Annotated in this window: 48 protein-coding genes and 2 tRNA genes (2 of these 50 running past the window's edge); 25 read left to right on the top strand and 25 right to left on the bottom strand. The window is 32.3% G+C overall.

Annotation, left to right across the window (positions count from 1 at the left end):
* Nucleotides 1–23 (bottom strand) — tRNA-Gly (locus ABWP60_RS00595) (it extends 150 nt beyond the left edge of the window).
* A gap of 115 nt (nucleotides 24–138) precedes the next feature.
* Here ABWP60_RS00595 and ABWP60_RS00590 point away from each other — a divergent pair.
* Complete coding sequence (locus ABWP60_RS00590) at nucleotides 139–588, top strand: GNAT family N-acetyltransferase (RefSeq protein ID WP_353147036.1); 450 nt, start codon at nucleotides 139–141, stop codon at nucleotides 586–588.
* A 151-nt stretch (nucleotides 589–739) separates the two neighbouring features.
* The gene (locus ABWP60_RS00585; protein WP_353147034.1) at nucleotides 740–2254 is read left to right on the top strand and encodes a L,D-transpeptidase family protein; all 1515 of its coding nucleotides are present in this window, start codon (nucleotides 740–742) and stop codon (nucleotides 2252–2254) included.
* On the opposite strand, the gene ABWP60_RS00580 is transcribed toward ABWP60_RS00585, so the two are convergent.
* Complete coding sequence (locus ABWP60_RS00580) at nucleotides 2243–2992, bottom strand: murein L,D-transpeptidase catalytic domain family protein (RefSeq protein ID WP_353147032.1); 750 nt, start codon at nucleotides 2990–2992, stop codon at nucleotides 2243–2245. The two genes, ABWP60_RS00585 and ABWP60_RS00580, sit on opposite strands and share 12 nt — an antisense overlap.
* 240 nt (nucleotides 2993–3232) lie before the next feature.
* On the opposite strand from ABWP60_RS00580, the gene ABWP60_RS00575 reads away from it, so the two are divergent.
* Nucleotides 3233–5671: a DUF5916 domain-containing protein gene (locus tag ABWP60_RS00575; RefSeq protein ID WP_353147030.1), complete on the top strand. Its 2439-nt coding sequence runs from the start codon at nucleotides 3233–3235 to the stop codon at nucleotides 5669–5671.
* A gap of 104 nt (nucleotides 5672–5775) precedes the next feature.
* Nucleotides 5776–7284, top strand: coding sequence for a 2,3-bisphosphoglycerate-independent phosphoglycerate mutase (gene gpmI / locus ABWP60_RS00570; protein ID WP_353147027.1), 1509 nt, complete (start codon nucleotides 5776–5778; stop codon nucleotides 7282–7284).
* A gap of 58 nt (nucleotides 7285–7342) precedes the next feature.
* Here gpmI and ABWP60_RS00565 read toward each other — a convergent pair whose 3' ends face one another.
* Entirely contained in the window at nucleotides 7343–7696 is a 354-nt protein-coding gene (locus ABWP60_RS00565; protein WP_353147024.1) for a helix-turn-helix domain-containing protein, read from the bottom strand.
* Between the two features lie 221 nt (nucleotides 7697–7917).
* On the opposite strand from ABWP60_RS00565, the gene ABWP60_RS00560 reads away from it, so the two are divergent.
* The gene (locus ABWP60_RS00560) at nucleotides 7918–8484 is read left to right on the top strand and encodes a hypothetical protein (RefSeq protein WP_353147021.1); all 567 of its coding nucleotides are present in this window, start codon (nucleotides 7918–7920) and stop codon (nucleotides 8482–8484) included.
* A 262-nt stretch (nucleotides 8485–8746) separates the two neighbouring features.
* Nucleotides 8747–9151, top strand: coding sequence for a hypothetical protein (locus tag ABWP60_RS00555; protein WP_353147018.1), 405 nt, complete (start codon nucleotides 8747–8749; stop codon nucleotides 9149–9151).
* Between the two features lie 92 nt (nucleotides 9152–9243).
* Here ABWP60_RS00555 and yihA read toward each other — a convergent pair whose 3' ends face one another.
* Both yihA and ABWP60_RS00545 read right to left on the bottom strand, forming a co-directional pair.
* Nucleotides 9244–9861, bottom strand: a complete 618-nt coding sequence (yihA, locus tag ABWP60_RS00550; RefSeq protein ID WP_353147015.1) for a ribosome biogenesis GTP-binding protein YihA/YsxC — start codon at nucleotides 9859–9861, stop codon at nucleotides 9244–9246.
* Between the two features lie 69 nt (nucleotides 9862–9930).
* Entirely contained in the window at nucleotides 9931–10686 is a 756-nt protein-coding gene (locus tag ABWP60_RS00545; protein WP_353147012.1) for an alpha/beta fold hydrolase, read from the bottom strand.
* Nucleotides 10687–11015: 329 nt separating this feature from the next.
* On the opposite strand from ABWP60_RS00545, the gene mraZ reads away from it, so the two are divergent.
* The 15 genes from mraZ (at nucleotide 11016) to ABWP60_RS00470 (ending at nucleotide 27570) form a co-directional block, all read left to right on the top strand.
* Nucleotides 11016–11486: a division/cell wall cluster transcriptional repressor MraZ gene (gene mraZ / locus ABWP60_RS00540; RefSeq protein ID WP_353147009.1), complete on the top strand. Its 471-nt coding sequence runs from the start codon at nucleotides 11016–11018 to the stop codon at nucleotides 11484–11486.
* The gene (gene rsmH / locus ABWP60_RS00535; protein ID WP_353147006.1) at nucleotides 11461–12369 is read left to right on the top strand and encodes a 16S rRNA (cytosine(1402)-N(4))-methyltransferase RsmH; all 909 of its coding nucleotides are present in this window, start codon (nucleotides 11461–11463) and stop codon (nucleotides 12367–12369) included. The genes mraZ and rsmH overlap by 26 nt, the downstream gene beginning before the upstream one ends.
* Nucleotides 12369–12728, top strand: coding sequence for an FtsL-like putative cell division protein (locus ABWP60_RS00530; RefSeq protein WP_353147003.1), 360 nt, complete (start codon nucleotides 12369–12371; stop codon nucleotides 12726–12728). The genes rsmH and ABWP60_RS00530 overlap by 1 nt, the downstream gene beginning before the upstream one ends.
* Nucleotides 12719–14701, top strand: coding sequence for a PASTA domain-containing penicillin-binding protein (locus ABWP60_RS00525; RefSeq protein ID WP_353147000.1), 1983 nt, complete (start codon nucleotides 12719–12721; stop codon nucleotides 14699–14701). The genes ABWP60_RS00530 and ABWP60_RS00525 overlap by 10 nt, the downstream gene beginning before the upstream one ends.
* Entirely contained in the window at nucleotides 14698–16161 is a 1464-nt protein-coding gene (locus tag ABWP60_RS00520) for a UDP-N-acetylmuramoyl-L-alanyl-D-glutamate--2,6-diaminopimelate ligase (RefSeq protein WP_353146997.1), read from the top strand. The genes ABWP60_RS00525 and ABWP60_RS00520 overlap by 4 nt, the downstream gene beginning before the upstream one ends.
* Before the next feature lie 55 nt (nucleotides 16162–16216).
* On the top strand, nucleotides 16217–17437 hold the full coding sequence (gene mraY, locus ABWP60_RS00515) for a phospho-N-acetylmuramoyl-pentapeptide-transferase (RefSeq protein WP_353146994.1): 1221 nt from the start codon (nucleotides 16217–16219) through the stop codon (nucleotides 17435–17437).
* Between the two features lies 1 nt (nucleotide 17438).
* Entirely contained in the window at nucleotides 17439–18773 is a 1335-nt protein-coding gene (gene murD / locus ABWP60_RS00510; protein WP_353146992.1) for a UDP-N-acetylmuramoyl-L-alanine--D-glutamate ligase, read from the top strand.
* Between the two features lie 31 nt (nucleotides 18774–18804).
* Complete coding sequence (locus tag ABWP60_RS00505) at nucleotides 18805–20190, top strand: FtsW/RodA/SpoVE family cell cycle protein (protein WP_353146989.1); 1386 nt, start codon at nucleotides 18805–18807, stop codon at nucleotides 20188–20190.
* Nucleotides 20190–21275, top strand: coding sequence for an undecaprenyldiphospho-muramoylpentapeptide beta-N-acetylglucosaminyltransferase (murG, locus tag ABWP60_RS00500; protein ID WP_502904797.1), 1086 nt, complete (start codon nucleotides 20190–20192; stop codon nucleotides 21273–21275). The genes ABWP60_RS00505 and murG overlap by 1 nt, the downstream gene beginning before the upstream one ends.
* Before the next feature lie 30 nt (nucleotides 21276–21305).
* Nucleotides 21306–22655: a UDP-N-acetylmuramate--L-alanine ligase gene (murC, locus tag ABWP60_RS00495; protein WP_353146986.1), complete on the top strand. Its 1350-nt coding sequence runs from the start codon at nucleotides 21306–21308 to the stop codon at nucleotides 22653–22655.
* Nucleotides 22642–23364 (top strand): cell division protein FtsQ/DivIB, encoded by a 723-nt coding sequence (locus ABWP60_RS00490; protein WP_353146983.1) that lies wholly within the window; start codon nucleotides 22642–22644, stop codon nucleotides 23362–23364. Before murC ends, ABWP60_RS00490 begins: the two co-directional genes overlap by 14 nt.
* Before the next feature lie 10 nt (nucleotides 23365–23374).
* The gene (ftsA, locus tag ABWP60_RS00485; protein ID WP_353147781.1) at nucleotides 23375–24751 is read left to right on the top strand and encodes a cell division protein FtsA; all 1377 of its coding nucleotides are present in this window, start codon (nucleotides 23375–23377) and stop codon (nucleotides 24749–24751) included.
* 42 nt (nucleotides 24752–24793) lie between these two features.
* Nucleotides 24794–26836 carry a cell division protein FtsZ gene (gene ftsZ / locus ABWP60_RS00480; protein WP_353146980.1) on the top strand — a complete coding sequence of 681 codons (2043 nt, stop codon included), beginning with the start codon at nucleotides 24794–24796 and terminating at the stop codon, nucleotides 26834–26836.
* 116 nt (nucleotides 26837–26952) lie between these two features.
* Entirely contained in the window at nucleotides 26953–27402 is a 450-nt protein-coding gene (locus tag ABWP60_RS00475) for a GatB/YqeY domain-containing protein (RefSeq protein WP_353146977.1), read from the top strand.
* Nucleotides 27403–27496: 94 nt separating this feature from the next.
* Nucleotides 27497–27570: transfer RNA gene (locus ABWP60_RS00470), tRNA-Arg, on the top strand.
* A 60-nt stretch (nucleotides 27571–27630) separates the two neighbouring features.
* On the opposite strand, the gene ABWP60_RS00465 is transcribed toward ABWP60_RS00470, so the two are convergent.
* Genes ABWP60_RS00465 through ABWP60_RS00435 form a run of 7 tightly spaced genes read right to left on the bottom strand, consistent with a single transcriptional unit; the run spans nucleotide 27631 to nucleotide 37102 of the window.
* Complete coding sequence (locus tag ABWP60_RS00465; RefSeq protein WP_353146975.1) at nucleotides 27631–29301, bottom strand: sodium/sugar symporter; 1671 nt, start codon at nucleotides 29299–29301, stop codon at nucleotides 27631–27633.
* A gap of 4 nt (nucleotides 29302–29305) precedes the next feature.
* Nucleotides 29306–30358: a UDP-glucose--hexose-1-phosphate uridylyltransferase gene (locus tag ABWP60_RS00460; protein WP_353146973.1), complete on the bottom strand. Its 1053-nt coding sequence runs from the start codon at nucleotides 30356–30358 to the stop codon at nucleotides 29306–29308.
* Nucleotides 30348–31517, bottom strand: coding sequence for a galactokinase (gene galK, locus ABWP60_RS00455; RefSeq protein WP_353146971.1), 1170 nt, complete (start codon nucleotides 31515–31517; stop codon nucleotides 30348–30350). The genes ABWP60_RS00460 and galK overlap by 11 nt, the downstream gene beginning before the upstream one ends.
* A gap of 15 nt (nucleotides 31518–31532) precedes the next feature.
* A complete protein-coding gene (gene galA / locus ABWP60_RS00450) occupies nucleotides 31533–33956 on the bottom strand; it encodes a beta-galactosidase GalA (RefSeq protein WP_353146969.1) in 2424 nt (807 codons plus the stop codon).
* 4 nt (nucleotides 33957–33960) lie between these two features.
* On the bottom strand, nucleotides 33961–34971 hold the full coding sequence (locus tag ABWP60_RS00445) for a glycoside hydrolase family 53 protein (RefSeq protein ID WP_353146967.1): 1011 nt from the start codon (nucleotides 34969–34971) through the stop codon (nucleotides 33961–33963).
* 1 nt (nucleotide 34972) lies between these two features.
* The gene (locus ABWP60_RS00440; protein WP_353146964.1) at nucleotides 34973–36067 is read right to left on the bottom strand and encodes a glycoside hydrolase family 53 protein; all 1095 of its coding nucleotides are present in this window, start codon (nucleotides 36065–36067) and stop codon (nucleotides 34973–34975) included.
* A gap of 3 nt (nucleotides 36068–36070) precedes the next feature.
* Nucleotides 36071–37102 (bottom strand): aldose epimerase family protein, encoded by a 1032-nt coding sequence (locus tag ABWP60_RS00435; protein ID WP_353146961.1) that lies wholly within the window; start codon nucleotides 37100–37102, stop codon nucleotides 36071–36073.
* A gap of 113 nt (nucleotides 37103–37215) precedes the next feature.
* Here ABWP60_RS00435 and ABWP60_RS00430 point away from each other — a divergent pair, with 113 nt between their 5' ends.
* The gene (locus ABWP60_RS00430; protein ID WP_353146958.1) at nucleotides 37216–38208 is read left to right on the top strand and encodes a GntR family transcriptional regulator; all 993 of its coding nucleotides are present in this window, start codon (nucleotides 37216–37218) and stop codon (nucleotides 38206–38208) included.
* A 50-nt stretch (nucleotides 38209–38258) separates the two neighbouring features.
* Here ABWP60_RS00430 and rpe read toward each other — a convergent pair whose 3' ends face one another.
* The 13 genes from rpe to ABWP60_RS00365 form a co-directional block, all read right to left on the bottom strand.
* Nucleotides 38259–38918, bottom strand: a complete 660-nt coding sequence (gene rpe / locus ABWP60_RS00425; protein ID WP_353146955.1) for a ribulose-phosphate 3-epimerase — start codon at nucleotides 38916–38918, stop codon at nucleotides 38259–38261.
* A gap of 103 nt (nucleotides 38919–39021) precedes the next feature.
* A complete protein-coding gene (locus tag ABWP60_RS00420) occupies nucleotides 39022–39885 on the bottom strand; it encodes a sigma-70 family RNA polymerase sigma factor (RefSeq protein WP_026718320.1) in 864 nt (287 codons plus the stop codon).
* A gap of 140 nt (nucleotides 39886–40025) precedes the next feature.
* On the bottom strand, nucleotides 40026–42161 hold the full coding sequence (locus ABWP60_RS00415) for a polyribonucleotide nucleotidyltransferase (RefSeq protein WP_353146952.1): 2136 nt from the start codon (nucleotides 42159–42161) through the stop codon (nucleotides 40026–40028).
* A 138-nt stretch (nucleotides 42162–42299) separates the two neighbouring features.
* Nucleotides 42300–42569, bottom strand: coding sequence for a 30S ribosomal protein S15 (gene rpsO / locus ABWP60_RS00410; RefSeq protein WP_353078164.1), 270 nt, complete (start codon nucleotides 42567–42569; stop codon nucleotides 42300–42302).
* A gap of 98 nt (nucleotides 42570–42667) precedes the next feature.
* Entirely contained in the window at nucleotides 42668–43960 is a 1293-nt protein-coding gene (locus ABWP60_RS00405; protein ID WP_353146949.1) for a DASH family cryptochrome, read from the bottom strand.
* Nucleotides 43957–45492 carry a cryptochrome/photolyase family protein gene (locus ABWP60_RS00400; protein ID WP_353146946.1) on the bottom strand — a complete coding sequence of 512 codons (1536 nt, stop codon included), beginning with the start codon at nucleotides 45490–45492 and terminating at the stop codon, nucleotides 43957–43959. The genes ABWP60_RS00405 and ABWP60_RS00400 overlap by 4 nt, the downstream gene beginning before the upstream one ends.
* Nucleotides 45493–45500: 8 nt before the next feature.
* Nucleotides 45501–45638, bottom strand: coding sequence for a DUF2256 domain-containing protein (locus ABWP60_RS00395; RefSeq protein ID WP_353146944.1), 138 nt, complete (start codon nucleotides 45636–45638; stop codon nucleotides 45501–45503).
* Nucleotide 45639: 1 nt separating this feature from the next.
* The gene (locus ABWP60_RS00390) at nucleotides 45640–46359 is read right to left on the bottom strand and encodes a YqjF family protein (protein WP_353146942.1); all 720 of its coding nucleotides are present in this window, start codon (nucleotides 46357–46359) and stop codon (nucleotides 45640–45642) included.
* On the bottom strand, nucleotides 46359–47849 hold the full coding sequence (locus ABWP60_RS00385) for a cryptochrome/deoxyribodipyrimidine photo-lyase family protein (protein WP_353146940.1): 1491 nt from the start codon (nucleotides 47847–47849) through the stop codon (nucleotides 46359–46361). The genes ABWP60_RS00390 and ABWP60_RS00385 overlap by 1 nt, the downstream gene beginning before the upstream one ends.
* 2 nt (nucleotides 47850–47851) lie before the next feature.
* Nucleotides 47852–48502, bottom strand: coding sequence for a flavin reductase family protein (locus tag ABWP60_RS00380; protein ID WP_353146938.1), 651 nt, complete (start codon nucleotides 48500–48502; stop codon nucleotides 47852–47854).
* Nucleotides 48487–48882, bottom strand: a complete 396-nt coding sequence (locus ABWP60_RS00375) for a DUF2452 domain-containing protein (RefSeq protein WP_353146936.1) — start codon at nucleotides 48880–48882, stop codon at nucleotides 48487–48489. Before ABWP60_RS00375 ends, ABWP60_RS00380 begins: the two co-directional genes overlap by 16 nt.
* An 8-nt stretch (nucleotides 48883–48890) precedes the next feature.
* Entirely contained in the window at nucleotides 48891–49181 is a 291-nt protein-coding gene (locus tag ABWP60_RS00370; RefSeq protein WP_353146934.1) for a TIGR03643 family protein, read from the bottom strand.
* 121 nt (nucleotides 49182–49302) lie between these two features.
* Complete coding sequence (locus ABWP60_RS00365) at nucleotides 49303–49755, bottom strand: XrtF-associated fRMsr-like GAF protein (RefSeq protein WP_353146932.1); 453 nt, start codon at nucleotides 49753–49755, stop codon at nucleotides 49303–49305.
* 69 nt (nucleotides 49756–49824) lie between these two features.
* Between ABWP60_RS00365 and xrtF the strand changes: the two genes are divergently transcribed.
* The 3 genes in view from xrtF to ABWP60_RS00350 are tightly spaced (at most 30 nt apart) and all read left to right on the top strand, a layout consistent with a single transcriptional unit that may run on beyond the window.
* Nucleotides 49825–50376 carry an exosortase family protein XrtF gene (gene xrtF / locus ABWP60_RS00360; protein ID WP_353146930.1) on the top strand — a complete coding sequence of 184 codons (552 nt, stop codon included), beginning with the start codon at nucleotides 49825–49827 and terminating at the stop codon, nucleotides 50374–50376.
* Nucleotides 50357–50803, top strand: coding sequence for an exosortase F system-associated membrane protein (locus tag ABWP60_RS00355; protein ID WP_353146927.1), 447 nt, complete (start codon nucleotides 50357–50359; stop codon nucleotides 50801–50803). Before xrtF ends, ABWP60_RS00355 begins: the two co-directional genes overlap by 20 nt.
* 30 nt (nucleotides 50804–50833) lie before the next feature.
* Nucleotides 50834–51101, top strand: the 5' portion of a protein-coding gene (locus ABWP60_RS00350; RefSeq protein ID WP_353146924.1) for an HYC_CC_PP family protein. Its footprint extends 152 nt past the window's final position; only the first 268 of its 420 coding nucleotides appear in the window; it begins with the start codon at nucleotides 50834–50836; its stop codon lies off the right edge, out of view.

Genomic DNA, 51101 nt, shown 5'->3' with positions numbered 1-51101 from the left:
TCTACCAACTGAGCTACTTTCGCATTTTATTTTGGTGAGTGCAAATATAATATGAAAAACTGATTAATTGCAAGTTTTTTAATAAAAAAATAAATAATATAAAAAACAATCATGTAATTTATTAATATATAACATGTTATGAACAAAATTACAATTAAAAAAATAAATTATTTAGACACTTTTCCGGTTAGAAGTGCGGTCTTAAGGCAAGGAAAACCTTTGGAAACTTGCTTTTTTTTAGGTGATGACGCTGTTGATACTACTCATTTTGGTTTATATATTGAAAATAATATAATTGGCGTAGCTTCTGTTTTTAAAATAAGCAATGAAAATTTTGATACTAAAAATCAATATCAATTACGTGGAATGGCAATTGTAGAAGCGTACCAAAGTACTGGTTTTGGAAAGTTGTTAATTGAAGAAATTTTCAATTTTATTGAATCAAATCAAGTTGAATTGCTTTGGTTTAATGCAAGACAAACCGCGGTACCTTTTTATGAAAAATTAGGTTGTTGTAAAAAAGGGCCTTCGTTTGAAATTCCTGAGATTGGTACTCATTTTTTAATGTATAAATATTTTGTTTATTAAATTGTAAACATTTTTGCATTTGATGTGGAATACTAGTATTTTTTGGTAAATTTGTTAAATTTGATATGAAATGAAAAAAGTTTTACTATTTAGTGTTATAATAATTGTTCTTATTCTGTCTTTTAAGCTCAGTAAAAATGAGGATTTCAAAGTGAGTGAAGATTATTTTGATACCATAAGAAAAATGACTATTCATGCCGTTCCTGAAGAGATGTTAGCTGATAAATCAGATAGTATAAAAAGTATTTATAATGCATTTGGAAACCACGAAATATGGGTAGATGCAGAAAATAGAGAAGATTTAATCGTACAAATAGAAAAGTCAAAATATGAAGGATTAAATCCTCAAGATTATAATATAAATAAAATATATCAATTAGAAGTAAAGCTAGATTCTTTGTCATTAGAAGAAAAATTAGCATATGATGTTTTATTAACCCAAACCTATGATAAACTTTGCAGTAATTATTTCAGAGGAAAATTAAATCCTGACGAAGTGTATAAAAATTGGGATTTATATGAAAAACCATTTAATATGGCAACCCACTTAAAAGTTGCAATTTCTTCAAAAAAAGTAGCGTCTTCTATAAAAAATTTATTGCCAAATCATCCTATTTACACCTCGTTAAAAGCAGCGTTAGTCCTTATTGATAAAATGCCAGAAAGTAATTTCGATTCCATTAATAAATCTATAAAGTTAAAGTATAAGGATACTCAAAAAGAAGTAAATGAAATCAAAAAGCGACTTGTATATTGGAAAGATTTAGACGAAAAAAACACAAATTATTCCTTTAATTATGACAGTTCAATGCTTGAAGCCGTAAAGAAATTTCAAGCAAGACATGGTTTACACCCTGATGGCGTTATTGGTTTTGGGACCATTAAAGCATTAAATTATAATGTAGAAACACGACGTTCACAAATTTTAGCTAATTTAGAACGTTGGCGCTGGTTTTCTAGAGATTTTGGGGAGCAATATTTATTAATTAATTTACCAGATTACAAATTAGATTTTATCCAAAAAAATACCACAACGGCCTCGCACAAAATTGTTTGTGGTAAACCCAAGAGAATGACGCCAATTTTACAATCCAAGTTATCTAATTTTGTTTTTAATCCAACTTGGACGGTTCCGCCAACTATAATTAAAGAAGATTTATCAGTTGAAGCTGTAGCAAATAGAAGTTACTTTATTAGAAATAGAATTCTCATTTATAATGGAAAAAATAATATTGTTTCTCCATCAAATTGGAATCCTGCTAAAGCGACAAGTTATAGGTATGTTCAAAATCATGGGTACAATAATTCGCTAGGTGTTGTGAAATTTAACTTTCCAAACCATCATTCTGTGTATTTACATGACACCAATCATAGGGATTATTTCCAGTTGTCATATAGGGCATTAAGTTCGGGTTGTGTTCGGGTACAAAACCCAGTTGATTTGGCTAAAAAAATATTAAAAAATCAAGATAATGGAAGATGGACAACTGGTAATGAAATTGATTTAATTATTAAAAAAAATAAAGAACCTTATTATATAAAAGTAAAAGAACCTATATATATTCATCAATTATATTGGACGAGTTGGTTAAGCGATTCGGGTTTTCAATTCAGAGATGATATGTATAATCTAGATAAAGTGTTGTACGATAAATTAAGAAACTAATTTAGATTTATTAACGTACATTCTTGAAGGGTGATAAATAAATAAAACCGATTTATTTTTTATAGATTGAATTAGTTTTGGAGCGATACCTGGTTCCACTGCAGGACAACCTTGACTTCTACCCAAATAACCTTGTGTATTTGCTAGTTTTTTAGAAACATATTCTGCGCCATGAATCACAACGGCTCTTTCTCTTGCTTTGTCGTTAAGCCCAAATTCTAAACCGTCTAATTTTAAAGAAATTCCGTGCTTCCCCATATAGGTTTCTCCTGTTAAAAAAAAACCCAAACTACTCTTAAATGATTCATTTTGGTTGGAAAACGATTTTGCAAATTCTTTTCCGGATTTTATTCCATGAGAAACCAATGTTTGAAAAATCACTTTTTTATGTAACATATCAATTACCCACATTCTTTCTTTTTTGGAAGATAATGAAAAATCAATAATCGTTAATATATTGTTTTTAATTTTTCCTTGCGCTTCTATAGCAGTGTACCCTTCAAATGCTTTTGTGAAAATTTCTAATTCTGGTAATGAAAATCCTTCAGGCTGAATTTCACAATATAATAATTCCGATTTTTCTTTAATATTATCTGCCTCATTTTTCACCATAGCAATTGGATTTACAACATTTGTTGCAAATTCATTGGTCTTAAAAGTTGTATTTAACAGATTTTCATTATCTGAAAAAAGCAAAATAAAACCTAAAAAAATAAAAGGTAAAAATGTATAACGCATTGTATTTGTTGTTGTTTTTTAATAACGAACACAGGCAAATATAATTGTAATTTTGAATAAAAAAAATAAATTAGTGTTTTTTAACGATAATTTTTAACGTTTTGCCGATAATATGGTTTTTTTGTTTGAAGATTTTTGTTAAAAAAAGTAGATATTAAAATTAATTTTAAAAATTAACATTTGATAATGAAACAAATTTAGCAATAGCAATACTAATAATTTTATTCACAAAATATTTTTATGAATTACTTTCAAATTCTTAGTATACTTTTCTTATTTCAAATTTCTTTTGCTCAAGAAATGGTAACATCAAATCCATTTTTGCCAGTAAATAATAAAAAGGAAATTAGTACCATAAAAATTAAAAATCCTATAAAAATTGATGCATCACTTAATGAAGAGGATTGGAAAAATATACCTATCGCAAAAAATTTTGTAATGTTTAACCAAGAAAATGGAAAGCCAGAATTACCGGAACTTCGAACAGAAGTAAAAGTACTTTACGATGATGATGCCATATATGTAGGCGCTATTTTATATGATAATGAACCGGATAAAATTTTAAAAGAAATTTCAGAAAGAGATAATTTTGGTTCAACCGATTTTTTTGGGGTGTTTATTAATGGGTTCAATGATGGCCAGCAAGAATTTAGTTTTTTTGTAAGTGCTTCCGATGGACAAATGGATTTAATACGAACTACGGAAAATGAAGACACTTCTTGGGATGCTATTTGGGAAAGTAAAGCAAAAATTACTGATATAGGCTGGGTAGTTGAAATGAAAATTCCATATGCCGCACTTCGTTTTTCAAAAGAAGAAAAACAAACTTGGGGTATAAACTTTTTTAGAGAAGTAAGAAGAAACCGACAAATGTTTACTTGGAATCCAGTAGATAATAGCAAAGGATTTTTCACACAACAAGCAGGTATATTAAATGGTATTGAAAAAATTAATACACCAACACGTTTGTTTCTGATTCCTTATTCTTCATTTTATTTAAATAGTTTGGGTAAAGAAAAATCTTTTGGAACGCTAAAAGGTGGATTAGATTTGAAATATGGATTAACCGATGCATTTACGTTAGATATGGTTCTGATTCCTGATTTCGGTCAAACAAGATTTGATAATAAAATATTGAATTTAGGTCCTTTCGAACAAATTTTTAATGAAAACAGACCATTTTTTACAGAAGGAACCGATTTGTTTAACAAAGGAGGATTGTTTTATTCAAGACGAATTGGGCAACGCGCCAGTAAATATCCAGAAATTTCAGAAACGGAAGAAGTTATAGATTTTCCAAACGCAATTGATTTGGTGAATGCTGTTAAAGTTTCTGGTAGAACGAAAGAAGGTTTAGGAATTGGTTTTTTAAATACGGTTACTAAAAAAACCGATGTTGTCATTCGAGATATAATTACAGGAAATACCAGAACAGAAACAGTGGAGCCACTAGCCAATTATAATGTTTTGGTTTTAGACCAGCGGTTTAATGGAAATTCTTCCGTATCATTAATTAATACAAACGTAACTCGAAATGGAAACTTTAGAGACGCTAATGTTACTGCAACAACTTTCGATTTGAACACAAAAAAGAATACATTCAATTTAAATGGTGCTCTAAAATATAGTTATGTAAATAATTATGCCAATTTGCAGAATAAAAATGGAATTATGGCTAATTTAGGATTTGGTGAAACCTCTGGAAAATTTAGGTTTTCAGCCTATGGAGAATATGTTTCCAAAGAGTATGACAACAATGATTTGGGGATTAATTTTCAAACCAATTATTATTCCATTAGTGCGAATGTGAATTACCGATTACTTCAATCGACAGAAAAATTAAACTCATTTAGGATAAGTTTAAATACGTTTGCGCAATTTGATAAAGCAACTAATTATCTTCAGGAGCAAAATTTTAATATTAATTTAAATTTAACCAATAAAAAAAATCATTCCGCAGGTTTTGGAATTAATTTAAATCCGTTTGAAAGATATAATTTTTATAATCCGCAATCCGTAGGGCGATTTGTAATTTTCCCTAAAAATTATGGCATGTGGGGTTATATTTCTTCAAATTACAATAATAAATTTGCGTTTGATATCAATCCAAATATTGGAATAACTGAAACAAAAGGCTGGTGGTATTGGGGTATTGATGTGAGTCCGAGATATCGTTTCAATGATAAATTTACTTTAATTTACAGAAACAATTTCTTCAATGAATACCAAGATTTAGGCCGCGTAGATCGAGTAGGAAATGATATAATTTTCGCATCAAGAGACAATCAAACTTTAGAAACGAGTTTAGAAGGGAAATATTCCATCACGGCAAAAATGAATTTTGGATTAAAATTAAGACATTATTGGTCGTTTTCCGAAAATAATTCGTACTATAAATTATTAGAAAATGGTTATACTGAAGACTATTCTTACACGGATAATGCTAATCAAAATTTGAATTTATGGAACTTTGATTTGTCTTATAGTTGGTGGTTTGCACCTGGAAGTCAAATGTCGTTTTTATATAGAAATTCGTCAGGCATTTTTCAAAATACAATAGACAAGAATTTTGTTTATAATACCAAAAAAGTATTTAATCATGAAGATCTAAATCATACGTTTTCTATTAGTATTCGCTATTTTATTGATTATAATCAAGCCAAGAATGCTTTAAAATAATCCTATTATTTTTCTAAAATTAAATTTAGAAAACCTTTTCGTTAATAATTTTTTTGAGTTGTCGTTTAAAAAATCAGTAACTTCGTATCTTAAATACAATAGTGATGAACAAAAAAGTAATTTTAATGATTTTAGATGGTTGGGGACATTCTCCAGACCCTAAAGTTTCCGCCATAGATAATGCCAATACACCATTTATAGATTCGTTATATAAAAACTATCCAAATGCCGAATTGCGTACAGATGGACTTCACGTAGGTTTACCAGAAGGTCAAATGGGAAATTCAGAAGTAGGTCATATGAATTTAGGTGCAGGACGTATTGTGTACCAAGATTTAGCTAAAATTAATTTAGCAGTTAAAAATCATACGTTGAAAAATGAAAAACCATTATTAGATGCCTTTAATTACGCAAAAACAAATCATAAAAACGTTCATTTTTTAGGATTGGTTTCAGATGGTGGCGTGCATTCTCATACTTCTCATTTACGAGGATTAATTGAAGCGGCTCAAGAAAATGGTGTGTCAAATATGTTTGTTCATGCTTTTACAGATGGGCGCGATGTCGATCCTAAATCAGGAAAAAAATACATACAAGATTTACAGAATTTTCTTTTAAACACGAATGCAAAATTAGCTTCTGTGATTGGTAGATATTACGCCATGGATAGAGACAAACGTTGGGAACGTGTAAAATTAGCTTACGATTTGTTAGTCGGAGGAATTGGTGAAAAAACATCAGATATGGTAGAAAGTATTCAAAAAAGTTATGATGAAAACGTAACAGATGAATTTATTCAACCTTTATTTTCTTCAGAAGGAAAAACGATACAACCAGATGATGTGGTAATTTTCTTTAATTTCCGTACGGATAGAGGTAGAGAACTAACCGAGGCGCTTTCGCAAACCGATTTTCATGAGCAAAATATGCATAAATTACCGTTGTATTATGTTACGTTAACCAATTATGATGATACCTATAAAAACGTTCATGTAATTTACGATAAAGACAATATTACTGAAACATTAGGCGAAGTACTTTCTAAAGCTGGAAAAAAACAAATTAGAATTGCAGAAACAGAAAAATATCCGCACGTAACTTTTTTCTTTTCTGGCGGAAGAGAAGAACCTTTTGATGGAGAATCTCGAATATTAAAAAATTCACCCAAAGTAGCCACATACGATTTACAACCCGAGATGAGTGCTTTTGAATTAAAAGATGCTTTAGTGCCTGAATTACAAAAAGGGGATGTGGATTTTGTATGTTTAAATTTCGCAAATGGCGATATGGTAGGGCATACCGGAAGTATGCCAGCAGCTATAAAAGCATGTGAAGCCGTTGATATTTGTGTAAAAGAAATTATTGAAACCGCTTTGGCAAACCAATATACCACAATTGTAATTGCCGACCACGGAAATTGTGAAACGATGATAAACCCAGATGGTTCCCCAAATACGGCACATACAACTAATCCAGTACCCGTAATTTTAGTAGATAACGATAAAATACAAATTAAATCAGGTGTTTTAGGAGATGTAGCACCCACTATTTTAGATTTAATGGGAATTACTCAACCAGAAGTCATGACGCAGCATTCGTTGTTGGTGAAGTAAACAAACAAACCCTTCAAGAGTTATTAATTTTGAAGGGTTATATTATTTTATAAGTCACTTACTCTTTGTTTTCTTTTCTTAATAATTCGATTACTGCATCAAATTTTGCATTAAATAAATCGAAAATATTTTTAGGTAAACTAATCTTTATTTCGTAGTTTGTAATTGTATGGTCATTTTCTTCATGGTTATGGGTAATGCTTATTAAAGGAGTATCCGTTTCAATAATTTCATTTACATTCATATTTAGGGCTTTTGCAAAACGCAACCATTCATCATCAGAAATAGGTATTCTGCCTTTCTCTCTTCTATTGTATTGAGAAGTATCCATGGCCACAAGTTCTGAAAATTCCGCTTGTGTGAATTTACTTTTTCTAGCATTTTTTAGTTTTTCTTTGGGTTTTAATAACATAATGTAGATTTTGGGATAATCAAAAATAAGAATAAAAACAAACAAAAAAAACAAGTAAAACAAAAAAAATTGTGCAATTTGAAAACAAATTGCAAACAATTTGCACAAAAAATTCACATTTTTTAATAAAAATAAACTTCTCAAATTTGTCATAACAAAAATATCTCGAGAAATATTTTTTGATTAACAATTTAATTTATTAATTTTAAAACTTATTAAAAATGAAAAAATTATTATTTGGCTTAATTGCCACAGTATTATTTGCAGGAGTTACAAATGCACAAGATAAGGTGCCTGTTGAAGGATTAACACTTGAATATTATAAATATGTATTTGAGAAAAGTCCTATAGGAAAAGAGACTAAAGTAATAAATGTATCTAATTTATCTGACGAAAGTTATAAAAAAATTGTAAATCACATGTCAGAAGTTAACTTTAACGAATCGAAATATGCAGTAAATATTGATTTATTGCATGATGGGCAAAAGAAAAGCATAGTTGTTTTACCTCTTGCAGATGGAAGATCTTCAATAGGGTTTCTTCAAAATGAAAACCTCGATGAAATCACACCAATTAAATTTACCGTTGAAAAGGATGGGACATACAAATATGAGCCATTTGCAACAAGGCGAGGTGTTCGTATTTCTAGAGATTGTGCAACCGGTGCTGGTCAAATTGCAAATTTAGGTGGAGCATTTGCTTCATTGTCACTAATCGGTTGCGTTCCATGTGGATTTGCAGGAGGGGCAGTTGCTGGTATTGCAATGGCAATGAGCTTATTTTGTTAAATAAAATATAAATTTAAATATGAAGAAATATAATGCATACCATTTTGTTATTATCTTAGGAGTTATTGCAGGTATAATATCACTTATTAGATCATTAAAAGCTCCTGATATTCAGACAGTTTTTTCAACTATTACAATTGTGATTTTTGGGATAATATTTTATAAATATAAGCCTTAATGAGATTTCTATTATTTTACTATGCGTTATATTACTTTTAGTATTTATTTTTGCAAATCGCAACAATTTATTTTGTAAGTACAATTGAAATTTAAAGTATTTTTATTTTTGTTTTTCTCCAACTTCCTTCAAGCGCAAAAACTTGAAACGTTAATAAAAGGCGGAGAACTATTGGTAACTGGAATATCAATTTTTAAAACTTCAAAACTAACAGAATCTAAAGACAAAACAGTGGATAGTAAATTTGTAGCTACGGTTTGTGTAAAAAACAAATTAGCTGAAAAAATTACTGTTAAGCTAGATGGTAAAGATTCTGAAGGTAATAAGGTTATAAAAGAATTGGTAGTTCAAAATGACGGAAAAGAATGCGTTTTCGAAATACCGAAAGGCATTTACACTTACGAAATTATACTCTCAAACAAAGAGGTCTTTAAAAAAGGCGAGTATAAATTTGAAGAAGAAATAACTATTATGGTTAATAAAGAATAAAATAAAACCCAAATAAGAAATTAAACTTATTTGGGTTTTTTCATATAACAATATAAAATCCGCTTAAATCCGTAAAATCTGCGTACCTATAATTAAAAATCGGAACCCGTAAATAAATTTTGATTTACTTCATCTATATAAGTCAAAATTTCTTCTTTACCCAAAGCACTTTCTGCAGAAGTAACAAAATACTGTGGCATTTCTGCCCAATCGTTGGCTAATAAATTTTTCTTGTACGCTTCCACGTGTTTATGAATATGCGTTTTTCCTAACTTGTCTGCCTTCGTAAAAACAATACAAAATGGAATTTCACTTTCGCCTAAATATTCAATAAATTCAGTATCAATTTTTTGAGGTTCGTGTCTAATATCTACCAAAACAAACGCACAAATAAGTTGTTCCCTGCTTTCAAAATAATCGGTAATAAATTGTTGAAATTTTGCTTTTGTGGTTTTTGAAACTTTTGCGTAACCATAACCAGGTAAATCTACTAAATGCCAGTTTTTATTAATTAAAAAATGGTTGATCAATTGTGTTTTTCCAGGTCTTCCAGAGGTTTTAGCAAGGTTTTTATGATTGGTAATCATGTTAATTAACGATGATTTTCCAACATTTGATCGTCCTATAAAAGCGTATTCTGGAATTCTGTCTTTCGGACATTTTTCCACGACAGAATTACTAATTACAAATTCGGCGGTATTAATTTTCATTTGATGTATAGTATTAAAAGCTACTCAAAAGATTGACGTAGGATATTTTTCTCTTCACAAAAAGAGAATTTATAATTTTTTTTCGCTAAGCCATCCAAATAACAACGCATTAAATTGATCTGGTTCCTCCATCATGGCGGCATGACCACATTTATCAATCCAATATAATTCAGAATTTGGAAGTAGTTTTTTAAATTCTTCCGCAACTTCTGGTGGAGTTACTTTGTCTTGTTTTCCCCAAATTATACAAGTTGGTACATGCATTTTTGGTAAATCATTAGCCATATTATGACGGATAGCGCTTTTGGCAATGGTTAACGTTTTTAAAAGTTTAATTCGGTCGTTTACGGTTGCAAAAACCTCATCAATAATTTCTTTTGTTGCCACTTCTGGATTATAAAACACATCTTCCGCTTTTTTTCTAATGTATTCATAATCACCACGTTTAGGATAGCTTTCACCCATAGCACTTTCATATAATCCTGAACTTCCAGTAATTACTAATCCTCTAACTAATTCAGGATATTGTTTCGTAAAATACAAACCAATGTGTCCACCTAAAGAATTTCCTACTAAAATTACTCGTTCTAATCCTTTGAAAGTAATAAAATCTTTAACATATCTAGCAAATGCCTTTACATTAGTTTTTAATAAACTTTGTGTGTAAATAGGCAATTCAGGAATAATTACTTGGTAACCTTTACTTGGAAAATAATTGGCCACGCCGTCAAAATTACTTAAGCCGCCCATCAAACCGTGCAACACAATTATTGGCGTGCCTTCACCGGCTTCAAAATAAGTGTATTTTCTTTCTTTCTTTATCATAAAAACGTATTCGCGTTCAACTAACTAATAGATACAAAAATACATTTTTTTTTCACATATGTTTCTTATTTAAGATTATTAAATCGTATCCTAGCTAAAACCCTAATTTCCAATTTGTTTTGAATAATTTCTATCTAATTAACAGCTTATTTCCCATAAATACTTCAAAAGTTAAAAACTTAATTTCTTCGTCAATATCTGTATTTTCAGCCCATAAGTGGTAATTCTGATATTTTTTCATAAAAACTTATTAACAAAGTGGTATTTTGTGGTAAAAAGTGGTAAAATATTTTTTAAATTTGTCTCAATAATAATTCATTTTATAAAAGTTGAATACATTTTTAGGAACATACGAGTGCAAAGTTGATGCAAAAGGAAGGTTAATGGTACCTGCCCCTCTTAAAAAGCAACTGGGTAATTTTGAAGAAGGTTTTGTATTGAAGCGTTCTGTTTTTCAGCCTTGTTTGGAATTGTACCCCATGAAGGAATGGAATAAAGTCATGCAGAAAATAAATAAGTTAAATCGATTTGTAAAAAAGAATAACGATTTTATTAGAGCGTTTACTGCTGGTGTAAGAATGGTTGAAATTGATGCCACAGGAAGATTATTAATTCCTAAAGATTTGATATTGTTTTCAAAAATAGATAAAGATATTGTATTGTCATCTGCTGTTTCAATAATTGAAATTTGGGATAAAAATTTATACGAATCTGCATTAGATAACGCGATGGTTGATTTCGCAGATTTAGCCGAGGAAGTAATGGGTAACCAAAATGAAGAGGAAGATGGAATATCATAACCCAGTACTTTTAAAAGAAACGGTTGCGGGATTAAATATTAAACCAGACGGAATTTATGTAGATGTCACTTTTGGCGGCGGCGGACATTCTAGAGAAATAATGAAACATTTAGGGCCAAACGGAAAATTGTTTGGTTTTGATCAAGATACAGATGCATTAGCAAATGTCATTGATGATGAACGTTTTGTATTAATAAATGAAAATTTCAGATTTATTAAAAGGTTCTTACGCTTTCATGGTATAAAACAAGTAGACGGAATTTTAGGTGATTTCGGAGTTTCTTCTCATCAATTTGACGTGGCAGATAGAGGGTTTTCTACTCGTTTTGATGCGGCTTTAGATATGAGAATGAACCAAAATGATGCACTTTCTGCCTATGAAGTGGTAAATGATTATACAGAAATTGAACTTAAACGTGTTTTTGTTGATTATGGCGAATTGAAAAATGGTGGCGCAATGGCAAATGTTATAGTTACTGCTAGAGCAGATAAAAAAATAAAAAATTCTGAGCAGTTAAAAGATGTGTTGTCTCGCTTTTTACCAGGTCATAAAGCAAATAAAATTTTAGCTCAAATTTATCAAGCCATTCGTATTGAAGTAAATCAAGAAATTGAAGTTTTAAAAGAATTTTTAATACAAACGGAAGAGCTACTTGTGTCTGGAGGAAGATTAAGTGTTATCTCGTATCATTCTTTAGAAGACAGATTGGTAAAAAGGTTTATGAGAAACGGCATGTTTGAAGGCGAACCGGAGCGAGACTTTTTTGGAAATTATGAAGTCCCATTTAAAAGTATTGAAAAGTTAATTGTGCCTTCAACAGCAGAAATAGAAATAAACAATAGAGCTAGAAGTGCAAAACTTCGTGTAGCAGAAAAAAAATAATGGCAAAAGAAAGCAGTATATATAGTTTATTAAAAGCAAAATTCTTAATTGATGATGATGCACTAAAAACATGGAAATTTATAATTTACTTGTTTTCATTAGCTATGTTAATGGTTTATTTTAACCACAATTACGATGAAAAAAATTATAGAATTACAAGCTTAACCAATGAAGTAAAAGAATTGCGATCGAAATTTGTAGATACACGTTCTGAATTAATGAAATTAAAAATGGAGTCCACTGTTTCCAAAAAAATGGAAGCAAGGCAAATTGTTCCTTCAACAATCCCTCCAAAAAAAATTGTAATACGCAAACCAAAAGAAAAAAGTTTTATAGATAAATTAAAAATATGGCAATAAAAAACGACAATATTATTTCTTACCGACTAGCATTTGTGGTGGTTTGCGTTGTTGCGTTTTCTTTTGCAATTGTTATAAAATTGTTTAACATTCAATGGGTAGGTGGCGAGTATTATAGAAAATTAGCCAAACAACGCACCGTTAAAAATTTCGAAATCCCTGCCAATAAAGGAAATATTTACTCTTCTGATGGTAGTTTATTAGCTACTTCGATTCCTGAATACACCATTCGTTTTGATGCAGTGACACCATCTGATGAAAATTTTGAGAAATATTATGTTAGTTTATCAGATTCGCTAGCCAATTTAGTAGGAAAATCTTCTGGAGAGTTTCAAAGAGAATTAAGAAAAGCAAAAAACACAAAAAACAGGTACTTTTTAGTCGCAAAAAAATTAACGTTTACAGAATATATGCGTGTAAAACAGTTTCCGCTATTTAAGTTGGGAGCTAATAAAGGTGGCATTATTGCAGAACAGCAAACGGTGCGTAAGCATCCTGTAGGGTTAATTGCAAACAGAACAATTGGTTATGAACGCGACGGGAACCAAGGAAAAGGCTTAGAATATGCGTTTAGAAAATATTTAAATGGAACAAATGGTCACCATTGGATGCAAAAAATTGCAAAAAATCAGTGGAAACCTATTTCTGATATTAATGAATTAGATCCAGTTGATGGGTACGATGTAATTTCAACTATTGATGTGTTTATTCAAGATATTGCGCATCATGCATTATTAAAACAATTAGAATTATACAAAGCAGATCATGGTTGTGTGGTGGTTATGGAAACCAAAACAGGTTACATAAAAGCTATTTCAAATTTAGGAAAAACCGAAGATGGTTCGTATTTCGAAACTCAAAATTATGCACTTACGGAATCTCATGAACCTGGTTCAACCTTTAAATTAATGGATTTAATTGCTCTAATTGATGATAAAAAAGCAGACACTAGCTCCGTTTATAATTCTAATGGTGGATTAGTAATGATCCAAGGTAAACCAGTTAAAGATTCCAATCATCACGGATACGGAATTGCCTCATTGGCAAAAGGTTTTGAAGTCTCATCTAACACTATCTTAGTACAAGCAACCTATAAAGCTTATAAAAACAATCCTTGGCAATTTATTAACAGAATTAATAGTTATGGACTAAATAAAAAACAGGGTTTACAAATTAAAGGAGAAGGACAGCCTATAATTCCACAACCAGGTGCTAAAAATTGGTATGGTACAACCTTGCCTTGGATGGCATTTGGTTATGGCGTTTCAATGACACCGTTACAAACATTATCCTTGTATAATGCTGTGGCGAATAACGGTAAAATGTTAAAACCAATTTTTGTAAGCGAAATAAAAGAATGGAGTAAAACCATTAAAAAGTACGATCCTGAGGTAATTAATCCGAAAATATGTTCCGAAGAAACTTTGTTAAAAGTTAGAAAAGTGCTAGAAAACGTAGTTAAAAACGGAACAGGTAAAGGCTTGTATTCTGCAGATTTCTCTATGGCTGGAAAAACGGGAACCGCTCAGGTAAATTATAGTAAAGCAGAAATGTCATATGCCTCTTCATTTGTAGGGTATTTTCCTGCAGACCAACCAAAATATTCTTGTATAGTGGTAGTTCATAATCCAGATAAAACAAAAGGGTATTATGGTGCCGATGTGGCAGGACCTGTTTTTAAAAGAATTGCGCAAAAAATATTTACAGATGTGCCAAGCACAAATAAATTTAAAAATATAAATTTAAAAAGTCCAAAACAAGAAGTTCTGTATCGTGAATTTGAAAAAAAATCGCAAGGAAATACAACTGTAGTACCCAACGTGAAAGGAATGGCTGGAATGGATGCTGTTTCTTTATTAGAAAATTTAGGATTAAAGGTAAAATTTACAGGAGTTGGAAAAGTAAAAAAACAATCTATCAATCCTGGCGAAACGTTTAAAAAAAATCAAATTATAACAATTGAATTATCGTGAGCTTATTAAAAGACATATTATATAAAGTAACTATTGAATCGGTTCACGGTACTACAGATTTGGCTATAGAAAAAATTGAGTTTGACTCTAGAAAGGTTTCAAAAAACGATGTTTTTGTGGCAATTAAAGGAACGCTTTCAGATGGTCATCAATTTATTGACAAAGCTATTTCTTTAGGTGTCAAAGTTGTAGTTTGTGAAGATTTACCATCTTCTTTATTAGAAAATATTACCTATGTAAAGGTGCAAAATTCTAATCAAGCTTTAGCCTTTTTGTCAGCCAATTATTATGATAATCCATCGCAAAAACTAAAATTAGTTGGTATTACAGGTACCAATGGAAAAACAACAATTGCTTCGTTATTGTATCAAATGTTTAAAAAAGCAGGATACAAAGTAGGATTATTATCAACGGTTAAAATAATGGTTGATGAGGTAGCATATAACGCTACACATACTACACCAGATTCGCTAACTATAAATAAATATTTAGACGAAATGGTGGAAATAGGATGCGAATTCTGTTTTATGGAAGTGTCCTCACACGGAATTCACCAAAAACGTACTGAATCCTTGTGTTTTGAAGGCGGTGTGTTTACTAATTTGTCACACGATCACTTAGACTATCATGAAACGTTTGCCGAATATAGAGATGTTAAAAAATCATTTTTTGACCAGTTGCCAAAAACAGCTTTTGCAATATCAAATATCGACGACAAAAACGGAGAAGTAATGCTTCAAAATACGATAGCCAAAAAAAGAACATATGCCTTAAAATCATATGCTAATTTTAAGGCACAAATTTTAGAAAATCAATTATCTGGATTGGTTTTAAAAATTAATAACGAAGAAGTTTGGACGAAATTAATTGGTTCGTTTAACGCCTATAACATATTAGCAATATATGGTGTAGCATTAGAACTAGGAATAGAAAGCACAGAAGCGTTACGATTATTGTCCGAATTAGAAAGTGTTTCAGGTCGTTTTCAGTTTGTGGTTTCTACTACCAAAATTACTGCTATTGTAGATTATGCTCATACTCCAGATGCATTGGAAAATGTGTTGAAAACAATAGAAAATATTCGTACTAAAAATGAACAATTAATTACAATTGTAGGTTGTGGTGGTGACAGAGATAAAACAAAACGACCAATTATGGCAAATATTGCTGCTTCATTAAGTGATAAAGCCATTTTTACTTCAGACAATCCAAGAACAGAAAATCCTCAAACGATTATCGAAGAAATGGAAGCCGGAGTAGAAGGTCAATATTTTAAAAAAACAGTAGCCATTTTAGATAGAAAACAAGCTATAAAAACAGCCTGTCAAATGGCTAATTCTGGAGATATTATTTTGATCGCTGGAAAAGGTCACGAAACCTATCAAGAAATAAACGGAGTCCGTCAGGACTTTGACGATATGCAAATTGTACAAGAATTATTAAAACAATTAGATAAATAAAACTCAAAAAAAATAAATCCCAAATTCCAATTTTGGAAATTAAAATTGATAAAATATGTTATACTACCTTTTTAAATATCTAGATGAAGCATATAATTTGCCAGGTGCAGGATTATTTCAATATATCACTTTTCGATCTGGAATAGCAGTTATTTTATCGTTGTTAATTTCTACCATTTATGGAAAAAGAATAATTAATTATTTAAGAAATAAACAAGTAGGTGAAACGGTTCGCGAATTAGGTTTAGATGGTCAAGTACAAAAAGCAGGAACCCCAACAATGGGTGGAATAATTATTATTTTGGCTACGTTAGTTCCGGTTTTATTATTGGCTAAATTAGATAACATTTATATCATTTTACTTTTAGTGACTACCATATGGATGGGAAGTATTGGTTTTTTAGATGATTACATTAAAGTTTTCAAAAAAGATAAAGAAGGTTTAAAAGGAAAATTTAAAGTGATTGGCCAAATTGGACTTGGTATTATAGTGGGTGTAACATTGTACTTTCATCCAAACGTAACAATCAAAGAAGATGTAGTGCTTAAAAAGCAAGGAATAGAAACGGTTATTAAATCTACTTCACCAGAAGTAAAATCAATGGAAACCACCATTCCATTTGTGAAAAACAACACGTTTGATTATGCAGAAGTACTTTCTTTTATGGGTGATGATTATCAAAATTGGGCCTGGTTAATTTTTATTCCTGTAGTTATTTTTATTATTACAGCGGTTTCAAATGGAGCAAATTTAACGGACGGAATTGATGGTTTAGCCGCAGGAACTTCCGCCATATCCGTATTGGTTTTAGGGATATTCACATTTGTATCTGGAAACATTATTTTCTCTAACTATTTAAATATTATGTATATCCCAAATTCGGGTGAAATGACAATTTATATTGCCGCATTCGTAGGTGCATTAATTGGGTTTTTGTGGTACAATACTTATCCAGCAACAGTGTTTATGGGCGATACAGGAAGTTTAACTATCGGTGGAATTATTGCAGTAATTGCAATCGCAGTTAGAAAAGAACTAATGATTCCTGTTTTATGTGGAATTTTCTTAGCGGAAAACTTTTCTGTAGTGTTGCAAGTGGCGTATTTCAAATACACTAAAAAGAAATTTGGCGAAGGTCGTCGTATTTTTTTAATGTCCCCTTTACATCATCATTATCAGAAAAAAGGGTATCACGAAAGTAAAATCGTAACGCGTTTTTGGATTGTGGCAATCATTTTAGCCATTTTCTCACTCGTATCTTTAAAATTGAGATAATATGCGATTGGTAGTATTAGGTGGAGGAGAAAGTGGGGTTGGAACGGCTATTCTGGGAAAGAAAAAAGGATACGATGTTTTTGTATCCGATTTTGGAAAAATAAAAGAAAATTATAAAGAAGTTCTTAGTATTAATAGCATTACTTGGGAAGACGAAAAGCACACTGAAGATTTAATTCTGAATGCTGATGTGGTAATGAAAAGTCCAGGAATTCCAGATAAAGCTCCCATAGTAATAAAGTTACTAGAAAAGCATATTCCAGTGATTTCGGAAATTGAATTTGCAGCGCCTTTTACCAATGCAAAAACAATTGGAATTACAGGTAGTAATGGTAAAACTACTACAACTTTGTTAACGTATCATATATTGAAACAAGGCGGTTTAAATGTTGGATTGGCAGGTAATATCGGTAAAAGTTTTGCGTGGCAAGTGGCTGAAAATAAACACGAGTGTTATGTGTTAGAATTAAGTAGTTTTCAATTAGACGGAATAATACATTACAAGCCAGATATAGCAATTATTTTGAATATTAGTCCAGATCATTTAGATAGATACAATTACGATTACAAGTTATATATCGATGCAAAGTTTAGAATTACAATGAATCAAACCGAAACAGATTATTTAATTTATGATGAAGATGATGAAGCCATTTCTAATTGGTTTTCCTCACATCATACAAAAGCAAACAAAGTGCCTTTTTCAATTTCAAAAAAATTAAATATGGGCGGAAGCATAACAGATCACAACGAAATAAATATCAACCTTAACGAAAATCATTTTAATATGCCAATTAATCAACTTGCTTTAGAAGGAAAACACAACGTAAAAAATGCTATGGCAGCTACAGCCGTTGCGCAATTAATGAATATTAGAAAAGCTACTATTAGAGAAAGTTTAGCCAATTTTCAAGGTGCCGAGCATAGATTAGAAAAAGTATTAAAAATAAATAATGTGCTATACATTAACGACTCTAAAGCTACAAATGTAAATGCTACTTTTTTTGCTTTAGATAGCATGAATACGCCTACAGTTTGGATAGTTGGTGGCGTAGATAAAGGAAATGATTATGACGAGTTAATGGCTTTAGTGCGCGAAAAAGTAAAAGGAATAATTTGTTTAGGAATTGATAACAAAAAACTAGTCGATAAGTTTGAAGGATTAGTAGAAATGTTTGTAGAAACTACATCAATGTCTGAAGCTGTAAAAATAGCTAACAAAATGGCAGAAAAAGGCGATACCGTTTTGCTTTCACCAGCTTGTGCTAGTTTCGATTTGTTTGAAAACTATGAAGATAGAGGTCGTAAATTTAAACAAGCGGTACAAAATTTATAATAATATTTAATTTACAAGAGCAAAAATTATAATGAATAAAATAGTAAACCAACTTAAAGGCGATAAAACCATTTGGGCTGTAATAATTTTATTGGCCATAGTTTCCTTTTTGCCTGTATATAGTGCCAGTACCAATTTAGTTTATACGGTTGGTAATGGAACGGGTTCTACTTTTATGTTGTTATTAAAACATTGTACGCATCTTTTTATTGGAATGCTTATTGTGTTTTTTGTTCATAAAATGCACTTCGAAAAATTTAAAAAATATTCCATTTTTGCAATATGGATAATTATTCCGGCATTACTTTTTACTTTATTACAAGGAAAAACTATTGGTGGGGCAAATGCTAGTAGATGGTTGGTAATTCCTTTTGTCAATTTTTCGTTTCAGCCGTCAACCCTTGCTTTTGCAATTTTAATGGTATATGTTGCGAGAACGCTAACCAAAATTAACGAAACCAAATATACGTTTAAAGATTCTGTTATTCAAATATGGTTACCAGTTGGAGCTGTTTTACTATTTATTTTGCCTTCCAACTTTTCTACAGCAGCCTTAATGTTTGCCATGGTTTTTATGTTGTTATATATTGGGCAATATCCTTTAAAATATCTAGGATACGTATTAGCAATTGGAGTGGCTGTATTAGCACTTTTTTTCTTATTAGCACAAGCTTTTCCAAAACATAAAACCTTTAGTCGTGTAAATACTTGGGTAAGTAGAATTGAAAATTTTACCACAGATAAACCAGATGAAGACAAGTATCAAATAGAAAATGCTAAAATTGCTATTGCCGTTGGAAAAATTAATGGCGTAGGACCTGGGAAAAGTATTCAAAAGAATTTTTTACCACAATCGTCTTCGGATTTTATTTTTGCAATTATTATTGAAGAATATGGATTAATTGGTGGTTACGTATTAGTGTTTTTTTATATGTTATTGTTTTTTAGATTCTTAATTAGAGCCAATAAAACAACTAACTTGTTTGGAAAACTATTAATCATCGGACTTGGATTTCCAATTATAATTCAGGCATTAATTAATATGGGTGTTGCAGTAGAATTATTACCAGTTACCGGTCAGCCATTACCATTAATTAGTAGTGGAGGAACTTCAATTTGGATGACATGTTTGTCGTTAGGAATTATTTTAAGTGTCACCAAAAGAGAAGATGAAATCGCTGCAGATTTAAAAGATTTTCAAGATAAAGAAGCTGCTTTACAACGTTTAATTGAAAGAGAAGTAGTAGTAATGAATGCCGAAAATTCTGAAGAAACACTTTCAGAAGACGAGCATAAAGTAAAGGATTTGAAGTATTCTATTCGTGAATCTTTAAAACAAGAAAACGAATTAGATACGCAAGGCGATAGTTTAGTAAACGGACAAAATCCAATGAATGCGGTTATAAATAAAAAATAATGGAAAAAAGATTCATCATTAGCGGCGGGGGAACAGGCGGACATATATATCCAGCTATTGCCATTGCAAACGAATTGAAAGTGCAATTCCCGGAGGCTAAATTTTTATTTGTAGGCGCAAAGGATAAAATGGAAATGCAAAAAGTCCCGCAAGCAGGTTATCAAATTAAAGGACTTTGGATTGCAGGATTACAACGTAAACTAACGTTACATAACGCCATGTTTCCTTTAAAATTAGCGTCAAGTTTAATAAACTCGTATTTTATTTTAAGAAAGTTTAAGCCTAATGTGGTAATTGGAACAGGTGGTTTTGCAAGCGGAGCAGTTCTTAAGGTAGCATCATTAATGCATATCCCAACTGTAATTCAAGAACAAAATTCGTATCCTGGAATTACAAATAAATTATTAGCCAAAAAAGCCAATTCCATTTGTGTGGCATATGAAAATTTAGACCGTTTTTTTCCTAAAGAAAAATTACATATTACAGGAAATCCAGTAAGACAAGATTTAATGGAAGTGGTTAGTAAAAAAGAAGAAGCCCTTTCGTATTTTAATTTAGAGGTTTCTAAAAAAACACTTTTAATTTTAGGTGGAAGTTTAGGGGCTAGAAGAATAAATCAACTAATTGAAAAAGAATTAGATTTTTTATTACATCTTGATTTTCAAATTGTTTGGCAATGTGGAAAGCATTATTTAAATGAATATTCAAAATATAACGATAAAGAAAACGTTCAAGTTTTAGCATTTATTGATAGAATGGATTTGGTTTATGCAGCGGCTGATGTTGTGATTTCTCGTTCGGGAGCCTCTTCAGTTTCAGAATTATGTATTGTTGGAAAACCTACCATTTTTATTCCTTCGCCAAATGTGTCAGAAGATCATCAAACAAAAAATGCCAAAGCAATTGTGGAAAGAGGCGCTGCAATATTAATAAAAGAAACCGATTTAGAAACCGAGTTTAAAATTGTTTTCGAAGCAGTAATTAAAGATAAAGGAAAATTACAAAACTTGGAACAGAATATAAAAAGATTAGCATTGCCTAACGCCACTAAAGCGATAGTTGAAGAAATAAAAAAATTAATATAATAGCAAAACAACTGCAACAGCAACAATAAAATGAATTTAAATCAAATACATAACGTCTATTTTGTTGGAATCGGTGGAATCGGAATGAGTGCTTTGGCACGTTATTTTCAATTCATTGGAAAAAATGTGGCAGGCTATGATAAAACAGAAACACAATTAACTTCCGAATTACAAGAAAATGGTATAAAAATTCATTTTGAAGACGATATTAATTTAATTGCTGATAGTTTTAAAAATTCAGAAAACACATTAGTAGTTATCACGCCAGCAGTTCCAAAAAATCATTCAGAATGGAACTTCTTTTTAGATAACGGATTTACGGTAAAAAAACGTGCAGAAGTGTTAGGAATCATCACAAAAGACACTTTCTGTTTTGCTGTTGCTGGAACACATGGCAAAACAACTACATCAAGTATTTTAGGACATATTTTGTATGAAAGTGGCATTGATGTTACTGCTTTTTTAGGCGGTATTGTAGAAGGTTACGATTCTAATTTAATTGGGACAGGAAAAACGGTTACCGTAGTAGAAGCGGATGAATTTGACCGTTCATTTTTGCATTTACATCCTAATATGTCTTGTGTAACCTCTATGGATGCGGATCATTTAGATATTTATGGAGACGTAGCCGCAATTGAAGCATCGTTTAAAGAATTTGCAAATAAGGTACCTTCTGAAAATTTATTTATTGTCAAAGGATTGGCTTTAGAAGGAAAAACAATTGCTGTAAATATAGGTGCGGATTATATCGCTCAAAATATCAGAATTGAAAATGGTTTTTATGTTTTTGACATAAAGACCGCAACTGAATTAATTGAAAATGTAAAATTTGGGTTACCAGGACATCATAATTTAACCAATGCTTTGTTAGCTTTTGCTATGGCAAAATCATACGGTGTTGAAAACGAAAAAATAAGTAATGCATTAGCCTCATTTAAGGGTGTTAGACGTAGATTTTCATTTCAAATTAGAACTGAAAAATTAGTGTATATTGATGATTACGCTCACCATCCAACGGAGATAAATGCAGTTCATCAAGCTGTAAGAGAATTATATCCTAATAAAAAAATAATAGCATGTTTTCAACCTCATTTGTATAGTAGAACTAAAGATTTTGTTGAAAGTTTTGCAGAAAGTTTGTCTCAGTTTGATGAACTACTTTTATTAGAAATTTATCCTGCCAGAGAATTGCCTATCGAAGGGGTAAATGCTTCTTGGTTATTAGAGAAAATTAATTCTAAAAATAAACAATTAGTAACCAAAGAAAAGTTATTAACATGCTTTAAAAATTCTGATGCAGATGTATATATTACAATTGGTGCAGGAGATATTGGTGAAATGGTAAAGGACATAAAAAAAGTACTAAATGAAAAAATTTAATTGGCAAAATATTCGGTTAGTAATCATGTTTTTTGTGCTAATTTTTCTTTATTCTTTTACTCAAAGTAGAAGTCAAAACAAGAAAATTGCTAAAATACAAGTTGATTTTCAGGGGAATAACAAAATGTTTTTAACAAATGAAATGGTTAATAACTTGTTAATACAAAATTTGGGAGGGACTTCTTCAATTCAAAAAGATAAAGTAGATTTGAAAGATTTGGAAAGTGCTCTAAAAAAGCAGTCATTTATCGAAAATGCTGAAGTATTTATTTCAGAAGACGGTATGTTAATAACAAAGGTGTTACAGAAGTCCCCAGTAGCAAGAGTTGTAAATGATAATCGTGTTTTATATGTGGATAAAAATGGTAGTATTTTTCAATTGTCAGATAATTTTTCATCAAGAGTTCCTATTGTTCAAGGAAATATTGAAGGTGAATTTAAAAAAGGTTTCATAGCGACTTTTAAGACCATTGAAAAAGATAATTTTCTAAAAAAACATATCATAGCCATCACGATTCAGAAAAATGGTAGCATGAACATGCTAACAAGAGAACATGATTACGATATAAATTTTGGAAAGCCAATTTTTATTGATAAAAAGTTTAAAAATTACAAAGCGTTTTATCAATACGCTTCTAAAGATTCGATAATTGAAAAGTACAAATCAATAAATTTAATTTTCACACAACAAGTTGTGTGTTCAAAATAAAGAATAGATGATGAACAAAGAAAGTATTGCAGTAGGTTTAGACATAGGTACAACAAAGATTGTGGCTATGATAGGCAAGAAAAATGAGTACGGAAAATTAGAAATCCTTGGTGTAGGGAAATCTAAAAGTTTAGGAGTGCATAGAGGTGTCGTAAATAACATCACGCAAACCATTCAATCTATTCAAGCAGCTATTTCAGAAGCAGAAAATAATTCAGGATATCGAATTAATGATGTAGTGGTTGGAATTGCAGGACAACACATTCGTAGTATACAACATAGCGATTATATAAGTAGAAAAAATCCTGAAGAAGTAATTGGAGAATATGATATTGAACAATTAACGTGTCAAGTTCAAAATTTATCGATGCTTCCTGGTGAAGAAATTATTCATGCTTTACCACAAGAATTTAAAATTGACGGTCAATCTGAAATTTTAGAGCCTGTTGGAATGTATGGAGCACGAGTAGAATCTAGCTTTCATATCGTAGTAGGACAAGCTGCTTCCATCAGAAATTTAGGACGTTGTGTTAAAAATGCAGGTTTAGAATTAACAGGATTAACTTTAGAGCCCTTAGCTTCAGCAGATGCGGTTTTAAGTGAAGAAGAAAAAGAAGCAGGTGTGGCACTTATTGATATAGGAGGTGGTACTACAGATTTAGCCGTATTTAAAAACGGAGTTATTCGTCATACCGCTGTAATTCCTTTTGGTGGAAATGTAATTACAGAAGATATAAAAGAAGGCTGTTCTATTATCGAAAAACAAGCCGAATTATTAAAAACACGTTTCGGATCAGCTTGGCCAGGAGAAAATAAAGACAACGAAATTGTTTCAATTCCTGGATTAAGAGGTCGTGATCCAAAAGAAATTTCATTAAAAAACTTGTCAAAAATTATTCACGCTAGAGTTGTGGAAATTATTGAACAAGTATATGCAGAAATCAAATTATACGGACATGATGAGTCTAAGAAAAAATTAATTGCAGGAATTGTATTAACAGGTGGTGGTTCGCAACTTCAACATATTAAACAATTGGTAGAATATATTACAGGAATGGACACCAGAATTGGATATCCAAACGAGCATTTAGCTGGAAATTCTAGCGAGGAATTATCAAGTCCTTTATACGCTACATCTGTAGGTTTAGTTATGGAAAGTTTACGTAACCAAACCAATAGTGCTACTCCGTTTGTAGAGATGAAAATCCCAGAACCAGTTGTAGTAACTCCACAAGCACCAGTGGTTGAGGAAAGTGTAGCAAATGAAGTAGTAACGGAAGAAACTACGTCAACAACGGTTGAAAAAGAACCAACAGAAAGAAAAAAGAAATACGACTTTAATAACCTTTTAGGGAAAATTAAAGAGTTTTTAGATAATGTAGAATAAAGTTATTAGTAGCAAATAACACAATAAAAGAAAGCCAAATATATGGAAAGCAACAACGAATTTGGAAACATTACATTTGATTTACCAAAAAACCAATCAAACGTAATAAAAGTAATTGGAGTAGGTGGCGGCGGAAGTAATGCCATTAACCACATGTTCAAACAAGGTATCATTGGAGTAGATTTCGTAGTGTGTAACACAGATTCTCAGGCCTTGCAATCAAGTCCTGTACCAAATAAAATTCAGTTAGGAGTAAATCTTACCGAAGGTTTGGGTGCAGGAGCAAAGCCAGAAATCGGACAACAAGCCGCTTTAGAAAGCATTGAGGAAATTGAAAAAATGCTAGATGTAAATACTAAAATGGTATTTATTACTGCTGGTATGGGTGGTGGTACAGGTACAGGTGCCGCACCAGTCATTGCTCAATTAGCAAAAGAAAGAGGAATACTAACCGTAGGAATTATTACTATTCCTTTCCAGTTTGAAGGTAAAAATCGTTACGATCAAGCCATGGAAGGTGTGGAAAGATTAAGAAAACAAGTAGATTCTTTAATTGTTATTAATAATAACAAATTAAGAGAAGTATACGGAAATCTTGGTTTTAAAGCAGGTTTCTCTAAAGCCGATGAAGTGTTAGCTACCGCTTCTAAAGGTATTGCAGAAGTGATTACCAATCACTTAACAATGAATATTGATTTAAAAGACGCTAAAACGGTATTAAGTGATAGCGGAACAGCTATAATGGGATCTTTTGTTGCTTCAGGTGCAGACAGAGCTAGAATTGCTATTCAATCTGCATTGGATTCTCCATTATTAAACGATAATAAAATTACAGGTGCTAAAAATGTGTTGTTGCTTATCACATTTGGTTCGGATGAAATTACTATCGATGAAATAAGTGAAATTAACGAATATATTCAAAACGAAGCAGGGCATAACGCCAACATCATCATGGGAATTGGTGAAGATGAAAAATTAGGCGACTCTATTTCAGTAACCGTTATTGCTACAGGATTTAATGTAGAACAACAAATAGAAATTGTAAATGCAGAGCCAAAGAAAATTATTCATTCCTTAGACGGTGAGCAAAAAGTAGAACATAATTTAACACCAAATGCGGTGGCAACTCCAACTATTTCTTTTGAAGAGCCTATTGCTAAAGTTGAAACTGTTGAAGCTGCGGCACCTATTGAAACGCCAGCTGAACCAGTAACAAAATTTGTTTTTGACTTAAATGATTTTGAAGTAGAACAACCACAAATTGTACAAGCTCCGGTTTCAGATTTAATTCCAACAACTGACTATATTAAAAATTTAGATGTATTTTTTGAAAATGTATCTGCAGCATTTCAAACACCAGTTGCGTCGGAGCCTGTATACAATACAGCAGCACCAGTAGCACAGCACGTAGTTGAAGCTGTTCAACCAGTTCAAGAATTTGAAATTATTTCAAACTCGGTAAGAGAAATTGAAGTAATTGATCCTGAATTTGTTGTAGCACCATTAGATTTCAATTTTTCTTTAGATTTGTTCGATTCTAAAATAGAAAACACACCAAATACAGTTGTTTTTGAATTAAGCGAAGAAACTAAAGATATCAAAGTAAATGAGGCGGTTCAATTTTTCCCAGTTACCGAACTTGGTGAAGAAGGAATTATTAAATATACATTAGAAGAGGAACTAGAAGAAACGTTAGAGCCAGCTGCCAGTATTCAAGCAGCCGCTGAACCAATTGATGAAGAAATAAATTTTACTATCAAACAAAAAGAGCCAGTTGCAGCACCAATTACTTTCGATTCTAATTATAGCTTTGATGGAGTTTCACCGGTTGAAATGTCAATTGAAGAAATCTTAAAATCAAGAGCAGAAGAACGTAAAAGTAAATTGAAAAACTTCAATCACAAATTCAACAATCCAAACCGAATTGACGATTTAGAAAAAGAACCTGCTTTCCGTCGTTTAGGATTAGACGTTACAAGTATGCCAAACCAAAATCCGCCTTCGCGTATGTCTTTAGGAATGGATAGTAATGACGACATGCAATTGCGTTCAAATAATTCGTTTTTACATGATAATGTAGATTAATAAAAAATAAACAAACTAAAAACTAAAAACTATTAAATCCCGACAAGTTATAAACGAGTCGGGATTTTTTATTACTTTCGCATAACAATTACACAAAACAATTAAAATCAAAATATATGAGCTTATCTACACAAATTATGGATAGCATGAAAGAAGCTATGAGAGCTAAAGATACTGTAGCTCTTGAAGCATTACGTGCTATTAAATCGGAGATATTATTAGCGCAAACGGCTTCAGGTTCTAAAGAAGAAATTTCAGAAGCGGACGAAATAAAAATTTTACAAAAATTGGTAAAAATGCGTAAAGACAGTTACGAAATTTTTACAGCACAAAACCGTGCCGATTTAGCCGAACCAGAATTGGCGCAAATTGCAGTTATTGAAAAATTCTTACCAGCACAATTATCGGAAGCAGAAGTAGAGGCAATTGTTGCTAAAATTATTGCAGAAACCGATGCCTCTGGCATTGCTGCCATGGGAAAAGTTATGGGCTTAGCATCCGCACAAATTGGCGGACAAGCTGAAGGAAAAACCATTTCTACGATTGTTAAGAAATTACTGGTTTAAAAATAGAGAATAGGATATAGAGAAAAGAAAATAGACATCAGATTAAGTTGTACACTTCTATTTTCTATACTCTTTTTTCTATACTCTAAAAAAAGGCTGCGTAGTTCAACTGGATAGAATGACGGATTTCGGCTCCGTTGGTTGCAGGTTCGAACCCTGCCGCGGTCACAAAAAAACCTTTGTCAAAATAAATTGGCAAAGGTTTCTCGTTTTTATGCTCAGTTGTGGTTACCAGAAAACCGTGTATAGCGCTACTAAAATTCCTGTAATTATAAGTGCGCCAACAGTAAAACCAGGCGACATTTTAAACATAGATTTTTCTATTTCTAAGCCGTTAGTTAACACGCCGTTTTTAGTTTCGTACACGCTAATAAAATACATTACAATAACACATATTAAAAATACAAATCCCATACGATCTACAAACGGTATTTCGTAAATGCCCTCTGCATTGGGTACCGAAAATCCAACTCCATTTAAAAAAGATAAATCTACAACACCGGGCATAAATTTAAACAAGATAGAAAGTATAAATCCACCAATAATGGCAAAAAGTGCAGCATTAGAAGTTGTTTTTTTCCAGAAGAAACCTAATATAAACATAGCAAACACACCCGGACTTACAAAACCGGTGTATTCTTGAATGTACTGAAATCCTCCTTTTTTATCAATTCCTAAAAAGGGTGCAACTACAACTGCTACAAGTAATGCAATAGCAATAGTTATTTTACCAATGGAAATCAGTTTTTGTTCGGTAGCTTCTGTATTTATTTTGTTTTTATACACATCTAATGTAAAAATAGTGGCAATACTATTTGCTTTTCCTGCCAAGGAAGCCACAATAGCCGCTGTTAATGCTGCAAAGGATAAGCCTTTTAAACCCACAGGTAATAAGTTAAGTAAAACAGGGTAAGCTCGGTCTGGGTTGACACTTCCGTCTTGTAGCATTTCTGTTTGAAAACCGCCATTTTGGTATAAAACGTAAGCGGCAATTCCAGGTAAAACCACAATAATTGGCATTAATATTTTTAAAAAGGCTGCAAACAAAATACCCGAACGAGCCGTTTTTAAATCGGCACCCAAAGCACGTTGCGTAATGTATTGGTTGCAACCCCAATAATTTAAATTGATAATTAACATCCCACCAATTAGCACAGAAAGTCCAGGTAAATCCAAATAATTTGGATTCGACTTTTCAAAAATCATATGAAAATGATCGTTTGCTTTTTCGGTCATTACGTTAAAACCATTTAGCACACCTGTAGTTCCAAAAGATTCGGCAACCAAGTTTAAGGCCAAATAGGTAGTGACCAAGCCACCTAAAATTAAAAAGAACACCTGAATTACATCGGTATAACCAATTACTTTCATACCGCCAAGCGTAATCATTAAAGCAAAAAATGCCAATGCAACCATACAAAAGGTAAGGTTTAATCCAGAAATACTGCTAATGGCTAAAGCACCCAAATACAATATCGATGTCAAATTGACTAACACGTATAATAACAACCAAAACACCGCCATAATCATAGCTACATTGCTGTTGTATCTTTTTTCGAGATATTGCGGCATGGTAAATATTTTATTTTTTAGATACACCGGCATAAAAAATACGGCAACAATAATTAAGGTAGCCGCTGCCATCCATTCGTAGGTGGCAATAGCTAATCCCATTTTAAAGCCGCTACCACTCATGCCAATAAATTGCTCGGCACTAATATTGCTGGCAATTAGTGAGGCACCTATAGCCCACCAAGTAAGTGAACCTTCTGCTAAAAAGTAGTCGTTACTACTGGCTTGGGCTTTCTTTTTTTTGCGATATACCCAAAGTCCGTATCCTACAATGATAATAAAATAAATGAAAAATACTAAATAATCTAAGTTGGCTAATGTTTGCATAGTATTACTTTTTTTTGATTAATTTATAATGTGTGTTTGGTAAATTCCGTAGCATTTCAGCACTTTTTTCAGGCGAAATATCGCGTTGCGCTTCCCCTAACATTTCGTAGCCTACCATAAACTTTTTCACCGATGCACTGCGTAATAACGGCGGATAAAAATGCATGTGAAAATGCCATTCGGGATGCGAAATTTTGTCCGTGGGTGCTTGATGAATTCCTGCAGAATACGGAAAAGAAGTTTCAAATAAGTTATCGTATTTTACTGTTATTCCTTTTATTATTTCTGCAAAAGCAAGCGTTTCTTTAGATGTTAATCCAATTAAATTTCCAAAATGTCTTTTGCTAATAATCATTGTTTCAAAAGGCCAAGTTGCCCAAAACGGCACCAAAACCACAAAATGGTCGTTTTCAATTACAATACGTTCTTGTAGTTGCAATTCTTGCGTAACGTAATCTTCTAATAAACTTATTTGGTGTTTTTCGTAATAGGCTTGTAAACTTTTTTGCGTTTTTTCTATTTGTGTTGGAAGCGAAGATTGTGCCCAAATTTGCCCGTGTGGATGCGGATTGCTGCATCCCATAACGCTACCTTTATTTTCAAAAATTTGTATGTAATTGATATAATCCTTATTTCCTAAGGTAATGTATTCTTCTTTCCAAGTTTTAATTACATTTTCAATTTCCAACACGTCCATTTCTGCTAAAGTCACGTTGTGTTTGGGTGAAAAACAAATGACCTTATTAATGCCTTTTTCTGGTTTAAGTTGAAATAATTTCTTGTTTTGATTTTCAAATTCAATATCATCATCCAATAAGGCAGGAAAATCGTTTTCAAATACATAACAAGTTTCATATTGCGGATTTTGAGTACCATTGGATCTACTATTTCCAGCGCATAAATAACACGTTTCATCATGTGCTGGCAAGAGGTCAATAGAAACAGCTTCTTGTTGGCCTTGCCACGGTCTTTTTGCTCTATGAGGCGACACTAATATCCATTCGTCTAACAACGGATTGTACCTTCTGTGCGGATGTTCATGGATGTTAAATTGCATATTCTGACGTGCCTGTGGCTATTTTAATTTTATAATATTTTAAATCGATGTTGTATTGTGTGGCATAGGCTCGTCTCATTTTTTCAATTACAGCATTTACGTTTTCTTTTTTTACTAAGTTTATCGTACAACCACCAAAACCACCGCCCATCATTCGCGCACCAATTATTTCAGGTATTGTATGGGCTTCTTTTACTAAGAAATCCATTTCTGGGCAACTAACTTCGTATAATTCCGATAGGCCAAAATGTGTTTTTGTCATTAAATCACCTAATTGCTCAATATTTCCATCGGTTAAAGCTCTTACGGCTAATTCTACTCTTTCGATTTCCTGTACTACAAATAAACACCTATTGAAAATAATCTCTCCTAATGTATCTTTTAATGAAAACACCATTTTTTCAGTACAATTTCTAAACGAAATGACTTCTGGATATTTTGCTTTTATGATGGCTAATCCTTGTTCTACTTCATTTCTTCTGTCGTTATACCCCGAAGTTAAATGGGTGTGTTTGACGCAACTATCAAATAAAACCAATTGGTATTCTTTAAAATTTGCTTTATGATATTCGTATGCTAACGTGGTGCAATCTAACTTAATAACGTTATTTTTTTTTCCAAAAACAGCTGCAAATTGGTCCATAATTCCACAATTTACACCTGCAAATGTATGTTCTGCTGTTTGTCCGATTCGTGCAATTTCTTCTTTAGATAACTTTAAATCGAATATTTTATTCATTGCATAGGCGATGCCACATTCTAAAGCTGCCGATGAAGAAAGTCCTGCTCCCATTGGAATAGTGCTACTGAAAACAATAGTAAATCCTTTTTCTGGCAATTCTTTTTCTTTTAATTGATGCAATACACCTAAAATATAATTTACCCACATTTTTTCTATGGGTTGTAAATTGTCTTTTAAGTTGAATGAATAAACTTCATTTAAATCTTGCGCGACAAGAGCACATTCTGAACTTTTATTTTTGGAAATGGCAAAGCAAATGTATTTGTTGATGGCAGCGGGCAAAACAAAACCGTCATTATAATCGACGTGTTCGCCAATAATATTTATTCTTCCAGGTGAAAGAAAAATATGTTCAGGTTTTTTTTGAAATAATTTTTCAAAATGTTTTGTGGTATGTTGAATGAGTTTTTTCTTCATTATTTTGATTGTAAATTAGTTAGAATTTACAAGTTTTAAAATTGTGGTCGTTGCTTTTAATCCGATAGATTTAGCTTCAAATGTTATTTCACCAGTATTTTTTCCGGCTTGAATAATTACTTGGCATTTTCCGTTAAAAGCACTTCTTTGCCAAGAATTTGTTGCACATTTGTCTGGTTCGTGAGAACTCGGATCACCATTTCCAACGCCAATAATATTTGCGTTTTCAGAAATGGAGAATGTAATTATGTTGTTGGCAGTTGGCACTTCTCTACCTTTTTCATCAGTAATTGAAATATTAATTACAGTAACATCTTTTCCATCGGCATTTAATATTTTTTTATCAGTAGAAACAACTATTTGACTAGCTTGATCAGTCGTTTCTACTTTTGCCTTTATTTTTTTTCCGTTTTTGTAGCCAATAGCTTCTAAAATTCCAGGTTCGTAAAGTACATTCCATTGTAAATGACTGTTTCTTTCCATCGTTTTTTGACCCAAACTTTTTCCGTTTAAAAAAAGTTCTACTTGTTCTGCATTAGAATTTACCCAAACATCAATTGGTTTTCCAATTTTATCCGACCAATTCCAATGTGGAGAAATATGTAGGATGTCTTCATTCGTCCACCAGCTTTTATAGTAGTAATAAATGTTTTTTGGAAAACCACAAACATCTAAAATTCCGAAATGCGAACTTATATTTGGCCATTTATAAGGAGTAGGTTCACCTCTATAATCCAATCCAGTCCATACAAATCCACCTAACCAATACTTATTTTCTGCAGCTAATTTCCACCAAGTTTCGGCTTTGCTAGCCCACCAAGGATGCGTAATATCTTGATCTGGAACGTAGGCTTTGATTTCATCTTTTTCGTAAATGCCTCTTGTGGTTACAGTACTTCCCATTTCAGTACCCAAAAGCGGTTGATTTGGATGGTCTTTGTGATAATCAGCTACAGCATATTCTCTGTAATTGAATCCTCGGATTGGAATTACTTCGTTAACACCTTTGAAGTCATTTCCCATATCGGCAGCATAGGTGCTGGTTCGTGATGGGTCGATGTCTTTTTGAATGGCTAAAAGGGTTTGTGCAATTTTCTTACCATATTCATTCCCTTGAATGTTTTGTTCTTCATTCCCAATAGACCATAAAAATACAGATGGATGATTTCTATCTCTTTTTAGTAATCGTTTAAATTGGTCAATATATTCTGGACTACTATTTAATAAACGTTGTTCATCAATAACTAACATGCCTAAGCTATCACAAGCTTCTAAAAGTTCTGGAGTGGGTGCGTGATGACTTGCTCTATAAGCATTACTTCCCATTTCTTTTAATAGTTTGATGCGGTAATATTGTAAGTAATCGGGTAGGGCACTTCCAACACCAGCATGGTCTTGATGATTATTAGTGCCTTGAATTTTTATGTGTTTTCCGTTTAAGAAAAATCCTTCTTTGGCATCAAATTGTACAGTTTTTATTCCGAAACGGGTTTTAGTTTGATGAATGATTTGATTTTCTGATTTTAAAATGGAAACCACTCTATATAAATAAGGATTTTCATGCGACCAAAGTTCTGGGTTTTTTAGATGTAAATGTTGTTTTATGGTTTGATTCTTAAGGATTCCTAAATTTACTTTTTGTTCCTTGGTTTTGGCTAAAATTTTTCCGTTTCTATCTGTAATATAGGAGTAAATAACACTATTGGAATTTTTTAAATCATTATTTTGAACCGTAGTTTCAATCGTAACCTCTGCGTTGTTTCCTTTGACTTTTGAATGTATAAAAACGCCATCTTCTGGAATGAAAGTTTTATCGGTACAATGTAACCAAACATGTCTATAAATCCCTGCACCTTCATAAAACCAGCCTTCATATTGTGTAGCATCTACTCGAATAACCAATACATTATCGCCTTCAAAATTAATATAATCGGATACGTCATAAGAATTACCTACATAGCCACTAAAATTCGTTCCTACATAAAAGCCATTTAACCAAATTTCCGCATTTCTGAATATGCCATCAAATTGAAGCTCAAAACGTTTGTTGCTTTTTGATTTGTCTACCGAAAAATGTTTGCGATACCAACCTATACTTGTTTCTGGATACGCGCCGCCGACGGGTTTATATCCATGACTGTCCATTTCTACCTGTTCTGATTTTACAAATGGAAGTTCTACTGCCCAATCGTGCGGAACATTGATTTTTTGCCAAGTGCTGTCAATAAATTTCGGATGTACAATTGTAGTTGCATAAACATTCGATTTATGAAGTAAAGCGGTTTTACTATAATCGAAATCTTTTTCAACATCTGCTGCATGTCCAAAATGAAATTTCCAATCTTCATCTAAACTTATTTTTTCTTGTGCCATTACGTTTGTAATCGCAGAAAGAAAGAAAATAATTAGTATCGATTTATTTCTTATTATTTTTTTCATAAAATTAATTTTCTTTAAAAGCATCTAAAGCAGGGGATGGTTTTCCGTCATTTTGCCAGGCACTTAAACTATACCCACTCCATGATTTGGCACCTTGAGGCTCCCAATACATGACACCTAAACCCCTGTTATTGGGTACTTTTTTTACGGCTTCTATTGTTGCTTTTAATAATTCGTACGTGTTTTGAACTTTATCATCTTCACCGCCAACTTCAACTATCATTACGTCTTTATTATATCTTTTTACCATATCATTTAGGTTGAATTCTAAGTCGGCAATGGTTTCAGAATAATCTTTTTTTATCCAATATGGATAATACGACAAACCAATAATGTCATATTTTACTTCTTGTGCCGTGGCATTATCAAAAAAAGCAATAAATTTTTTGTTATTATTTCCTTCGTCTACGTGAACAATTACTTTTATGTTTTTATCTACGGCTTTTGTAGCTTCGTATCCTTTGTTAAGTAATTGACCTAATTGCTTCCAATTGTCCGTACTGCCTTCAGGCCAAAGCATCCCGCCAGGAATTTCATTGCCTATTTGCACCCATTCTGGAGTTACGCCTGCTGTTTTTAAAGCAGAAATTACCTCAAATGTATGGTTATACACATCAAGTAATAATTCTGGAAAGGAATGATCTTTCCAAGCTTTCGGTTTGTTTTGTTTAGCAGGGTCCGCCCAAGAATCAGAATAGTGAAAGTTAATCATAATTCGCATTCCCAATTTTTGTGCACGTAATGCCAACGCAACGGTTTCTTCTTTGCTACAATGTCCACTTGCTTTGTCTTCATTTGGGTTTACCCAAACACGAAGCCGTACCGAGTTCACGCCTCGATCTTTTAATAATTGAAGACATTCTTTTTCCGTACCGTCTTTGTCGTAAAATTTGTAACCTGTAGCTTCCATTTGAGGCAACCAACCAATATCGGCTCCTTTTACAAAAGCGGTTTTGGTACTTGTACACGAAGTAAAAGCAAGCGAAAAAAGAAATAAAACAAGTAAATTTTTCATTTTAATTTTGACTAAAAGCATCCATCACAGGGAGTGCATTATTATTAAAATCCCACAACGCCTGATTTTCCCATGAAGAACCATTTGTAGCTGTTGTACCTCTAAACGCAACCCATTCTGCACCCCAATAACAAAATCCTAATCCTTTTGAATTTTGTTTTACAAGATTTTTTATGGCTAAAATATAATTTTTCTGTCCTTCATTTGAGGCTGGATATGTTGGAATCAATTGATCATTTTGTCCCACAATATTATTTGTCCAATCGTTATATCCCAAGGTAAATGGATAAGAGGTTTCTGCAATTATAACTTTTTTGTTGTGGGTTTGACCTAAAGTTGTAATACTAGAATTTACATCTGAAAGATTTTTACTGTTCCAAATAGGATAATAAGACAAACCTATGTAATCATAATCTATCGAAGTCATTTTGTTGAAAAACCAACTCGCACCGCTTCCAATTCCTCCATAGTGAATCATTATTTTAGTTGTTGTAGATTGACTTCTAATTGCCGAACTGGCAACAGCAAGTAATTGTAAACATTGCGATTCATTATTAATCAAATGTCCTTGCGGCCAAAGAAATCCGCTGTTTATTTCATTTCCTATTTGAATAATATCTGGCTGAATTTCAGTCATCAATAAAGTGGTATAATTGCTAACAGCGGTTTTTAAATTGGCTAATGATAAACTAGTCCAATCCGATGGTGGCGTTTGATTGCCAGGATCTGCCCAAGTATCCGAATAATGAACGGTTAACCAAACTTTCATTCCTGCTTGTTTGACTCGTAATGCCAAGGCTTTTACTTCTGCTAGTCCAGAATGATTGTCTGATGGATTTTTCCAAATTCGTATTCTAATCGTGTTACAACCTGCATTTTTTAGCGTGGTTAAAGCATTTTCTGCCACTCCGTTTTTCTTATAAATAGTGCCCTCACTTTCTATTAATGGTAAATACGACATATCTGCAGCGCGAATAAAAACATCTGTACCAGGATTATTTGGAATTGGAGGTGGCGCTACTTCTGGTTCATTTGATGAACAAGAAAATAAAAACAATCCTGTTATTATTAAGGCTAATTGGATAAGTGATTTCATAGGTTATATTTTTTCAAATTTAAAACTTGTTTTTTGATAATAGGTGTCGTCCTTTCTTAATACAGCATTTGGAAAATGACTTTGGTTTGGTGCATCTGGATAATTTTGTGTTTCAAAACAAATACCACTTAAAGCCTCGTAATTTACATTATTTTTTCCCATAATTTTATTTTCGCAATTGCCTCCAACATAAATATGAACGGAAGGTTGGTTGGTGAAAACCTGCATTTGTATCTTATTTTTGGTGCTTTTTAAAGTAGCCACGGACGTTGAATTATCAGAAATTACAAAAGAAGTATCAATTTTTGTTGGGCAACTTTTGAAAGTTAAAAAATCAAATGAAGTATCCATAATATTTAAAAATTTTCCAGTAGGAACATTTTCTTCATTGGTAGCTAAAATCTCTGAACTTGTTACTTGTAGCTCTTGGTTTTCAATAGTTTTTTCGTGTCCGTCTAAATTGAAATAGGTGTGTTGTGTTAAGTTTATTATTGTGTCTTTTGTTGTTTTTGCAGTGTAATTAATTTCTAATTCGTCCATATCACTTAAGTGGTAGCTTACTTTAACGGTTAGTTCACCTGGATAATTTTCCTCTAAATCTTTTGAAATACATTCTAAAGTAATGCAATTATTGGAAAGCGAAATTACGTTCCAAAATCGATTACTTAAGTTAGTTTTCCCTCCATGTAAATGATGCTGTCCTAAATTTTTATTAAGCTGAAAAACTTCATCATTTATTTTGAAAGTCCCATTTTTTATTCTTCCTGCATACCTTCCCACTACAGCTCCAATGAATGGCGCGCCCGAAAGCATAAATGATTTTTCGTAGTCAGTAATATGATCAAAGCCTAAAACCACATCTGCTTTTTTTGATGAGGAAATGGGGATTTTTATGGATTGTATGGTGGCACCAAAGTCAATAATTGCCATTTCAATTCCATTTGAGTTGCTTAGGGTATAGCAAAATGATTCTTTTCCATTTGATGTGTAACCAAATGAAGTTGTATTTTGACTATCTTTTATAATTTCCGACAATTTTTTTAAATCATTTTTTGATTACTATTCAAATTTATATTTTTTAAAAATAAAATCATACCGGTACCTACCAGTTTGTTGTTTTTTAACCACCAGTTTTATACATTTGTTTTATGATAGAAATTGAAAGTACTTCTTCGATTCCAAAATATAAGCAAATAATTTTATCTATTGAAAAGGCAATTTTGCTAAATCAATTAGAAAAAAATGATAAATTACCTTCCATAAACAAGATATGTTTGAGACATAAATTGTCAAGAGATACTGTGCTTTTAGCCTATAACGAATTAAAAAAACGAGGCGTAATTTATGCCATTTTAGGAAAAGGATATTTTGTAAAAAGTACAGATTTTAAACCCGAACAACGAATTTTTCTTTTGTTTGATGAATTAAATGCTTTTAAGGAAGAAATTTACAATTCATTCATTGATACCATAAAAGATAAAGCGAATGTAGATATTTTTTTTCATCATTTTAATATGGAGGTTTTTGCCAAATTGATACAAGACAGTATTGGTAATTATTCGAAATATATTATTATGCCTTCTAATTTAGAGCATACGACAGAAATTATTAATAAATTGCCTTACGATGAAACGTATATTTTAGATCAAACTCGAGACGATTTAAAAAAATATCCAGCCGTATATCAGAATTTTGTAAAAGATATCTATACTGCGTTAGAGAAAGGGTTGAAACGATTAAAAAAATATAAGAAATTGGTTTTGATTTTTCCAGGAAAAAAAGAACCTATAGGAATGGTAATTGGCTTTGAAAGATTTTGTAAAAACTATCAATTTGAATATGAAATTAAATCTGAATTTACTTTAGATTCAATTCAAAAAGGGGTGATTTATATTTTACCTAATGATAGCGATTTAGTAGCAATTATTGAAAATGCGGCCTTATTTAAGCTTGTGATTGGAAAAGATATTGGAATTATTTCTTACAACGATACGCCATTGAAAAAAGTGGTTGCAAAAGGTATTACTACCATTTCTACTGATTTTAGCGAAATGGGGAAAAAATTAGCAAATATGATTTTGAATAATTCTAAAGAAAATATTGAAAATGAAAGTCAATTGATTTTGAGAAAATCGTTATAATCTAAAAATCCTTCTATAAAAAGAAGGATTTTTAGATTATTGGAATACTTTTATTTTGTAATTTGTTTTAAATCAGCAATTGTTTCAGTTGGATTTATAGCTCCAAAAACGTAGTTTCCTGCAACCAATACATTTGCACCAGCATCAGCTAATTGTTTCGCATTTTTGTTGGTTACACCGCCGTCAATTTCTATAATAGTGTTGGCCTTGCATCTTTGTATCATTTCTTTCAATTGACCTACTTTGTCATATGTTTTTTCAATGAAACTTTGTCCGCCAAAACCTGGATTTACACTCATAATACAAACCAAATCAATATCTTGAATAATATCTTCCAAAACTTTTACACTTGTGTGTGGGTTAATCGCCACTCCAGCTTTCATACCTTCTGCTTTAATTGCCTGAAGCGTTCTGTGTAAATGATTACAAGCTTCATAATGTACAGTTAAAACATTCGCACCTAATTTTGCAAAAGTTGTAATGTATCTGTCAGGATCTACTATCATTAAATGCACATCTATAGTTTTGGTAGCATGTTTTGTTATAGCTTGTAAAACAGGCATTCCAAAAGAAATATTCGGTACAAAAACGCCATCCATAATGTCAATATGAAACCAATCAGCTTCACTGGCGTTAATCATTTCAATGTCGCGTTGTAAATTAGCAAAATCGGCAGCTAAAACTGAAGGAGCGATGAGTGTATTTTTCATTTAAGTATATTGTTTGTGCAAAAATTGATATTTTAAAAAAACTCCGAAAGTGTTTCCGGAGTTTTGATGTTAAGACTTTTGGCCTTAGTCTTTCCGACTAAATTTATCCTAAATATGTTTTTAATATTTTACTTCTCGAAGTATGTTTCAATCTGCGAATCGCTTTTTCTTTAATTTGTCGCACACGCTCACGAGTTAAATCGAATGTTTCGCCAATTTCTTCCAACGTCATTGGATGTTGATCACTTAAGCCAAAATATAAACGTACTACATCGGCTTCTCTTGGTGTTAAGGTTTCTAAAGCACGTTCAATTTCGGTTTGTAATGATTCGTGAATTAATTCTCTATCTGGATTTGGTGATTCACCTGAACGTAAAACGTCGTATAAGTTGGAATCTTCTCCTTCTACAAGCGGTGCATCCATTGATAAGTGACGCCCTGAGTTTTTCATAGACTCTTTTACGTCATTTACGGTCATATCTAATTCTTTTGCAATTTCTTCAGCAGAAGGTGGTCTTTCATTAGATTGCTCTAACAAAGCATACATTTTGTTGATTTTATTGATAGAACCAATTTTGTTTAAAGGCAAACGTACAATACGAGATTGTTCGGCTAATGCTTGTAAAATCGATTGACGAATCCACCATACGGCGTACGAAATGAATTTGAATCCACGTGTTTCATCAAAACGTTGTGCGGCTTTAATTAAACCTAAGTTTCCTTCGTTAATTAAATCTGGTAATGTTAAACCTTGATTTTGATATTGTTTGGCAACCGATACCACGAAACGTAAATTCGCTTTTGTTAATTTTTCTAAGGCGCGTTGGTCACCCGCTTTAATTCGTTGTGCTAATTCTACTTCTTCATCGGCAGTAATTAAATCTACTTTACCAATTTCCTGTAAATATTTGTCTAAGGAAGCAGTTTCACGATTGGTAACCTGCTTGGTGATTTTAAGTTGTCTCATTGAATTTTCCCCTTCACTTTAATTGTTCTGTTTGTTATACGCAAGAAAAATAAAAAAGTTACAAAAGGGTTAAAAAAAATCCCGAAAATGAAAATTATCGGGATTTAAATTATTTAAAAATAAGATTATGCATTAGATGCCTAATCTTTTTTCTCTTCTCTTGGAGGTCTTGGTAAAAGTGCTTTTCTTGACACTTTTTCTTTTCTAGTTTTTGGGTCAATTCCTAAGTATTTTACTTGGAATACATCGCCCATATTTACTACATCCGTAACGTTTTCTGTACGTTCCCAAGCCAATTCAGATACGTGTAATAAAACTTCGTTTCCTGGAGCAGCAGTGTATTCTACTACCGCACCAAAATCTAACATTTTAATTACTTTCACTTCATAAGCTTCTCCCATGGTTGGTTTGAAAATGATAGAATCTATTTTTGCTAATACCGCAGCAATTCCATCAGGATCTGTTCCTAAGATTTCAACAAGACCTTGCTCATCCACCTCGTTAATCACAATAGTAGTTCCAGTAGCTTTTTGTAATTCTTGAATTACTTTTCCACCAGGTCCAATTAAGGCACCAATGAAGTTTCCAGGAATAGTTCTTGTAATAATTTTTGGAGCATGTTTTTTAACTTCAGCTCTTGGAGCTGCAATTGTGTCTGTTAATTTTCCTAAAATATGTAAACGTCCGTCACGTGCTTGTCCTAAAGCTTGCTCCATAATATCATAACGTAAACCGTCAATTTTGATATCCATTTGACAAGCTGTAATTCCGTCAGCCGTTCCAGTTACTTTAAAGTCCATATCTCCTAAGTGATCTTCATCCCCTAAAATATCAGACAATACTGCAAATTTTTCACCATCAGTAATTAATCCCATCGCAATTCCAGAAACTGGTTTTACCATTTGTACTCCAGCATCCATTAAAGCCATAGTTCCAGCACAAACGGTTGCCATAGAAGACGAACCGTTAGATTCTAATACTTCAGATACAATACGAATCGTATAAGGACAATCTACAGGAATCATATTTTTTAACGCTCTTTGTGCTAAATTTCCGTGACCTACTTCTCTTCTTGAAGTTCCTCTTAGCGGTTTTGCTTCTCCAGTTGAGAAAGGAGGGAAGTTATAATGTAAATAGAATTTTTCTTCACCTTGTTCAGATGGAGAATCTATTTGATTCGCTTCTCTTGAAGTTCCTAATGTTACTGTAGCTAACGCTTGCGTTTCTCCACGAGTAAATAAGGAAGAACCATGTACTCTTGGTAAATAATCTGTTTCACACCAAATTGGTCTGATGTCCGTGGTTTTTCTACCATCTAAACGAATACCTAATTCTAATACTACGTTACGAACGGCTTCTTTATTTGTTTTATAGAAATATTTAGAAACTAAGTCACCGTCAGTTGCTAATTCTTCTTCTGTAAACAACGCTTTTACTTCTTCTTTTACTTCAGCAAATGCAGCACCTCTTTCGTGTTTAGCCGAACCCACTTTAGCAATATTGTAAATTTTATCGTAAGCAGCAGCTTTTACTTTTTTGTAAATTTCTTCGTTTTCTCTCTCACCTTCGTAAGTACGCGTTTCTTTTTTACCAAAAGCAGCTTGTAAACGCAATTGCGCTTGAATTTGAACTTTAATAGCTTCGTGTGCAAATTTGATAGCTTCTACCATTTCTGCTTCTGAAATTTCTTTCATTTCTCCTTCTACCATTGCTACAGAATCCATAGAAGCACCAATCATCATATCGATGTCAGATTTTGCTAAGTCTTCTCTGCTTGGGTTAATTACAAATTTTCCATCGATACGCGCAACACGTACTTCAGAAATTAAGTTGTAAAAAGGAATGTCTGAAACGGCTAATGCTGCTGAAGCGGCTAAACCTGCTAATGAATCAGGCATAACTTCTTCATCATGAGACATTAACTGAATCATAACTTGAACTTCCGCATGGTAATCGTCAGGGAAAAGTGGACGTAAAACACGGTCAACTAAACGCATCGTTAGTACTTCGCTATCACTTGGGCGTGCTTCTCTTTTGAAGAAACCACCTGGAAAACGACCAGCGGCTGCAAATTTTTCGCGATAATCTACGGTTAAAGGTAAAAAATCTACATTTGGGTTGATGTTACGAGATGCTACTGCTGTGGCAAGGATCATCGTATCACCCATTCTTACTACTACAGATCCGTCAGCTTGTTTCGCTAAACGCCCTGTCTCGATTGTGATGCTTCTGCCATCACCTAAATCGATTTTTTCTACAAATAATTGTGGAATCATAAATTTAATTCTCAAAGGTTATACAAAGGGTTAGTTGTGTTGTTGTAAAGGTGTTGTAGTCGTGTCTCTAACCCAATGAAAAACCAAACTTTTCTGCTTATTTGTAAACAAAAAGGGGCCCAAAGCCCCTTTAGTATACTATTTTCTAATTCCTAATTCTTTAATTATCTCACGGTATCTTAAGATATCTTTCTTCTTTAAGTAATCTAAAAGACTTCTTCTTTTACCTACTAAAAGCACTAACGAACGCTCTGTGTTAAAATCGTGACGATTTTTTTTCAAGTGCTCTGTTAAGTGTGAAATTCTAAATGTGAATAACGCAATTTGTCCCTCTGCAGAACCTGTGTTTTCAGCTTTTCCTCCGTGTTTAGCGAAGATTTCAGCTTTTGTTTCTTTAGTCAAATACATGCTAATATTATTTAAATGATTATTATGTAGATTGAGTATATCTCAATACGGCTGCAAATTTACAAATTATTTTTGAAGTTGCAACTTTTAACTCTTTTTTATTTTAACCACAACTTTCTATATGATTTATTCTTGTCATAATCATTAGCTTGTTTTTCAATATTAAAGTAACGATGACCTCTTGGATCATTTCCGACTCCGGCCAAATAGGCCCAATTTCCCCAGTTGCTGCACACATCATAATCAATTAATTGCTCTTCAAAATAGGCCGCACCAATGCGCCAATCCATATTCATTTCGTTGCAAAAATAACTGGCAACGTTTTGTCGGCCTCGATTACTCATAAATCCGGTTTGTTGCAATTCGAGCATATTGGCATTAATAAAATCGGAAGGTGTTGTGCCATTGATCCATTGTGAAAGCAACTTTTCATTTAAGGATTTAGAATTCACTTTCTCTGTTTTTATGCCTTCGTACAAGAAAAATTTGGTTTGGTATTTTTTAAACATAAATCGGAAAAAATCACGCCAAAGCAATTCAAAAACCAACCAATAGGTCGAATCATTGGCGCCAAATTGCTTTTCGTACTTTTTGATTTCAGCATAAATAAATCTTGGAGTGATACAACCCAAAGCTAACCAAGCTGAAAACTTGGACGAATAATTGGCACCAACCATTCCGTTTCGAGTTTCCTTGTAGCTAGACAAATATTGCGTCTCAAAAAAATAGTGTTTTAAACGTTGTATTGCTTCGCTTTCGCCTCCTTTAAATTGCAATACCGCGCGAGAATCAATTGCAGTTTTTGTTAAACCTAACGCTTCTAAAGTAGGTAATTCCAGAGGAGAAATTTCAGGCGAATTTATTTTTGATGGTGCATCAAAAGGATTTCGAATTTCGGAATCCTTTTCGGTTTTTTTTCTAAAATTGGTAAATACATCCGGAATATCTTTTATGGAAAAAGGCAAGTCTTCAGCATGATACAAAGTACTGGTGCTGAAGGTTTCTAATTCACATCGCAATTTAAAAAGTTCCGTTCGAACCACTTTTTCAGTCTGAATTTCTTCAATCGCTACTTCTCGCTTGGAAAATACTTTTTGCGCTTTGTATTCTAGAACCAATTTAGGAATTTCAATTTCTGGCTTGCCAAAAACAATGCGTAAACCAGATCCTAATTTTCTTAAATTAACATCCAAATCCTGAAGGGATTCCAATAAAAATTGCGCTCTAAAAGGGCCTGTTTTTTTAAATCCGTAAGGAGTAGTCTCAAAATGGGCTTCGTCAAAACAATAAATTGGAATAATCTTCTCACTTTGACAAATTGCTTTTAAAAGCGTTTCGTTGTCTTCAATTCGTAAGTCGGTTTTAAACCAAACTAGTGCATTCTTAATCATAAATCATTTATGTTTTTTAAATAATAATCAGCTTGTTCCAATAAAGCAACTTTGTCTTCCGGTTTCATTTTGCGCCACACATTATACATCATTCCGATACGAGGATTTTTGCCTAATTTGTCTTCATTTTTATCATAAAAATTCCAATACAAACTATTGAATGGACAAGCTTTATCACCTGTTTTAACTGCTTTTTTGTAAAAGCAACTGCCGCAATAATGACTCATTTTATCGATATAAGCTGCCGAGCTCACATAAGGTTTTGTCCCTACAATTCCACCGTCAGCAAACTGACTCATACCGCGAGTATTGGTAATTTCTACCCACTCAATCGCATCGATATAGATTCCTAAATACCAGGCGTCGACTTCGTCAGGATGAATACCGGCTAAAAGCGCAAAATTTCCAGTTATCATTAATCGCTGAATGTGATGCGCGTAGGCATAATTTAAAGATTGGTTAATAGCATCTTTCAAGCAATTCATTTTGGTTTTTCCCGTCCAAAACCATTCTGGAAGTTGGTTTTCGTTATTGAAATAATTCATCGTGGCATATTCTGGCATTTTGTTCCAGTAAATTCCGCGCATGTATTCGCGCCAGCCAATAATTTGGCGAACAAATCCTTCCAATTGATGGTAAGCAATTGTATCGGGATTCTTTTCCCATTCCAATATAGCGCGGTTAATCACTTCTAAAGGCGAAATCATTTTCACGTTCATCGAAAACGAAAGTCGGGCGTGATACAAAGACCATTCGTTAGGTGTCATCGCATCTTGGTAACTCCCAAAAAGTGCCAAACATTCGGTTACAAAAAATTCAAGTAATTCTAGAGATTGTTTTCTATTAACAGGCCAAACAAAATTGTTAGCATCAATATTTCCGATGGTTTGGATGTCTGTTTTTTGAATTTCAGATAGGATATGGGTCACATTATTTTGGAAAACCAATGGCGAAGTGGGTTTGTGGTCTTTGGGCAATTTTTTTCGATTTTCGCCATCGTAATTCCATTTCCCTGTCAACGGCTTATCGCCTACCATTAAAACATGATGTTTTTTTCGCATCATATGATAAAAGCTTTCCATTAAAAAGGATTTTTTACCTTCAAAAAAATCTCCTAATTCGTTTCTTGAACTCATAAAATGCTCCGAATCGCAAACGGAGGTCGCAATAGCAAGTGATTGACACAATTTTTTCAGTTGTTCGTCCAAGCGGTATTCATCTGGGAATTGGTATTCAAAATGGGTGAATGCTTCTTTTTCAATTAAAAAGCGAATGTTTTTTTCAAACGATTGTAGATTGCTAGTATCGTTCAAACGAAAATAAACAACTTGGTGTTGTTGCAATTGTAAATCGGAGGCAAATTCTTGCATGGCCGAGAAAAAACCCACCACTTTTTGAATATGATGTTTGGCATAATCGGTTTCTGTGCGAATTTCCATCATGACATAAGTCACTGAATCATCACTCTTTTTAAACCAAGAATGCTGGGAGTTTAATTGATCTCCAAGAAGTAATCGAAGGGTTTTTGACATGGTTTAGTTTATTTTTTTCCTCTGCATTTATCACTGCAGTATTTGACTTCGTCCCACACTTTTTCCCATTTTTTTCGCCAAGCGAATGGTTTTTGGCAAACCATACACAATTTAGTTGGTAGGTTTTGCTTTTTTACTCCTTTCATACTACAGTTTCAGTTGATTTCTTTTCCATTCTATTCCAACTTTTGAGCCCTTAGCAATAAAAACTGCTGCTGGTTTTGTTTCATTAAGAATTGCAAAATCTTTTCCATACATCGCCTGAAAGTTGCACTCAATTTTATAATTTAAAATGGTATGCGTTTTCCAACTTGGGTGTTGCAATTTGTATTCTTCTGTTTTTATGTCGTTTACTTTGGTGTAACCGTAGTAATGGTCGTAAATAAATTGTTCTAAACTATTGTTTTTCATAGTCTTAGATTTATTTGAATATTGAACATCAATGCTATTCCATTTGGAATCTACTAGCCATTCAAATTTTATTTGATTTGAATCTGTTCCTAAAATTTGTTCATGTTTAGTAGGAACGACGGTGTAATGCTCATTGTATAATTTATTGGCTACCCAAGCTACAATTGGGTATGGAATAGTTTCATTAATAAATACAACGCCTCTTTTTATTTGGTTTCCTTCTTTTCGAACAACATAAAAGCGCAAGTTAATTTCTTCAAAAGTTCCAAACCACGGAATTGGGACATTAAATAATTGGGTGTTTTTAAACATAAAGCCCACTAAACTGATGTAGCATTTGTCTTCAAACAAGTCAATTTCAACTCCTTTTGGCACGTATGGAATTAAAATTTGTGGATCAATTTCATAATTGGCCATGATGATATTTTCCCAATCTGCTTTTAAAAATAGTGCCATTATTGTGTTTTCTTTTTTGTTTTCCGATTCGGATTACTTACGTGCTTTTGCAAAATTCGTTTGCCTTCTGTTTTCACTTCGTCTTTTTTTCGAAAGCTCCAAACGATATCGCTAGCGTATTTTCGAGTTTCTTCTATGTTTACAATTGGCTCAGGATAATCGATACCAATGCTACAATTATAAAACTGCTGTTCCATTTCGTTCATTTTCCAAGGTTCATGAAGCAAATGTAGTGGCACTTCTTTTAATTCGGGCAGCCATTGTTTGATGAAAATACCGTCTGTATCATGTTCTTCAGAATTTTTAATGGGATTATAAATTCGGATCGTATTAATTCCTGTGGTACCCGATTGCATTTGAATTTGTGGGTAGTGAATTCCAGGTTCATAGTCTAAAAATTGCCGTGCTAAAAAATGCAATTCGCGCCAATCTTGCCATAAATTAAAAGTAAAAAACGACACCACCATAGCGCGCATTCTAAAGTTGATATACCCCGTGGCAACTAAACATCGCATGCAAGCGTCGACAATTGGCACACCTGTTTTTCCTTCTTGCCAGGCTTTAATGTAGGTTTCGTTCTTTGGTTTTATTAAAGTATCATAAGCTCGGTTGGCATTTTCAAACTCCATTTCACATTCGTCTTCGAATTTTTGCATAAAATGGCAATGCCAATGCAAACGTGACACGAAATTGAGAATGGCGCGTTTGTTCTTGGACGCTTCATAATGCTGATTGGTATATTGATAAATCATCCGCATACTGATATTTCCATACGTCAAATACGGCGACAAGCGGCTGCATCCTTTTCTACTTAAAGCTGGCTTCGAAATGTGTTTGCTGTAATTGACATAGCGCTCTTTGACAAAACTATCCAAATACCGCCATGCCCAATATTCGCCACCTCTTTGAAAGTTTGGATTTGGATTCGTGATTTCAGCGGCTAACTCAGGTCCTTTTATTTTGTTATAAAAATCAGACGCTAATTCAATCGTTTTTAAATCGGATTCTTTAATTGTTTTAGGTGTATCGCGCATGACTTTTTCCCAGCGTTGTTCCCAATTTTGTCTTGATTTTAATTTTCGAATGACCCCATGCAATTGATATTCTTTCCATTCGATTTCCTTAGAATTAAAAAACGCTTTCATATCCAAATCGCGATCGTAGGTCAATTTGTTTCCAATTTCTTGATGCGAAAAAATGGCTTTGACATCATACCCCTGAAGTAATTGCGAAAAAACGGTTTTGACTTCGTTATGAAATAAATAGAGGGAAGCATTAAAAGGCGCTAGTTTTTTATTCAAATCTTGAATGGATTCGTATACAAACCGCCAATGACGAATATCAGAATCCTCATAACTCATAACCGTCGGTTCAAAAAAACAAATCAATAAAAGCGGCACTCCTGATTGATGCGCATGAAACAAGGCTTCATTATCAATCAAACGAAAGTCACGTTTGAACCAAACTATATTGATAATTTTTTTAGTCAAAATTAAATTAGTGAAGTAATTGTTTTGTCAGGTTTAGCATAACTTAACCTTGATACCTGTGTTGTATTGTGATAACTATCTAGTCCAGAACAAGTTATAGATTCTGCTTTCTCAATATCAAGGAATCCATCTTTTTGTAAACAATCTTCTGGGAAATAAACGTCTTTCACTTCTCCAATAATTAGAACGGTGTTATTGATGGAAAGCGTTATTTTTTCTTTGAATTCGATTGCCAATTGCACATTGCTTTCTTTTACAAAAGGCGCGAAAAAGTTATTTTTATACTCAGGAGTTAATCCAGTCACGTCAAATTCTGAACAATCTCTATCATATTTTGCAGACGTTTGATGGGCTTGTTTATGAATTTTTTCGTTAATATGATTGATGGTGTAAAAACCTGTTTCTAAGATATTTTCAAGTGTATGACGCGCCACAACGCCTGGTCTAAATACCATTCCAAACAAAGGCGGATTGCTTCCAATATGTAAAATAGAATCTACGATAGCTAAATTGGTTTGATTTTTATTGTTTTGTGTTCCAATTAACCCAACGCTTTTAAAACCACCTAAGCTATTTGCAAAATGAACACGTTCCTGTTTTTCCATGTTCATAATTTGTTCATGAGTAATATGCTTTACTATAGTTTCACCCATTTTTTATCGCTATTTAGTTGAAAGGTTCCAATGTGTTCTTTATTCCACTCGTTTGGTGGAATTAATGACAAAAAGTAAGTTCCGTCACCAGTTGCATATAAATGATAAATCTCACCAATAATAGGTTCAAATGAAAATTTTGAATTGTAAACCAACTCATTCCATTCAAACTCTTCCATTAAATTTTGATATTGTAATTTAAGTTCATTGAATTTATTTTCAAATTCTTTATTTACATTTCTTACACCTCTTCCTTTCCATGCGGCCACATCGTCAACTTTAATGATTGGTGCACCTACACTTGTTGCGTAGGGTAGAAAACTGGCATTGTATCCTTTGTCATCAGAAAAAACAATATTGTCTGGCTTTTTGTTTTCCATTTTTGCTTTTATCTTTTAGATATTTTATTATTAGAAATGGCTCTTTGTAATTTACATTTGAATCGATCTATTCCTTCAACACGTTTTGCTGCATGCTTGGTTTTACAATTTTCCACACGTTGTCGCCAAAGTTTGTAACTTGAGAATTTTAATTCTTTTTTCATTAATGCTTTTACATCCGCTTCAGCTAAGCCAAATTGAAATTTTATAGCATCAAAAGGCGTTCTATCTTCCCAAGCCATTTCGATAATTCTATCAATAGCAAGGTCGTCTAATTCAGTTTTTTGAGAAACAGGCATTTTTTGTTTAATTTTAATTAAAAAAAAGTAAACAAAATTAAGAAGAATAATTTGATTTTCAATATAGAAATGGAATAAAAAAATCTTTAATTGAAATTAAAGCAGGAGTTGTAGATTATTTTTAGAAGAGCGAAGCTACTTGCTTGTTTACAAATTCTAAAAAATGTTCATCTGCCTCCGTAAATGGGTCGATAACATGACTGTCAATATCTATTTGTCCGATATTTATTTCATTTACAAACAAAGGCACTACTATTTCCGATTTTACGGTAAAGCTGCAAGCAATATAATTATCCTGAGCCGAAACATCTGGAACCACAAAGTTAGCATTGCTTTCTGCAACTTGGCCGCAAATTCCTTTTCCAAATGGTATAACGGTATGATCTGTTTCCGCACCAACATATGGCCCAAGATGTAATGTTTTGGTTTCTTGATTTGCAAAATAAAAACCAACCCAATTGTAATATGAAACAGAATCGTGTAATAATTGACAAATGCGAGTAAGCTTTTCATCTTTATCATCATTACTATTAATTATATTTTTTACTAGCGGTTTTATAGATTCAAATTCCATTTTTAATTTTTTTGTAAATTTATGTATAAATAAGAAAGTAAAAATTATATTTTTGTTAAAATTAAAATTTTGAAAAACATATTTCAGCAGCACCAAGTTTTTTTTATTTTTCTAACGAAATTTCTATTAAGTTATTTTATCGTTACGATACTATACTCTTATTATTTAGATCAATACCACAAACAAAAAAATGAAGTGGATGGCATCACACATTTTGTAGCGGAACAAACAAAAAATAGTCTTGTTTTTTTTGGTTCAAATTGCGAAATAATCAAGCATGAATTTGAACCTTCCTATAAAGTTATATACAATTCCAAATATATTGCTAGGATAGTTGAAGGTTGTAACTCAATTAGTGTAATTATACTATTTTTATCGTTTATTTTTGCATTTTCAAATAGATATATTGCTACTTTTTTATATATTTTTTTAGGTTCGATATTGATTTTCATATTGAATATTTTCAGAATTGCTTTGCTAACTACAGGGCTGTATAAGTACCCAGAATACGGCACTTTTTTACACGATATTTTGTTTCCACTAATTATTTATGGAGTAGTTTTTGTGTTGTGGGTTGTTTGGGTGCTAAAATTTTCAGCGTATGCAAAAGAAAAAAAGTAAAGTCTTAGATATAGCAATTATTGGCATTTTGGTAATTGCCTTAATGCTAATTAGAATGTTTGAAAAAGAGTTGTTTTATGATCCTTTTCTAGATTTTTTTCATGGGAATACACAAAACAAAACGATACCAGAATTTAATACTATTAAATTGTTTTTAGGAATTTTATATAGGTATTCCATAAATAGTATGTTTACAGTTTTGATAGTTTATTTTTTATTTAAAGATGTTTCCATAGTAAAATTAACTTCTTTTTTATTGTCTATTTTCTTTGTGGTTTTAATAATACTTTTTTTCAGTTTATTATATATTTCAAAAACGCCAGACTATTTATTTCTTTTCTATGTGAGAAGATTTCTAATTCAGCCTTTATTTTTAATTTTATTTGTTCCTGCTTTTTTTTATCAAAAAAGTGTTAATAAACAATAGGTTGTAAAATAATATTATAAATTTGCAGTAATGAATTTAAAAAAACATATAAGTATTTTTTTAGCATTATTTATTTTATTAGTAAATAGTAGTGCTAGTTTGGTTTTGCATTTTTGCCATGACCAAATTGCTTATGTGTCCTTAGTTTATCAAGAAAGTAAATTAGTCGATTCTGCATCGGAAATATCTTGCTGTTCTTCAGATTCTGTTGATAATAAACATGATGGTTGCTGTTCTAATGAGGAAATTAGTACCGAAAACAAAATTGATTACTCTACTTTAAAAGATTTTCAATTTG

The sequence above is a fragment of the Flavobacterium sp. genome, assembly GCF_040402895.1.
Taxonomy (GTDB): Bacteria; Bacteroidota; Bacteroidia; order Flavobacteriales; family Flavobacteriaceae; genus Flavobacterium.
Note: the sequence above shows the minus strand (reverse complement) of the source record. Positions and strands in the feature narration are given on the sequence as shown.

Excerpts from the sequence above, each read along its gene's own strand:
- ABWP60_RS00530 (WP_353147003.1), top strand. The coding sequence starts at position 12,369 with ATGGCAAAAGAAAGCAGTATATATAGTTTATTAAAAGCAAAATTCTTA.
- murD (WP_353146992.1), top strand. The coding sequence starts at position 17,439 with ATGCGATTGGTAGTATTAGGTGGAGGAGAAAGTGGGGTTGGAACGGCT.
- ABWP60_RS00355 (WP_353146927.1), top strand. The coding sequence starts at position 50,357 with ATGCAAAAGAAAAAAAGTAAAGTCTTAGATATAGCAATTATTGGCATT.
- ABWP60_RS00525 (WP_353147000.1), top strand. The coding sequence starts at position 12,719 with ATGGCAATAAAAAACGACAATATTATTTCTTACCGACTAGCATTTGTG.
- rpsO (WP_353078164.1), bottom strand. The coding sequence starts at position 42,569 with ATGTATTTGACTAAAGAAACAAAAGCTGAAATCTTCGCTAAACACGGA.
- ABWP60_RS00565 (WP_353147024.1), bottom strand. The coding sequence starts at position 7,696 with ATGTTATTAAAACCCAAAGAAAAACTAAAAAATGCTAGAAAAAGTAAA.
- ABWP60_RS00475 (WP_353146977.1), top strand. The coding sequence starts at position 26,953 with ATGAGCTTATCTACACAAATTATGGATAGCATGAAAGAAGCTATGAGA.
- galK (WP_353146971.1), bottom strand. The coding sequence starts at position 31,517 with ATGAAGAAAAAACTCATTCAACATACCACAAAACATTTTGAAAAATTA.
- ABWP60_RS00395 (WP_353146944.1), bottom strand. The coding sequence starts at position 45,638 with ATGAAAGGAGTAAAAAAGCAAAACCTACCAACTAAATTGTGTATGGTT.
- ABWP60_RS00415 (WP_353146952.1), bottom strand. The coding sequence starts at position 42,161 with ATGATTCCACAATTATTTGTAGAAAAAATCGATTTAGGTGATGGCAGA.
- ABWP60_RS00405 (WP_353146949.1), bottom strand. The coding sequence starts at position 43,960 with ATGATTAAGAATGCACTAGTTTGGTTTAAAACCGACTTACGAATTGAA.
- ABWP60_RS00420 (WP_026718320.1), bottom strand. The coding sequence starts at position 39,885 with ATGAGACAACTTAAAATCACCAAGCAGGTTACCAATCGTGAAACTGCT.
- murG (WP_502904797.1), top strand. The coding sequence starts at position 20,190 with ATGGAAAAAAGATTCATCATTAGCGGCGGGGGAACAGGCGGACATATA.
- ABWP60_RS00370 (WP_353146934.1), bottom strand. The coding sequence starts at position 49,181 with ATGCCTGTTTCTCAAAAAACTGAATTAGACGACCTTGCTATTGATAGA.
- ABWP60_RS00440 (WP_353146964.1), bottom strand. The coding sequence starts at position 36,067 with ATGAAATCACTTATCCAATTAGCCTTAATAATAACAGGATTGTTTTTA.
- ABWP60_RS00390 (WP_353146942.1), bottom strand. The coding sequence starts at position 46,359 with ATGGCACTATTTTTAAAAGCAGATTGGGAAAATATCATCATGGCCAAT.
- rpe (WP_353146955.1), bottom strand. The coding sequence starts at position 38,918 with ATGAAAAATACACTCATCGCTCCTTCAGTTTTAGCTGCCGATTTTGCT.
- ABWP60_RS00505 (WP_353146989.1), top strand. The coding sequence starts at position 18,805 with ATGAATAAAATAGTAAACCAACTTAAAGGCGATAAAACCATTTGGGCT.
- ABWP60_RS00445 (WP_353146967.1), bottom strand. The coding sequence starts at position 34,971 with ATGAAAAATTTACTTGTTTTATTTCTTTTTTCGCTTGCTTTTACTTCG.
- ABWP60_RS00375 (WP_353146936.1), bottom strand. The coding sequence starts at position 48,882 with ATGGAAAACAAAAAGCCAGACAATATTGTTTTTTCTGATGACAAAGGA.
- ABWP60_RS00590 (WP_353147036.1), top strand. The coding sequence starts at position 139 with ATGAACAAAATTACAATTAAAAAAATAAATTATTTAGACACTTTTCCG.
- ABWP60_RS00380 (WP_353146938.1), bottom strand. The coding sequence starts at position 48,502 with ATGGGTGAAACTATAGTAAAGCATATTACTCATGAACAAATTATGAAC.
- gpmI (WP_353147027.1), top strand. The coding sequence starts at position 5,776 with ATGAACAAAAAAGTAATTTTAATGATTTTAGATGGTTGGGGACATTCT.
- ABWP60_RS00580 (WP_353147032.1), bottom strand. The coding sequence starts at position 2,992 with ATGCGTTATACATTTTTACCTTTTATTTTTTTAGGTTTTATTTTGCTT.
- murC (WP_353146986.1), top strand. The coding sequence starts at position 21,306 with ATGAATTTAAATCAAATACATAACGTCTATTTTGTTGGAATCGGTGGA.
- yihA (WP_353147015.1), bottom strand. The coding sequence starts at position 9,861 with ATGAAAATTAATACCGCCGAATTTGTAATTAGTAATTCTGTCGTGGAA.
- ABWP60_RS00545 (WP_353147012.1), bottom strand. The coding sequence starts at position 10,686 with ATGATAAAGAAAGAAAGAAAATACACTTATTTTGAAGCCGGTGAAGGC.
- ABWP60_RS00430 (WP_353146958.1), top strand. The coding sequence starts at position 37,216 with ATGATAGAAATTGAAAGTACTTCTTCGATTCCAAAATATAAGCAAATA.
- mraY (WP_353146994.1), top strand. The coding sequence starts at position 16,217 with ATGTTATACTACCTTTTTAAATATCTAGATGAAGCATATAATTTGCCA.
- ABWP60_RS00400 (WP_353146946.1), bottom strand. The coding sequence starts at position 45,492 with ATGTCAAAAACCCTTCGATTACTTCTTGGAGATCAATTAAACTCCCAG.
- ftsA (WP_353147781.1), top strand. The coding sequence starts at position 23,375 with ATGAACAAAGAAAGTATTGCAGTAGGTTTAGACATAGGTACAACAAAG.
- ABWP60_RS00575 (WP_353147030.1), top strand. The coding sequence starts at position 3,233 with ATGAATTACTTTCAAATTCTTAGTATACTTTTCTTATTTCAAATTTCT.
- ftsZ (WP_353146980.1), top strand. The coding sequence starts at position 24,794 with ATGGAAAGCAACAACGAATTTGGAAACATTACATTTGATTTACCAAAA.
- ABWP60_RS00365 (WP_353146932.1), bottom strand. The coding sequence starts at position 49,755 with ATGGAATTTGAATCTATAAAACCGCTAGTAAAAAATATAATTAATAGT.
- ABWP60_RS00560 (WP_353147021.1), top strand. The coding sequence starts at position 7,918 with ATGAAAAAATTATTATTTGGCTTAATTGCCACAGTATTATTTGCAGGA.
- rsmH (WP_353147006.1), top strand. The coding sequence starts at position 11,461 with ATGAAGAGGAAGATGGAATATCATAACCCAGTACTTTTAAAAGAAACG.
- ABWP60_RS00465 (WP_353146975.1), bottom strand. The coding sequence starts at position 29,301 with ATGCAAACATTAGCCAACTTAGATTATTTAGTATTTTTCATTTATTTT.
- ABWP60_RS00490 (WP_353146983.1), top strand. The coding sequence starts at position 22,642 with ATGAAAAAATTTAATTGGCAAAATATTCGGTTAGTAATCATGTTTTTT.
- galA (WP_353146969.1), bottom strand. The coding sequence starts at position 33,956 with ATGAAAAAAATAATAAGAAATAAATCGATACTAATTATTTTCTTTCTT.
- ABWP60_RS00460 (WP_353146973.1), bottom strand. The coding sequence starts at position 30,358 with ATGCAATTTAACATCCATGAACATCCGCACAGAAGGTACAATCCGTTG.